Genomic DNA, 41134 nt, shown 5'->3' with positions numbered 1-41134 from the left:
GGCGCAGGCGTCCGGGCACGCGGGTTTCGATTGGGACGGCCAGGCCTACCTGAAGCCCACCGGGTGGATCGCGGCGTCCGATGGCTTTCTGGTGCTGGACCACGATGTCGACGGGAGCGTCGATGGAGCCCGCGAGCTGTTCTCCAACCCCCTCATCGCCGATGCGGGAAAGGGGCTGCGCATCCTCGCCGCCTACGACGCCAATCAGGACGGACGCATCGACGTGCAAGACCCGGTGTTCAACCACCTGCGCGTCTGGCAAGACCTGGACCAGGACGGCAACAACACAGCGCCGCTGCCCTTGCCCGGCCGCCCGGATCAACGGGTGCAGGACGAGACCGGCGGCGTGCAAGAGCTGCGCCCCTTGACCGACCACGGCATCGTGGCTATCGACTACGCCAACCAGCGCCTGGAGATGGCCGACGGCTCCATGCGCCTGATCGGCACCCGCACGCTGGAGGCGGGCGACGAAGGCAGTCAGGCCTCGCTCCAGGGGGCGGGTGTCCGGCTGACCACCAGCAACGGCTCGCCACAGCTGTTCGTGCTGGAATTCGAGAGCAAGGACAAGACCTATGCCGGGCTGCAGATCGCTGCGGCCGGCGAGGTGCTCGGCGGCCCAGGGGCCGAGTTGTACGAAGACGCCACGGCCACGGCGTACAACCCGCTGCTGCCGGGGCAGCCTCGGGTCGAGGTCCTGCTGTCAGCCGCGCAACTGCTTCAGAACGACACCTGGGGCGGCGCCGACGGCATGTCGGCCCGCTTGCAGATCAGCGCGGTGCGCGCGGGTGCGCACGTTACCGTCAACCTGCGCCCGGATGGCGACATCAGCCTGTATCTGGAGCCTAACTACAACGGCCCGGCGGAGTTCTTCTACACCGTGGCCTTGCCCGGCCAGGAGTCGCTCATCCCGCCGCGGGAGGCGCGCGTGGAGCTGAACATCACACCGGTGAACGACGCGCCGGTGGTCACGCCGAACCACGCGCCGGACCGGCCCGTGTACGGCCATGAACCGATGCGCTGGCACGGGCTCCCGAGCGTGGTGTTCAGTGAGTTCGATCCCACCGAGGGCACCGTCCCTGGAGCGCCGCTCCACGAGCCTTACGTGGAAGCCATTCCCGCGCAGCCCATCTACGAAGCTCGCCAGGTGCCGACCGCGAATGGCGGGACAGGCATGGCGCTGGTTCAGGTCGGCAGCACGCCCGCGCACTCGATCACGCACGACACGCCTATCGGCTACCAGCGCGCCAACCACGGCCAGGTGCTGGCCACCGATCCCGATGGCAGCAGCTTCCGCTTCGAGGTGGTCAGCCAGCCCACCTACGGCAGCGCGATCGTGCAGGCGGACGGCAGCTGGTCCTATGTCGGCCGCCGGCCGCGCGCCTACCACGTGCCCGACCTCAACGGCGACGGTCGGACCGACTGGATCGCGCTGGCCGATGGAGAGCGCATTCCCGACGGCTACGTCTATCTCACCGACCCCAACACCGATTCCAACGCCTCCATCGGCGCGGAAACCGAGTCCTTTACCGACCCGTTCATCGTGCGCGTGGTCGACTTGTCCGATCCCACCGGCCGAACTTTCCAGGACGTGGAGCTGCACGGCACCCACTACGGGCCGCCGCCCCTGCCCGTCATCGCCTCGTCGGGCGGCAAGCCGATTTCCATCGACCTCGATGGCGATGGGTTTGCCTTCCAGGATGTCGATGATTCCAACGTGTTCTTCGACGTCAACGGTGACGGATGGCGGCGACGCACCGCATGGCCGGTACCCGGCGACGGCCTGCTGGTGTTCGACCAGGACGGTGACGGCCGCATCCAGCACCGCCATGAGATCGCCTTCGTCGCCCACGCACCAGAGCAGCAGACCGATCTGGCCGCGCTGCGGGTGGCATTCGACAGCAACGGCAACGGTCGGCTGGACAGCGGTGACGCAGGCTGGTTGCGCTTCGGCGTGTGGCTCGATGCCAATTCCGATGGCATCACCGATCCGGGCGAGCTTCGCAGCCTGGCGGATAGGGGCATCACGGCCATCGACCTCCAGAGCGACGGGCTCTTCCGCGTAATCGATGGCCAGACCGTGCACGGCGTGGCTCGCGCCGAGTTGGCGGATGGCGGCTTGCTGGCGCTGGCCGACGTCACGCTGCGGTACACCAACGAAGTGCAACTGCCCTCGCGTTCGCCGGATGGCGGCTCGACACGCACCACCGTTCTCGCGCCCGTGCGCAGCCCGCCGCAGGCGTTCACCGGCGGTGACGGGCCCGACCTGGCTGTTGGCGGCCCTGGCAGCGATGCCGCCTCGCTTGGAGCGGGGAACGACGTGTACATCGACGACGCTGGCGACGAGATGATCGATTCCGGCGACGGCGATGACCACGTGGTCACCGGCGGCGGAAACGACGTGGTCTTCGCCGGCTCCGGCAATGACACGGTCTTTGCGGGCCCTGGCAATGACCTGGTCTTCGGCGACGGAGAAGGCCAGGGCGGCAATGACCTGATCCTGCTGGGAGACGGCAACGACATCGCTTTCGGCGGCCCCGGCGACGACTTCATCGCGGGCGGCCCCGGCAACGACGTGATCAGCGGCGGCACCGCCGATGACATCCTTCTCGGGGAAGAGGGATCGGACGTCCTCTTCGGCGACGAGGGCGACGACGAGCTCTGGGGCATGGCCGGTGACGACGTCTTGTATGGCGGCGCGGGCAATGACCTCCTGGTGGGCGGCGAGGGCGCTGACATCATGGAAGGCGCCAGCGGGAACGACATCTACGAGGTCGATTCCGAGAGCGACCAGGTCATCGAGGCGCCTGGCGGCGGCACCGACAGGGTGCGCGCCCACGTTTCCTACACCTTGGGGGCCGAGCTCGAAGACCTGGAGCTTCTCGGTGCCGCCGTCGAGGGCACCGGCCATGCGGGCGACAACGTCCTGCGGGGCAACCGGCAGCGCAACACCCTGCGTGGTCTAGCGGGCAACGACCTGCTCGACGGCGGAGCGGGCGCGGACCGGATGGAGGGTGGCGAAGGCGACGACACCTACGTGGTCGACGACCTCGAGGACCTCGTGATCGAGCTCCCGGGCGAGGGCACCGACACCGTTCGCAGCCGCATCGACTGGCGCCTGGGCGAACACGTGGAGCACCTGGTGCTGGTCGGCGACCAACACATCAATGGCACCGGCAATGCGCTGCGGAACCGGATCACCGGCAACCCGGCCGCCAACGTGCTCGACGGCGGCGCGGGCGCCGACTGGCTGGCCGGCGGCAAGGGCGATGACACGTACGTCGTGGACGACGCAGGCGACGAGGTGATCGAAAGCGAGGGCGCGGGCGACGACACCGTGCGCGCATCCGTCGACCACACGCTGGCCGCGAACGTCGAAGCGCTGGTGCTCACGGGTGCAGCCATCGAGGGCCGCGGGAACGCGCTGGACAACAAGCTCGCGGGCAACGACCACGACAACCTGCTCGACGGCGGCGCCGGCGCGGACCGCATGGCCGGTGGCAAGGGCGACGACACCTACATGGCGGACGACGCTGGCGACGAGGTGGTCGAGCCCGAAGGCGGCGGCTACGACACCGTGCATGCTTCGGTGAACCATGCGCTGGCCGCGAATGTGGAGGCGCTGGTGCTCACCGGCTCGGCCACCGAAGGCCGGGGCAACGCGCGGGACAACCATCTCATCGGCAACGACTTGGCCAACCTGCTCGACGGCGGCGCCGGCGCCGACCGCATGGAAGGCGGCAAGGGCGACGACCACTACATCGTGGATGACGCGGGCGACGAAGTGGTCGAGGCCGAGGGCGGCGGCTACGACACCGTGCGTTCCTCGGTCAACCACGCGCTGGGCGCGAACGTGGAGGCGCTGGTGCTGACCGGCGCTGCCACTGAAGGCCGCGGCAATGCGCTGGACAACCGCCTCACCGGCAACGACCTCTCCAACCTGCTCGACGGCGGCGCGGGGGCCGACCGCATGGAAGGTGGCAAGGGCGATGACACCTACATCGTCCACGACGCGCGCGACCAGGTGGTCGAGCGCTTCAACGAAGGCCGCGACCGGGTGCTCGCCAGCCTGGGCTACACACTGCCCGATCATGTGGAAGACCTGGTGCTCACCGGCACGACCAATCTTTCGGGTTTCGGCAACGCCCTCGACAACCACCTGCACGGCAACAGCGGCAACAACCGGCTGGTGGGCGGCGCGGGCGATGACACCTATCACTACGCGCTGGGGGGTGGCCTCGACAGCATCGAGGACAGCAGCGGCATGGACACCATCCGCTTCGGAGCCGGCCTCAGCGCGCAGCGCATCGCCCTGCGTCTTGTCACGCGCAACGGCGAGGTCACTGCGCAGCTGCGCGTGCTCGATTCCGCCGGGCGCGAACAGCCCGGGCAGGGCATCGATGTCCGCATGCAGTCCACCGCCCGCGGCCTGGTGTCGCCGATCGAGCGCCTCGAGTTCGCGGACGGAAGCCGCTACGGCTGGGACGACCTGCTGGTCGGGCCCACCTCGCTCACCGGCACCTCAAGCGCCGACCTGCTGGCCGGCGGCCGGGGTGATGACGGGCTGCAGGGATACGGGGGCGACGACTGGTTGTACGGCGGTGCGGGCAACGACCGTCTCTACGGCAGCGCGGGCCGCGACCTGCTGTTCGGAGGCAGCGGCAAGGACCGCCTGTTTGGCGGCCATGACGACGACCTGCTGTTCGGTGGAGCGGGCGACGACGAGTCGTGGGGGGAGAACGGGGACGACTACCTGTGTGACCTCGCGGGCGACAACTTCCTCAGTGGCGGCAACCACCGCGACATCGTCCAGGCCGGAGCCGGCAACGACCGGCTGGACCTGGGCAACCACAACGACATGGGCGATGCCGGGGCGGGTGACGACGTCATCCGGGCAGGCAACGGCGACGATTGGGTGGCCGCCGGGCGCGGCAACGACTTCATTGACCTGGGCAACGGAGCGGATCTGCTGGCCTTCAACCGCGGCGACGGGGCCGACCGCGTGACCGGCGGCGGGCGTGGCAACGTGCTGAGCCTGGGCGGCGGCATCCGGCAGGAGGATCTGCGGCTGCGCCGGGCCGGTGACGACCTGGTGCTGGTCCTGGGCCAGGGAGACCGGCTCACCCTGGAGGACTGGTACCGGGGAGGTGGGCAGGGGTTCGGCCGACTGCAACTGGTGACGGCGGTCGTCAGCCAGGGCTCGGCGGCGAGCTATCAGCAGGTGGAGGTCTTCGACTTCGACCAGCTGGTGCGCTGCTTCGAACGGGCGCCTTCGTCAGCACGCACCGGCGAGGCCGGCTGGGCGGCGATGAATGCGTTGCTGGACGCCCACCTGGCCGACAGCCGCACGGCCGCCCTCGGCGGCGACCTCAGCTTCCAGTACCACACCACCGGCAGCCTGGCCGGCATCAGCCTCTCGGCGGCGCAACGCACGCTGGACGCCGGCGGCACGGCTTGGCAACACCTGAAGCCTCGCGCCGAGCTGGAGCAGGGCGCGGGGCATGTCCTGGCTTGAAGGAGCCACCGATGAGCGAGAACGCCCAAGCCCCATCAGGTGAAGCGCCAGACCTGCTGGCCCTCCAGGAGGAGGCGCCGGCCCGGATGCCGGCATGGGTGGGTTATGCGGTCGGAACGCTGGTGCTGTTGCTGTTCGCCTGGGCGGCCTTCGGACAGCTCGACATCGTGGCGACGGCCGAGGGCCGCCTGGTCCCGCGCAACCACAGCCGCGTCGTGCAACCTGCTGAGGCAGGGGTGGTTCACGAAGTGCTGGTACGCGAAGGGGATGCCGTTCATGCCGGGCAGGTGCTGATGCGAATGGACGGCACGCTCAGCCGCACGGAGCTCGACGTGCTGCAAGCCGAATCCGCCCTGCGCGAGGCCAGCCTGCGGCGCATTGACGCCGAGCTGCGCGACCAGCCCCTGCTGCCGCAGCAAGGCGAACCTGTCGAGGTGAGCGCCCAGGTGGGCGCGCAGTACCGGGCAAGGCGCCAAGCCTATATCGATGCCGTTTCCCAGGAAGAGGCGCAGGTCCAACGGACCCGCCACGAACTAGCCGCCGCGCGCGAGCAGCTGGCCAAGCTGCAGGCCACGCTGCCTTTGGTGAAACGCGCGGCGCAGGCCTATGAGCAGCTTGTCGGCGAAGGCTTCGTCTCTGAACTGGGAGCCCACGACAGGCTGCGGGAGCGCATCGCGGCTGAGCGCGACATGCAGGGGCAGCAGGCGATGGTGGCGGGGCTGCTGGCCAGCCTGGAACAGTCGGGGCACAGGCTGGCGCAGATCCGCAGCAGCTACGAGTCACAGTTGCTCGAGCAGCGCATGGGCTTGCTGTCGGAGCGCCAGCGCAGCCAGGGCGAGCTGCGCAAGCAGGGCTACCGCTCGGGGTTGCTGGAGTTGCGCGCTGCCGAAGACGGCACCGTGACCGACCTGGTCACCTACACGCCGGGCGCGGTCGTTCAGCCGGGGGTGGTCCTGATGAACCTGGTGCCGCGGCACGAACCGCTGTTCGCGGAAGTCGCCGTCCGCAACGAGGATGTCGGGTTCGTCGCTCCAGGGCAACTCGCCCGGGTGAAGCTGCTGGCCTACCCGTTCCAGAAATACGGCCTTCTCACCGGCAGGGTCGAGCTGTTGAGCGCGGACTCGGGCGCGGGCGATCCGCAGCGGGCGGCAACGCAGGGGCGTAGCCCCCACAGTTACCGGGCCTTGGTGCGCCTGGACACCCAGCAGTTGCGCGGGCTCGCTGGGGAGGTACTCAGCCTGGCGCCGGGCATGATGGTCCAGGCGGAAATCCACCAGGGCCGCCGCACGGTGCTTGAATACCTGCTGTCACCGGTGCGCCGGCTCGCCAACGAGGCCGCCCGCGAGCGGTGACCGCGGGCAAGGCATGGAAGGGCTCCGACGCCTCGAGTAGGCGTTGGCTGACGAACCGCCGAGCCAGGACATCCCAGCATTGCTACCTGACGTCACCAGGGGCAACCAATGGAAAGAACAGTTGAGGGACACAACCGGCTGATGCCGCAATGAGGGCAACATGCAGGTTGTGATTCTGGCCGGCGGGTACGGCACCCGCATCAGCGAAGAAAGCGCCGTCCGGCCCAAGCCGATGGTCGAGATCGGAGGACGACCCATCCTCTGGCACATCATGAAGATCTACCTGGCCCATGGCCTGAACGACTTCGTGATCTGCTGTGGCTACAAAGGCCACATGATCAAGCAGTTCTTCCGGGACTACGCACTCGATGGCGCCGACGTGCGCTTCGACATGCGAGAGAACACCACCACCTTGCTGCGCACGTCCAACGAGCCGTGGCGGGTGACCCTGGTCGATACCGGGCTCGAAACCATGACCGGTGGTCGCCTGCGGCGCGTCGCGCCTTACCTGAACGAGGGACCGTTCTGTTGCACCTACGGTGACGGCGTGGGCAACGTGGACATCACCCGCCTCGTGGCCTTCCACCGGCAGCAGGGCGTGCAGGCCACGGTCACGGCCGTGCAGCCGCCGGGACGCTTCGGTGCCTTCACGCTGCCGGCCGACAGTCATCGCATCGGCAGTTTCAAGGAGAAGCCCGGTGGCGACGGCGCCTGGATCAATGGCGGCTTCTTCGTGCTGGAGCGCGAGGTGCTCGACCTGATCGAGGATGAGTCCACCGTCTGGGAGCGCGAGCCGATGGAGCGCCTGGCCGGCTCGGGCCAGCTGGCCGCCTTCCGGCACGAGGGCTTCTGGCAGCCCATGGACACGCTGCGCGACAAGCAGACCCTGGAATCGCTGTGGAGCAGCGGCCAGGCGCCGTGGAAAGTCTGGTGAGGAGGCCCGCCCCATGATCTTCACGCCCACCCCACTGGCCGGTGCCATGCTGGTCACGCCTGAGCGCCGGCAGGACGCACGCGGCTGGTTCGCGCGCATCTACTGCGAGAAAGAGTTCGCCGCGCGCGGCCTGCCCGAGCGGATGGTTCAGACCAACCTGTCGCTGACCCGGCGCGCCGGTACGTTGCGGGGCATGCATTTCCAGCACGAACCGCACGCCGAGGACAAACTCGTGCGCTGCGCGCGCGGTGCCATCTGGGACGCCATCGTCGACCTGCGCCCGCAGTCGCCCACCTACTGCCAGTGGTACGGTGCCGAGCTGAGCGAGGACAACGGCCGCATGCTGCTGGTGCCCAAGGGTTTTGCCCACGGCTTCGTCTCGCTGACCGACGATGCCGCCGTCACCTACCAGGTGTCGGCCTTCTACGAACCACAGGCCGAAGGCGGCGTGCGCTTCGACGATCCGGCTTTCAAGATCGAGTGGCCGGTGCCCGTGCTGGACATGTCCGACAAGGACCGCAACTGGCCCGCCTACCAGCGAAAGGAGCCGCGGTGATCCTGGTCGACAAGGCGCTCGAGCAGCGGGCGCTCGAAGGAAGGCCCATCCGCGTCGGCCTGGTGGGGGCGGGCTTCATGGCCCGTGGCGTGGCGCTGCAGATCGCGCTGTCCGTGCCCGGCATGCGGGTCGCGGCGATTGCCAATCGCACGCTGGACAACGCCCACCGCGCCTACCGCGAAGCCGGCATCGACGGCGTGCGGGAGGTCGCCAGCGTGGGCGAGCTGGAGCGCTGCATCGAGGCGGGCACGCCGGCGGTGACGCAGGATGCGCTGCTGCTGGCGCGGGCTCACGGCATCGACGCCATCGTGGAAGTGACCGGCACCATCGAAGAGGCCGCGGCGGTCACGCTGGAGGCGATCGAGCACCGCAAGCACGTGGTGCTGATGAACGCCGAGGTCGACGGCACCGTCGGACCCATCCTCAAGACCTACGCCGACCGCGCGGGCGTGGTGCTCACCAACGCCGACGGCGACCAGCCCGGCGTGATGATGAACCTGTACCGCTTCGTCAAGGGCATCGGCGTCAAGCCGGTGCTGTGCGGCAACATCAAGGGCCTGCATGATCCCTATCGCAATCCGACCACGCAGGCCGGGTTCGCGAAACAGTGGGGCCAGAACCCGTCGATGGTGACCTCGTTCGCCGATGGCACCAAGATTTCGTTCGAGAACGCCATCGTCGCCAACGGCACCGGCATGCGGGTGGCCAAGCGCGGGATGCATGGGCACACCGTCGCGGCCGGCACGCCCATCCAGCAGGTCGGCGAGTGCTATCCGCTGGCCGACTTGCTCGAAGGGCCCGGCATCGTCGATTACGTGGTGGGCGCCATGCCCGGCCCCGGCGTCTACGTGCTGGGCACGCACGACCACCCGCAGCAGCGCCATTACCTCGACCTGTACAAGCTGGGCAAGGGGCCGCTGTACTGCTTCTATACGCCCTACCACCTGTGCCACTTCGAGGTGCCCAACACCGTCGCTCGGGCGGTGCTCTTCGGCGATGCGGCGCTCACGCCCCTTGGCGGCCCCTGCGTCGAAGTGGTGGCCACGGCCAAGACGCCGCTCGAGGCCGGCGCCGTGCTCGACGGCCTGGGCTGCTACATGACGTACGGCCTGGCCGAGAACGCCGACACCGCGCGGCGCCAGGACCTGCTGCCCATCGGGCTGGCCGAGGGCTGCCGGCTCAAGCGCGCGGTCGCGAAAGACGAGGTGCTGGGCTTCGACGATGTCGAACTGCCGCCCGGGCGCTTGTGCGACCGCCTCTGGCGTGAGCAGATGGAGCGCTTCTTCCCCCAACACCTCTCCACCACGAGGAACGCATGAAACTTCTGGTCACCGGCGTCGAAGGCTATATCGGCTGCCTGCTCGCTCCTTATCTGCAGGCCCGCGGCCACGACATCGTCGGCCTGGACACGGGCTATTACCGGGACGGCTGGCTGTTCAGCGACCGCAGCCTGGTGCCCGGGTTCCCGCGAACCATCAACCGTGACATCCGCCAGATCCAGGCCGAGGACCTGCGCGGGGTGGAGGCCGTGGTGCACCTGGCCGAGCTGTCCAACGACCCGTTGGGCGAGAACGTGCCGGAGCTCACCTACGAGATCAACCACAAGGCCTCGGTGCGCCTGGCCGAGCTGGCCCGGGCCGCCGGCGTGCAGCGTTTCGTCTACACCTCGTCGTGCAGCGTGTACGGCGTGGCCGATGGCGCCGAGCCCATGACCGAGCTGTCGCCGACCAACCCGCAGACCGCCTACGCCAAATGCAAGACGCTGGTCGAGCGGGACGTGGGTGCGATGGCGGCCCCGGGCTTCTCGCCGACCTTCCTGCGCAACGCCACGGCCTACGGCGCCTCGCCGCGCATGCGCTTCGACATCGTGCTGAACAACCTGTGCGGCATTGCCGCCACCAGCGGTCGCATCGCCATGACGAGCGACGGCACGCCTTGGCGACCGCTGGTGCACGTGCTGGACATCTGCGAGGCGGTCGCCTGTGCCTTGGATGCGCCGGCGGACGCGGTGCACAACGAGGTCTTCAACGTGGGCCACGATGCCGACAACTACCAGGTGCGCGATATCGCGCGGATCGTGGCCGAGGTGTTCCCCGGCTGCGAACTGAGCTTCGGCCCGGCCGGTGCCGACAACCGCAGCTACCGCGTGAGCTTCGCCAAGATCCACTCGCAGCTGCCGGGCTTCCGCTGTGGCTGGGACGCGCGTCGCGGCGCGCGCCAGCTGCACGAGGTGTTCACCCGCATCAAGCTGGACGAGGCCGGGTTCGACGCGCGTCCGTTCACCCGCCTGAAGCAGCTGCGTTACCTGTCGCATACCGGCCAGATCGACGATCGGTTCTTCTGGACGCATTGAGCGAACTGACACGCCGATGTACCGCGACGACATGACGCCCCACGGCCCTCGACCGCCCCGCATCCTGTTCGTGGTGATGTCGGCCGTGGCTCCGGCCGCCACGGTGGACCAGCTCGCCCGGGCGCTCGCGCCGCACCGGGTGCTGGTGCACCACGATTTTTCGCAGCAACCGTCGTTCCGGCTCGCCTCCCCCAACGTGAGTTTCGTGACCGATCCGAAGCGCACCGGCTGGGGCGTCTTCGGCTTCGTCGATGGCATCTTCCATTCGCTGCGCCAGGCCCTGGCGGAGCACGATTTCGACTACCTGCAGCTGCTCAGTCCGAGCTGCCTGCCGATCAAGCCGGTGTCCGAGTTCGAGGCCTACGTGCAGGGGGCGGCGGACGCGCACTTCGACTGCATCGACATCCTGGAGGACCGCGACGCCCTGATGTCCGTGGGCTACCGGGCCTTCACGGCCGAGGGCAGCTTCCTGCATCGCCTCACGCGTCGGCTGGCCAACGAGTTCTTCGGCCAGGAGTACGGTCGCCGCGACGAAGCGGGTATCTGGCTGCGCACCGGTGGGCGCCGCGGCGTGGTGCCCTGGATGGCGCTGCGCCTGATGCGGGTCCTGAGCGTCCCGACCGTCGGCCGGCACCTGTTCAATGACTCCTTTCGGCCGTACTACGGATCGACCTGGTTCGGCGCGCGCCGCCACGTGGTGCGGCGGATGATCGAAGGGTTCGACGTGCCAGGTGTGCGCGAACAGTTCAGCCGCATGCGCATCGCCGAGGAGTTCCTGGTGCCCACGCTGCTGATGCAGGCCGGGGGCGTCAAGGGCCCGATCAACCACTACGTGCATGTCTTCGACGAGGCGCATCCCGGCCAATTGGTCGAGGAACACGTGGAGATGCTGCGCGCCAGCCCGGCCTACTTCGCCCGCAAATTTCCAGCCGAGGTCGGCACGCGGGTGCGCTGGCGGGTCCTGTCCGAGCTGTGCCGGTGCCCGATGGCCGCCGCGGTGTCCGCGCCGGAGTCCGCGCCCGCGCCACGCGGCGAGGCCGCCGCCCCGGCGCAGCCCGACGAGTCGCCCGCCCATCCGGTGATGCAGCGCCCGGGATCGGCCGCGGCCTAGCGGGTTTCAGCGGACTAGCGCAAGGCTGGGCCGGGTCGTGCCGGCCCCTGGAGCCAGGCGGCGAACAGCACCAGCGCCGCCACCATGAACACCATGCCGCCGGGCACCCACATGATGAGTCCGCCGAGTTGCTGGTCCTCCAGCGCGGTGAAGCCCCAGCGCGGCGCCGTGGCGTCGTACACGGGGTACCAGACGCGGCTGGAGAAGGTCAGCAGGGCTCCCAGCGCGGAGGTGTGCAGCACGGTCGTGAACAGATAGAGCACCGCCATGCCCTGGCGGACGCGTCCGCCGTGGCCCTGCAACAGCGCCCACCAGAACACCAGCGCGCCGATGAAGAACGAACTGTGCTGCAGGTCGTGCACCCATGGATGGCGCACCGCCGCCTGGAACAGCGGAGGCGCGTGCCAGACCCACAGCACCACCGCATGCACCCACCAGGCGGCCATCGGGCGGGTGAGCACGCGCATGCTCCAGGACAGCCCGAGCACCCGCGCCAGCTGCGCCGAGCCCGGCCGCCAGGCGGCGGGCAACCCCCAGACCAGCGCCCCCAGCGGGCGCGAGATCACCAGCAAGGGCGCGGCCACCAGCATCACCACCTCGTGCTGCACCATGTGCACCCAGAAGAGTTCTTCGCCCAGGGCATCGAGCGGCGAGAGGATGGACAGGCCCAGCGCCAGCCAGCCCGCCAGGAAGCAGCCGGCCTGCACCCCACTCACGCCGGCGCCGGCACGCGCCTGAAGCCACAGCCGCGCGATCCCGGCCAGCACCAGCAGCCCGGGCAGCCCCCACAGCAGCCACAGCCAGGGCTGCGTGCTCCACGCATTCCAGAGGGTGTGCCCGTCCAGCCCGGGCACGACGTGGGCACTGGCAGTGACGGGGAAGGCGAGGGACAAGAGCCCGCCGGCGGTCTTCGGCAGACGGCAGGGTCCGCAGGGGGACGTGATGGCCATGGGGTCAGCTTTTCGGTTCGGGCGCAGCGAATATCTCGCCACGATGGGCCGTATTCCGTGCGCGGGGTCAGCTCGCGCTGCCCGTGGTGCGCAAGACCGCGAAATTTTCGCCTCGGCGCTGAAGCGCAATCGCAATGCGCTTGAGCATCGCAAAGCCCCATGGTGCGCACCGCCCGGGCCGCCGCGCAGCGGCAGGCCCCTCCGGCGGCAACCGCGGAACCGGCTTTTGCCGGGCCGCTGGTTGTGCCCCCTCGAGGGGCAAGCGCCGGGAGGCGCTTCGGGGGTGGTCCTTTACTTCCAGACCTCTTGCGCCGTCTCGATCACCAGCCGCAGCTTGCTGCGCTGCGCTTCGACCGCGATGTTGTTGCCGTGCACGGTGCTGGAGAAGCCGCACTGGGGCGACAGCGCCAGCTGGTCGAGCGGTGCGTACTTGGCGGCTTCGTCGATGCGGCGCTTGAGGTCGTCCTTGCTTTCGAGCTGGCCGAACTTGGTGGTCACCAGGCCCAGCACCACGGTCTTGCCCGGCTTGAGGTAGCGCAGCGGTCGGAAGTCGCCCGAGCGCTCATCGTCGTACTCGAGGAAGAACGCGTCGATGTTCATCTCGCTGAGCAGCGCCTCGGCCACCGGCTCGTAGTTACCGGCTGCGGCATGGGTGCTCTTGAAGTTGCCGCGGCACAGGTGCATGGCCAGCAGCATGCCTTCGGGCTTTTGCGCCACCACCTTGTTGATGAAGCCGGCATAGCGGTGTGGCAGCTCGTTGGGATCGTCGCCACGCTGGCGCGCGGCCTCGCGCATCTTCTCGTCGCACAGGTAGGCGAGGTTGGTGTCGTCCATCTGCACGTAGCGGCAGCCCGCCTGGTGGAGCGAACGCAGCTCGTCGCCGTAGGCTTGCGCCACGTCGTCGTAGAAGGCCGGATCGAGCTCGGGATAGGCCTCGCGGCTGATGCCGGCGCGGCCGCCGCGGAAGTGCAGCATGGTGGGCGAGGGGATGGTCACCTTCGGGGTGCAGCCGGCGGCCACCTGCGACTTGAGGTATTCGAAGTCGGCCTTCTGGATGTCCTTGGCATGGCGCACCTTGTCCACCACGCGGATGACGGGCGGCGCCAGTTCCTCCGTGCCGTCGGCCTTCTTGATCGTCACCGGGATATCGGTCTTGACGCCGCCGAGCTGCTCGAGGAAGTCGATATGGAAATAAGTACGGCGGAACTCGCCGTCGGTGATGCTCTTGAGGCCGACGTCCTGCTGGAAGCGCACGATTTCGGCGATGGCCTTGTCCTCCACTTCGCGCAGTTGCTCGGCGGATATCTCACCCAGGGCTTTCTGCTCGCGCGCATCGAGCAGGTACTTGGGGCGCAGGAAGCTGCCCACATGGTCGTAGCGGGCTGGGAGTTGCATCATGGGCTGTCGTCCTCGTCGTCGTTGGTATGGGAAAAGAAAAAAGGCCCTCCGCCAACGGGAGGGCCTGGTGTCCAGGTCAGAGATCGAGCACCAGCAGCGGGCCCTTGGCCCGCGAGCAGCAGGGTGTGAACTGGTCGTTGGCCGCTTTTTCCTCGTCGGTGAGGTACAGGTCGCGGTGGTCGCATTCGCCTTCGAGCACGCGGGTCAGGCAGGTGCCGCACACGCCTTGCTCGCAGGAGACCAGGATCTCCACGCCGTGCTCACGCAGCGCGTCGGTGACGCTGGTGTCGGCCGGGATGGTGTAGGTCTTGCCGCTGCTGGCCAGGCGCACCTGGAATTCCTTGTCGCCGCTGGTGTCCTGCGGGGCGGCGCCGAAGTACTCCAGGTGGATGCGGTCGGCCGGCCAACCCTTGGACTTGGCCGTCTGGACCACGAAGTCGATGAAGCCGGTGGGGCCGCAGACGTACAGGCGCGTACCCGCGGGCTGCGCTGCCAGCACGCCGGGAAGGTCGAGCTTCTGGGCGGCGTCGCCATCGTCGAAGTGCAGCCGGGTGCGGTCACCGAAGTTGGCCACCTCGTCGCGGAAGGCGGTGCGCTGCGGCGAACGGGTGCTGTAGTGCAGCTCGAAGCTGGCGCCGGTGGTCTGCAGGCGCTGGGCCATGCAAAGCAGGGGCGTGATGCCGATGCCGCCGGCCAGCAGCAGCGTGTGCGGCGCGTGTTCCAGCGGGAAGTGGTTGCGCGGCTCGCTGATGGTGATGACGTCGCCTTCCTTGATCTGCTCGTGCATGCAGACCGAGCCGCCGCGCGAGGCGGGGTCGCGCAGCACGGCGATCCGGTACAGGTGCTGCTCCGCCTGGTCGTTGCACAGGGAGTACTGGCGGACCATGCCGTTGGGCAGGTGCACGTCGATGTGCGAGCCGGCGCTGAACGGGGGCAGGGGGGACCCGTCGACGCGGACGAGTTCGAAACTGTCGATGCCTTCGGCTTGGGCGAGGCGGCGCTGGACTTTGACTTGCATACTGGGCTCCCCCCCGAAGCGGCCACCGGGCCGCCTCCCCCCAAGGGGGGGCGCCACCGGTGGCCCGGCGAAGCCGGTTCCACGGTGGCACTGGTGAGGGCTGCCGCCGTTCGGCGGCGCCCCCCCGCTGCGCGGGCCTGGTTCTCGCTTAAGGGATCTGTGGTTAAGCGGGTTGCGTTTGGCGGCTCGATTGTGCCTGCGTCTGGCCCCCACCCTGGCGCTCCTCGTCGAGGATGCGCTCGATGATGCGGCGCGACTGGACGCCGCCGGCGTCGATGTTGAGCATCAGCAGGCGGCGGTCGGGATAGCGGCTGAGGTTCTGCTGCTGCGCTTCGAGTACCGCGGTGTCTTCGGCGAACACCGCGCCCTGGCCCTGCTTGATCTGCGCGGTGAAGTTCTTGTCCTTCACGTTGTAGTTGCGGGCCATGCCCCAGAAGTACCACATGCTGGTCTCCGTCTCGGGCGTGAGGAAGTCCACCACGATGCTCGACACCTTGAACTTCGGGTCGGCGTTGTAGCCGCCATGGCCGGCCAGGGCCACGCCCACTTCGATCAGCACGTGGCTGGGCGGATAGAAGTGGCACACCTGCCAGCGGTCGACCGGCTGGTCGTCGGGCAGGCCGTTGCCGCGCAGGTTGGAGCGCCAGAAGGGCGGCGCCATCACGTTGTCCATGTAGCGGCTGGTGATGACGTGGTCGCCCTCGGTGCGGGTGGACACGGGCGTCTCGTCGATCTCCTTCTGGCCGATGCTGGTGGTGTGCACGTAGGTTTCGTGCGTGAGGTCCATCAGGTTGTCGATCATCAGGCGGTAGTCGGCCTTCACGTGGTAGAGGCCGCCGCCATAGGCCCAGTCAGGACTCTCGGCCCACTCGAGGTGGTGCAGCTTGGACGGATGGGCCTGGGCCGGGTCACCGGGCCAGACCCAGATGAAGCCGTAACGCTCGATGACCGGGTAGCTCTTGATGGCCGGGAAGCCCCCGACGCGCTGGCCGGGCATCGCCGCCGTGCGGCCGTCCGCGCCCATCACCAGGCCGTGGTAGCCGCACACCAGCTTGCCTTCGCACACGGTGCCCAGCGACAGCTGCGCCCCACGGTGGGGGCAGAAATCTTCCAGCGCGGCAACCTTGTCGCCCTCGGCGCGGTAGATCACCATGGGCTCGCCGCAGATCATGCGGCCCAGGGGCTTGCTGTCGATTTCGTCGGGTGTGCAGGCGACGTACCAGGCGTTCTTGGGAAACATGGCGAGGTCCAGATGGGTGAAGAAGGGAAGACGCGATTATGGTCTTCGGCATACCAGCTGTATACAGAAAACCAAGGAGAACACTCTGAAACTGCCGGTTCGGCCGGTTTTGGGGCAATTATTCGATTTTTCATGGGTATAGTGAATACATGACAGCCCAGCTTGAACGCGAAGAGCTACGCCCCCTCGACGTCGAACCCACCGGCTCCCAGGCCGTCAAGGCCCTGTTGAGGCTTCGGGAAATGGTGCTGGCCGGCGAGCTGGTGCCGGGTGCCCGGATTGCCGAGCTGACCCTGGTCGAGCGCATCGGCATGTCGCGCACGCCGATTCGCGCGGCACTGATGCGGCTGGAGCAGGAAGGCCTGCTGGAGGCCCTGCCCAACGGTGGCTACGCGGTACGCACCTTTTCCGAGCGCGACGTCGTCGACGCGATCGAGCTGCGGGGTACGGTGGAGGGCCTGGCGGCGCGGCTGGCAGCCGAGCGGGGCGTCGCGCCCGTGGTGCTGTCGGAGGCCCGCGGTTGCCTAGACGGCATCGACGCCCTGCTGCATGAATCGGCGCTGGACGACGATGCCTTCAACCGCTACGTGGCGCTGAACGCGCGCTTCCACCAGCTGATGGCCGAGATGGCCGGCAGCCGCACCATCGCCCGCGAACTCGAGCGCGTGGTTCGCCTGCCGTTCGCCTCGCCCTCGGCCTTCGTGATCATGCAGGCCAATTCGCCGCAGGCGCGCGACATGCTGGTGGTGGCTCAGGACCAGCATCGGCAGGTGCTGGACGCCATCGAGCAGCGCGCCGGCACGCGGGCCGAGGCCATCATGCGCGAGCACTCGCGCCTGGCGCAGCGAAACCTGCGCGAGGCGGTGCGCAGCCATAACCTGGACCAGATGCCGGGGGTGCGCCTGATCCGGAAGAACGCTTGAAACTATCGGCCGCCCCCAGGGAATCCCAGGGGCTGAAACCCAGCATCACTGAAGCACAATCCGCACGTTTCGCGCATGTCCAAGGGCGTGCACCCAGCGGAAACGAAATCATTCCTTGCATTGGAGACACCATGAAAAAACCTGTGTTGCGCACCTTGTATGCCGCCGCCGCGATGGCGCTGGTCGCCGGCTCCGCCTCCGCCCAGGAGGTGGTGCTGAAGTTCCACCACATCTGGCCCACCGCCGCCATGGCGCCCCAGAAGGTCATCGGGCCCTGGTGCGACAAGATCGCCGCCGAGTCCAACAACCGCATGCGCTGCCAGCTGCTGCCGGCCATGTCGGGCGGCGGCACGCCGCCGCAGCTGGTCGACCGCGTCAAGGACGGCGTGGACGACCTGGTCGTCACGTTGCCGGGCTACACCGCCGGTCGCTTCCCCAAGATGGAAGTCTTCGAGCTGCCCTTCATGGTGGCGTCGGCCGAGCAGGGCGCCCGCGCCTCATGGGACTACCTGGACAAATACGCCAAGGATGAATTCCCCGGCACCAAGATCCTGGCCACCTGGGTCCACGACCCCGGCTTCGTGCACGCCTCGTCCAAGGCGATCAACAAGCTCGAGGACTTCCGCGGCATGAAGATGCGCGCGCCCACCCGCCAGACCAACAAGCTCCTGGGCAAGCTCGGCGCCACCCCGGTGGGCATGCCGGTGACCGGCGTGGCCGATGCGCTCTCCAAGGGCACGATCGACGGTTACGTGCTGCCCTGGGAGGTGATCCCGGCGTTCAAGCTGCACGAGATGACCAAGTTCCACACCGAGACCGACCCGTCGCGCCCGGCCCTGTACACCGCCGGCTTCATCTTCGCGATGAACCAGGCCAAGTACGACAGCCTGCCGCCCGACCTGAAGAAGGTGATCGACAACAACTCCGGCGCACAGTTGTCGCGCCAGATCGGCCGTATCTGGGACGAAAGCCGTCCGCCGGCGCGCAAGCTCGCCGAGGAGCGTGGCAACAAGTTCATCCAGCTCAATGCCGCCGAGACCGACCGGTGGGTGAAGGCCAGTGCCAGCCTGCACGATGAGTGGGTCAAGGACATGGACAAGCGCGACAACAAGGGCGCCCAGATGTACAAGGACGCGAAGGACCTGCTGTCCAAGTACCGCGACGCCAAGTAAAACGGGAACCAGGCCCGAAGCAGCGCCGGCCACGGGCCGGCGTTTTCATGTGCGCGAGGAGAAGACGATGTTGAAGGGATTGAGGGCGCTGACCATGTGGTTCGCGGTGGTCGGGGCGGCCGTGGCGCTGGCGGTGGCCGTCATGGTCACCTGGAGCGTGATCGGCCGCGCGATCTGGCTGGAGCCGGTCCAGGGCGATGTCGAGCTGACCCAGCTGGGGATCGCGTTGTCCATCTCGCTGTGCATCCCCTGGTGCCAGCTGAAGGGCGCCAACATCATCATCGACTTCTTCACCCAGAAGATGCGGACCTCGGCCATCCGCCGGCTCGATGGATTCGGCTGCCTGATGATGGCCGCCACCTATGCGCTGCTGGGCTGGCGCACCTCGGTGGGCGCCATCGGCGTGCGCGAGTCCATGGAGGCCACCATGATCCTGGACCTGCCCATGTGGTGGGCCTATGCGGCGCTGGCGCCAGGGCTGGCGCTGGCGTGCCTGGTGGCGCTGGTGCAGATGGTGCTGCACTTCACCCAGAGCCCGTTGGGTCCGCTGGAAGGAGCCAACGCATGAGCGCGACCGCCATCGGGTTGATCATGTTCGGCGCCATGCTGGGGCTGATGGTGATCCGCGTGCCCATCGCGGCCGCAATGTTCATTCCGGGGGCGCTGGGGTATTTCGCGCTCACGGGTGCCGACCCCCTGCTGAACCTGCTCAAGGGCAGCGCGGTGGCCCGGCTCACGGTGTACGAGCTGAGCGTCATCCCGCTGTTCCTGCTGATGGGACAGTTCGCCACGCAGGGCGGACTCAGCCGCGACTTGTTCCGCGCCGCCGCCGCCTTCATCGGGCACATCCGGGGCGGGCTTGCGATGGCAGCCATCCTGAGCGCCGCCGCGTTCGGCGCCGTGTGCGGATCATCGGTGGCCACCTCGGCCACCATCACGCAGGTGGCCTACCCGGAGATGAAGGCCCACGGCTACCACGGTCGGCTGTCCACCGCCACGTTGGCCACTGGCGGAACGCTGGGCATCCTGATACCGCCTTCGGTACCGCTGGTGATCTACGCCATCCTCACCGAGCAGAACATCGCCAAGCTTTTCGCTGCCGCCATGGTGCCCGGCATCCTGGCCACGCTGGGCTATCTGGCGGTGATCGCCATCTATTGCCGTGTCAGGCCCGACCTGGCGCGGCCCAGCGAGCCAACCGTCTGGGGCGAGCGATTCCGGGCGCTGGGTTCGATCTGGCCCATCGTGGCCATCTTCCTGGTGGTGTTCGGCGGCATTTATGCGGGCATCTTCTCGCCGACCGAAGGGGCGGCCATCGGCGCCTTGCTCACCTTCCTCATGGCGGTTCTGCGCGGCGAACTGGGTTTCCGGAAGTTCATCCATGCGCTGATCGCCACCGCCGAGACCACCGCCATGGTGTTCCTGATCTTCCTGGGCGCGGACATGATGAACACGTCCCTGGCGCTCACCGAAATGCCCGCACGCGTGGCCGACTGGGTGACGAGCTTGCCGGTGTCGCCGCTGCTGGTGGTGTCGGCCGTGCTGCTGCTCTACGTGGTGCTGGGCTGCGTGATGGACGAGCTGTCCATGCTGCTGCTGACGATCCCGGTGATCTTCCCGGCGGTCATGAGCCTGGACATCTGGGGCCTCGCACCGGACGCCAAGGCCATCTGGTTCGGCGTGCTGGTGCTCGTGACGGTGGGCATCGGGTTGATCATGCCGCCCGTGGGGTTGAACGTTTACGTGGTCAACAACCTGGCGCCCGACGTGCCGATGGTGGAGACCTACAAGGGCGTCTTCCCGTTCCTGGCCTGGGACCTGCTGCGCGTGCTGCTGCTGCTGTTCTTCCCCGGGATCACGCTCTACCTGATCCAGGTTTTCTTCTAAAGTGTCTGGCTCCCCCCCATCCAAGAAGGTCACGCAATGACTCAACGACGTCAATTCATCCTGCAGGCCGGCGCGATCGGCAGCGCCCTGTTGCTGCCGGCCCTGGGCCGCGCCCAGTCAAGCAACTTCCCCAACAAGACCGTGCGCATCGTGGTTCCGTTGGCACCCGGCGGTGCCGCCGACATCACGGCCCGCACGATCGCGCAGGCGATCTCGGGTCCGCTGGGGCAGTCGGTGATCGTCGAGAACCGTCCCGGAGCCGGCGGCGTGATCGCCGGCGAAGCGGTCGCCCGGGCCGACGATGGCCACACCCTGCTGCTGATCTCCAGCGGCACGGCCGTCAGCGAGGCCCTGTTCAACAAGCTGCCGTTCGACACCTTGAAGGACTTCGCTCCCGTGGCCCAGCTGGCCACGTTCAACCTGGGCCTGGTGGTGGCGCAGGACAGCCCCTTCAAGAACCTCAACGACCTGCTCGCCTACGCCCGTGCCAACCCCGGTCGCCTGAACATCGGAACGCCCCAGCTCGGCACCACCCAGCACCTGGCCGGTGAGCTGTTCAAGAGCACGGCCAACCTCGACGCCCAGATCGTGCCGTTCAACGGCACCCCCGCGCTGATCAACGCCCTGCGTGGCAAGCAGGTCGATGTGGGCGTGGACATCCTGGGTCCGCTGATGGGCCAGATCAAGGGCAACTCGCTGCGCACCCTCGCGGTCATGGGCGAGAAGCGCGAGCCGGGCCTGCCCGATGTGCCTACCGTGCGCGAAAGCGGCGGCCCGCTGGCCAGCTTCAACGCCACCTCCTGGAACGGCCTGGCCGTGCCCGCCAAGACGCCGCCCGCGCAGGTCGAACGCCTGAACAAGGCCATCAACGAGGCGCTGAACCAGCCCGAGGTTCGCCAGAAGCTGGCCGAGCTCACGCTGCAAGCACAGCCCAGCACGCCCAAGCAGCTCGGCGAGCTGCTGGCCAGCGACATCAAGAAGTGGGCGCAGGTGATCGAGCGCGCCAAGATCCCGAAGCAGTAAGCGGGAGGCCTCGATGGACATCCGTCGTATCGGCGTCGTCGGGTATGGCGAGGTCGGCAAGATCTTCAGCGCCGGATTGCTCGGCCAGGCGGGCGTGGATTCGGTGAGCGCCTGGGACACGAAGTTCGTGGCCGGCAGCGCATCGCGTGAAGCCGAACTCGCTCACGCGAGCTCGGTGGGCGTGCAGGCCCAGCCATCCATGCAGGCCCTGTGTGAATCGTGCGACCTGGTGATCTCCGCGGTCACCGCGTCCAACACCTTGGCCGTGGCCTGCGAGGCGGCCGGGTTCATGGGGCCCGCAGCGGTGTTCCTCGACCTGAACTCCGCATCGCCCGGGACCAAGCAGCAGGCCGCGGCCGCCATCGAGGCTCGCGGCGCGTCCTACGTCGAGGCGGGCGTGATGACCTCGGTGCCGCCCTACGGCATCCGCGTGCCCATGCTGCTGGGTGGCGCACGGGCGGCCGAGCTCGCGCCTCGGCTGGTCGGATGGGGCATGGACGCCAAGCCGGTATCCGACAAGCTCGGCGTGGCCAGCGCCATCAAGATGTGTCGCAGCGTGATGATCAAGGGGCTGGAGGCCTTGGTCATCGAGAGCTACAGCACGGCCCGCCGATACGGCGTCGAAGACCACGTGCTGCCCACGCTGGCGGAGACGTTTCCGTCGATCGACTGGCAGCAGCAGGGCGCCTATTTCTTCAGCCGGGTGGTGCAGCATGGCAAGCGCCGGGCCGAGGAAATGCGCGAGTCGGCCAACACCGTGCGCGAAGCCGGGTTCGAGCCGCTGATGACGGCGGCCATCGCCGACAAGCAGCAGTGGGTGGCGGACCAGGCGGCAGCGGGCGTGTTCGAAGGCGTGGACAAGAACGGCCGTTGGCAGGATTACGCCGACCGGCTGCTCGCCGCGCGCAAGTGAACCCGCCAAGCCGCCGGATCAGTCCGCGCGGTCGGGTCGCCTCGAACGGCCCGAGCCGAAGCGCCACCAGGGCAGTTCCGCGCTGAGGCTCAGCACGTCGCCGCTGCGGCGCGGCGTGTAGCCGGGTAGCCGTTCCAGGCGCTGCTGCCATGCCGGCGTCGACAGCACCTGCCGCAGCCTGCGCAGGGGCGGCGTCTCCAGCGTGGACTTCAGGCACACCAGGAAATAGTCCTCCTGCACCAGCGGTACGAAGCCCATGGCGGCGGCGCGCGCCGCGGCCTCGGTGGCCAGGCCCGCGTCGGCCTCGCCCGATGCCACGGCCTGCACCACGGCCGCATGCGAAGGTTCGGTGCGATCCCAGCCGGCCACGGCGCGCGGTTCGAGCCCCGCGTCCAGCAGCATCTGCTCGGCCAGCAGGCGCGTGCCTGTGCCCAGAGGCCGGTTCACGTAACGCAAGCCCTGCCGCGCCACCTGCGCCAGGCTTGCGATGCCCAGCGGGTTGCCCGGCGTCACCACCAGTCCCTGCCAGCGCCGAGCGAATCCGATGATCTTGTGCAGCCCCGGCTTGAGCAGCGGCTGGTATTGGCGCTGCGCCAGCGTGCCGGCGGCGGGCGATGGCGGGGTATGGAAGCCGGCCAGCGTGCAGCGGCCCTGGTTCAGCGCCGCGATGGCGTCGACACTGCCGACGAAGCGGATGTCCAGGTGCAGTCCCCCGGCGGCCGCGTGTTCGCGCAGGGCCGCGATGCCGTCGTCGTGGCTGGCGTGCAGGCTCAGCACCTGCGCCGATTCGTCGAAGACGACCGCGAAGGCACGTTCGAGATCGGCGTGCAGCGCCTCGATCTGCGGTGCCAGCCGGGCCTGGGCCTGGCGCTCGGCCCACAGCAGCTTCTCGCCGAAGGGCGTGAGGCGGGCCGGCTGGCCCTTGTCCCACACGATCAGGCCATGCTGCAGTTCGGATTCCCAGCGCCGCAACTCGCCCCATACGTGCCGGTACGACTGGCCCAGCACGCGCGCCGCGCCCGTGATCGAGCCCTGCTCGCGAACCGCCTGCAGCAGCTCGATCAGCGGGTTGTGGATGCCCCGCGCGCCGGGGGCGGCGGTCAGGGCGTACGACAGGTCGACCTTGTGCACGGGGCACGAGTATGCCGCGCAGGCTATGCACGACGCTTCATAACGGAAGACACGGATCCGGCGCCGCCTGCGCGCGGCCTACGATCGGCCGCATGAGTTCTTTTACCGAGAGCGTCGGCGCCGCGTGGACCCTGGTCACGCAGGCCGACCCGGCGCTGCTGGCGATCGTGGCGCGCTCGGTCGCGGTCAGCGGCACGGCCTGCGCGCTGGCGTGCGGCCTGGGCCTGCTGGCGGGGGCCTGGCTGGGCGTGGCGCGCTTTACCGGGCGCAGCGCGGTGCTGGCGGTGCTGAACACGCTGCTGGCGGTGCCATCGGTGGTGGTGGGCTTGGTGGTGTACCTCCTGCTTTCGCGCACCGGACCGCTGGGTTTCCTGGGCTGGCTGTTCAGCTTCAAGGCCATGGTGTTGGCGCAGACCCTGCTGGTGCTGCCGGTCGCGGCGGCGCTGACCCGGCAGCTGATCGAGGACCTGGAACGCAGCCAGGGCGAGCAACTCGCCTCGCTGGGCGCCGGCACGGGCATGCGTGCCCTGCTGCTGATGGCCCATGAACGGCTGGCGCTGGTGACGGTGGTGATCGCCTGCTTCGGGCGGGCGATTGCCGAAGTGGGCGCGGTGATGATCGTCGGCGGCAACATCGACGGCTTCACCCGGGTGATGACCACCGCCATCGCGCTGGAGACCAGCAAGGGCGACCTGCCGCTGGCGCTGGCACTGGGCATGGTGCTGCTGGGACTGGTGCTTTGCCTGCATGGATTCGGCGCGCTGCTGCGTCATTGGCAGGTCCATCGGTCGCGCGAACGGGCGCACGGACCGGTGGTGGCCCAGGTGGCGGCATGACGGCGCTGCTGTCGCTCGATCGCGTGCGGGTGGACCTCGGTGGCGTGACCGCGCTGCACGGCATCAACCTGGCCGTCGCCGCCGGGGAGCGGGTGGCGCTGGTCGGCGCCAACGGCAGCGGCAAGAGCACGTTGCTGCGCCTGCTGCACGGATTGGTTCGGCCGACGGCGGGGCGGCTGCAGGCGCGGGCGGGTCTGCGGCAGGCCATGGTCTTCCAGCGCCCCTTCATGTGGCGAGCCAGCGCGCGCCACAACGTGGCTCTCGGACTGTGGTTGCGAGGCACGCGGTGGGGCGAGGCGCGCGAGCGTTCCATGCAGGCCCTGGCGCGGGTGGGGCTGCAGGCGCTGGCCCAGCGATCCGCCCCCACCCTGTCCGGCGGACAGCAGCAGCGGCTGGCGTTGGCGCGGGCCTGGAGCCTGCAGCCCGAGCTGCTGTTCCTGGACGAGCCCACGGCCAGCCTGGACCCGCATGCCAAGCGTGAGGTCGAGCAACTCATGGCCGACTTCGCCGCATCGGGCATGACCCTGGTCTTCGCGTCCCACAACCTGGGGCAGGTCAAGCGCCTGGCCAGCCGCGTGATCTACCTCGAGCAGGGCCGCGTGCTGGCTGACCTGCCGGTGGAGGAGTTTTTCGATCGCACGCTGTTGCCGGCCACCTCGCGCGCGGCCGACCTGTTTGTCAGGGGAGAAGTCACATGAAGAAGCTGTTCCTCACCCTGGCGCTGTTGCTGGGCACGGCCGCGGGGGCGCAGCAGGCCATCGTGGTGGCGTCGACCACCTCCACCGAGCAGTCCGGCCTGTTCGGCCACCTGCTGCCGGCCTTCAAGCAGGCCACCGGCATCGAGGTGAAGGTGGTGGCGGTAGGCACGGGGCAGGCCATCGACACCGCCAGGCGCGGCGACGCCGACGCGCTGCTGGTGCACGACATGGCGGCCGAGGAGAAGTTCGTGGCGGACGGATTCGCCACCAAGCGCTATCCGGTCATGGCCAACGACTTCGTGCTGATCGGGCCCAAGTCCGACCCGGCGCGCGTGGCCGGCAAGGACATCGTGCAGGCGCTGCGCAAGGTCTCGGCCGCGAGTGCGCCCTTTGTGTCGCGCGGCGACAAGAGCGGCACCCATGCGGCCGAACTGCGCTTCTGGAAGGAAGCCGGCGCCGCCACCGGCGCGGGCTACCGCGAGTGCGGCTGCGGCATGGGGCCGGCACTGAACATCGCGTCCTCATCCGGCGCCTATGTGCTGGCCGACCGCGGCACCTGGCTCAGCTTCAAGAACCGGGGTGACCTCGCGGTGCTGGTCCAGGGTGACCCACGGCTGTTCAACCCATACGGCGCGCTGGTGGTCAGCCCGGCCAAGCACCCGCACGTGAAGGCCGCGGCGGCGCAGAGGTTCGTGGACTGGCTGGTGTCTCCGGCCGGTCAGAAAGCCATCGCCGACTACAAGATCGGCGGCGAGCAGCTGTTCTTCCCGAACGCGGGGTCTTGAGCCTCACTCGACCAGCGCGGCGGCTTTGACCTGGGCCCAGACTTGCTGTCCGGGCTGCAGGGCCAGGCCGTGCGCGGCGCGCGCGGTGATGCGCGCCAGCAGGCCCGAGCCGCCGGTGGCATCGGCGCATGCGAGCCGCACCAGCACCTGGGCCTTGGAGTCGGGCCGCAGTTCCACCACCTCGCAGGGCAGCAGGTTCTGCACGCTGGTGGCCTGGGGCTGCTCGGTCGCGATGCTCACGTCGCGTGCCAGCACCCGCACGCGCACGGCGCTGCGGGGCGGTTTGCCGTCATCGGGCAACCACAGGGACCCGCCCGCGAAGCCGATGCGCGCCAGCGACCAGCGCGAGTCGCGCTCGAGGACTTGACCCAGCAGCAGCACGCCGATGTCGTCCGCCGGCAGCAGGTGCGGCCCCTCTTGCAGCAGGACGTCGGTCACCGGGCCGCAGGCGCGCACGCGGCCGCCCTCCATCAGCACGAGGGTGTCGGCCAGGCGGACCATCTCGTCGGCCGCGTGCGTGACGTACAGCATGGGAATTCGGGCGTCGTCCCGCAGCCGCTCGAGCCAGGGCAGGATCTCCAGCCGGCGCGCGGTGTCGATGGCCGACAGGGGCTCGTCGAGCAACAGCAGGCGCGGCTGCGTGAGCAGGGCCCGCGCGATCGCGACGCGCTGGCGCTCGCCTCCCGAGAGGCCTTGCACGCGCCGGTCGAGCAGGTGTCCGATGCCCAGGAGTTCCTGCACCTCCGGCAGCCGGTGCGGGCCGCCGCCGCGTCGCTTGAGGCCGTACGCGAGATTGCCGCGAACGTCCAGGTGGGGAAACAGGCTGGCTTCCTGAAACACATAGCCCAGGGGGCGCTGCCAGGTGGGCAGGTGGTGGCCGCGGGCGCTGTCCTGCCAGCACTGTCCGCCGATCTCGATGTAGCCCTCGTCGGGGCGCTCCAGCCCGGCGACGCACCGCAACGCCGTGGTCTTGCCCGAGCCGGACGGGCCGAACAAGGCGGTGACGCCGGTGGCGGGCAGGCTCAGGTCGAGATCGAGCGAGAAACCGCCCGTGCGCTGCAGCCGCAAGCGGATGCGCGAGGGGGCGTTCACCGGATCACCCGCGGCGCCTGCCGGTTGAACAGCGCCAGCGCCAGCAGCACCAGGAACGAGAACACCACCATGGCGGCCGAGAGACCGTGCGCCTGCGTGTATTCGAGCGCCTCCACATGCCCGTAGATCTGGGTGGAGACGACGCGGGTCTGCTCGGGAATGTTGCCGCCGATCATCAGCACCACGCCGAACTCGCCCACGGTGTGGGCGAAGCTCAGGATGGCGGCGGTGACGAGCCCGTGGCGCGCCATGGGCAGGGCCACCGTGAAGAAGGCGTCCAGCGGACGGGCCCCCAGGGTGGCCGCGACTTCGAGCGCGCGCATGCCGGCGCTCTCGAAGGCATGCTGCAGCGGCTGCACCGCGAACGGCAGCGAATAGATGACCGACGCCACGACGAGGCCAGCGAACGTGAAGGGCAGCAGGCCCAGGCCGAGCGCCTCGGTGAGCCGACCGCCCCAGCCCTGCGGCCCCAGCACGACCAGCAGGTAAAAGCCCAGCACCGTCGGCGGCAGCACCAGCGGCAGGGCCACCACGGCGCCGACCACCGCCGGCCAGCGCCCGCGCGTGCGGGCCAGCCACCAGGCCAGCGGCGTCGCCAGCACCAGCAGCAGCACGGTGGTGACCGTGGCCAGCTTGATCGTGAGCCAGATGGCGTGCAGGTCGGCGGCGCTGAAGGGCATGGCTTTCGTCAGAGCTCGTAGCCGTGCGCGCGAATGATGGTGCGCGCCGCGTCGCTGCGCAGGAACCGCGCCAGCTCGCGCGCCGCGGGGTTGTCGCGGCCCGGCAGGAGCACGATGGCCTGCTGGCGCAGGGGCGGATGCAGCTGCGACGGCACCAGCCAGCTCGAGCCCTTGCCTGTGGCCGCGGCGCCCTCGGCCTTCAGCTGCGACAGCGCGACGAAGCCCAGCGCGGCATTGCCGGTGGCGACGAACTGGAAGGCCTGGCCGATGCTCTCGCCCTGCACCAGCCGGGGCCGCAGCCTCTCCAGCACGCCGAGCTTGTCCATCGCGGCGATGGCGGCGGCGCCGTAAGGGGCGAGCTTCGGGTCGGCGATGGCGAGCCGATCGAAGCTGCCTTGGCGCAGCACCTGTCCACCGTCGTCCACCACGCCGGGCCGGGCGCTCCAGAGCACGAGCCGGCCGATGGCATAGGTGAAGCGGGAGCCGGCCACCCCCAGGCCTTCGCGCTCCAGGCGAGCGGGCGTTTCCTCGTCGGCCGCCAGCAGCAGGTGGTAGGGAGCGCCGTTGCGGATCTGAGCGTAGAAGCGGCCGGTGGAGCCGACGGCCACGCGGGCCCGGTGCCCGGTCGACTTCTCGAAGGCTTCGGCGATCTGCTTCATGGGCGCGGCGAAATTGGCCGCGACCGCCACGGCCACGTCCGCCGCGAACGAAGTCGCCGAGGCGGTGACCAGCAGGGTCGCGAGGAAGAATCGGCGCGTCATGGCCGCGAAGTATCCCGCAGCGGCGGCTGCGCGCGGCTACGCGGAGGGTGAAACGCCAAGGCCCGCGAGATAGGCGTCCAGGGCGCGGCGGCCGCAGGCTTCGAGGTCGAAGGCGGCTGTGTCCAGCATCCAGTTCTGGATCAGGCCATCCATCAGGGCGTGCAGCCCGCGCGCGCTGGCGTCCGCGGCTTGCGGCGACAGGTCGGTCCCGCGGGCGCGGGCCGCCTCGGCGAGCAGCCGACGGATATCGCCCAGGCAGCTCTCGCGCACGGCCAGATGACGCTCGCGCACGGCGCCGAGGCTGCCGACGTACTCGACCTTCTGCGTCGCCACCTCGAACACGCGCCGGGTGCGGGGATCGTTGACCGCGCGGTGGAGCACGTGCATCAGCGCCTGGCGCAGCGCGTCCAGTGGGTCGAGGCCTTGCGCGGCCGCGTCGTGCAGCACGTTCTCCAGCGGCAGGCTGACCCGCTCCAGCATGGCCTTGAACAGGTCGGCCTTGTCCTGGAAATGCCAGTAGATGGCACCACGGCTCGCGCCCGCCTCGGCGGCGATGTCGGCCAGGGAGGTGGCCGATACGCCCTGGCGCTGGAACACGCGCTCGGCCGCATCGAGCAGGGCGTGACGGGTGGCCTGGGCCTCTTCCTTCGTGCGTCGTGGCATGGGCGGACTATACATTCACGCGTGTATGTATACTGCGCGGTTCCATCGATTTCGCGCAAAAGGCGATCCATGCCGGCCACGCAGCCCACCTTCCGATTCCTCGCACTGCTCCTCGTGACGACCTTGCTGGCCGCCTGCGGAAAGACCTCCCAACCCGCTCCGGCGGCCGCGCCTGCCGCGCCCCCGCCGCCCGAGGTGGGCGTGGTGACGGTGCAGCCGGGATCGGTCGGTCTGGTGACCGAACTGCCCGGCCGGCTCGAGGCGTCCCGCGTGGCGCAGGTGCGGGCACGCGCGGCCGGCATCGTGCTGGAGCGCTTGTTCCGGGAGGGGTCGGACGTGAAGGCGGGACAGCCGTTGTTCCGGATCGACGCGGCGCCGTACCGGGCCGCCGCCGCCAGCGCCGACGCGACGCTGGCCCGCGCCCAGGCCAACCTGGCCAACGCGACCGCCCTGGCCGAGCGGTACAAGCCGCTGGTCGAGGCGAACGCGATCAGCAAGCAGGAATACGCGAATGCGGTGGCCGCGCTGAAGTCGGCTGAAGCCGAGGTGGTGGCCGGTCGCGCCGCGGTGGAGACCGCCCGCATCAACCTGGGTTACGCCACGGTGACGGCGCCGATCTCCGGGCGCATCGGCCGGGCCCTGGTGACCGAGGGCGCGCTGGTGGGGCAGGGTGAACCGACGCCGCTGGCGGTGATCCAGCAGATCCAGCCGCTGTACGTGAACTTCACGCAGTCCGCCGGCGAAGTGCTGGCGCTGCGCCGCGCCTTCCAGGAAGGCAAGCTGGAACGGGCCCGCGAGGGCGGCGCCCGCGTGCAGGTGCTGCTCGAGGACGGCAGCGTGTACCCGCACGCGGGACGGCTGCTGTTTTCGGACTTGAGCGTGGACCCCGCCACGGGCCAGGTGACGCTGCGAGGCGAGGTGCCCAACCCGCAAGGCGCGCTGCTGCCCGGCCTGTATGTACGGGTGAGGGTGGTGCAGGGCGAGGCCCGCAATGCCGTGCTGCTGCCGCAGCAGGCGGTGACCCGCAGCGACAAGGGCGACTCGGTCATGGTGGCTGGACCGCAGGGCCAGGTGGAGGTACGCCAGGTGACGGTGGGTGAGTCGCAGGGCAACCAGTGGGTGATCCTGGACGGCCTGAAGGCCGGCGAGCAGGTGATCGTCGACGGGTTCCAGAAGATGCGTCCCGGCGCGCCGGTCAAACCGGTGCCCTGGAACGACGGCAAGCCCGCGCCCGCCGCGTCGCCCGCCCCCGCAACGCGTTCCTGAGGGGCACCGGCATGTCCCGCTTCTTCATCGACCGGCCGATCTTCGCCTGGGTGATCGCGCTGTTCCTGATCGTGGTCGGCACGGTGTCGATCACCCAGCTGCCGATCGCGCAGTACCCGCCAGTGGCGCCGCCCTCCATCGTGATCAACGCCACCTATCCGGGTGCGTCGGCGCAGACGCTGGAGCAAAGCGTGATCAGCGTCATCGAGCAGGAGATGAACGGCTCCCCGGGCCTGATCTACATGGAGTCGGTGGCGCAGGCCAACGGCTCGGGCCAGATCACGCTGAGCTTCGCGCCCGGCACCAACCCGGAGCTGGCGCAGGTGGACGTGCAGAACCGCCTGTCGCGCGCGAGCCCGCGGCTGCCGCAGGCGGTGACGCAACAGGGTGTGCGCGTGGACAAGGCGCAGTCGAACTTCCTGCTGTTCATCATCCTGTCCTCCGACAACCCCAACGTCACGCCCGTGGACATGGGCGACTACGCCTCGCGCAGCGTGGTGCCCGAGATCCAGCGGCTGCCCGGCGTGGGCCAGGCGCAGCTGTTCGGCACCGAACAGGCGATGCGCGTATGGATCGACCCGCAGAAGCTGGCTTCCTTCGGGCTCTCCGCGGCCGAGGTCAATGCCGCCATCCGGGCGCAGAACGCGCAGGTCTCGGCCGGCACCATCGGCGACCTGCCCAACGTGGCGGGGCAGGGAGTCGCGGCAACGGTGGTGGTCAATGGCCAGTTGCGCACGCCGGAGCAGTTCCGCGACATCGTGCTGCGGGCCAGCACCGACGGCTCCACCGTCCGGCTGGGCGATGTGGCGCGGGTCGAGCTCAATGCGCAGAACTTTTCCACCGCCGCCCGGCTGAACGGCCAGCCGTCCACCGGCATCGGGGTGCAGCTCACGTCGGCGGGCAACGCGCTGGACACCGCCGATGCGGTGCGCGAGCGCATGAGCCAGCTGGAGCCCTTCTTCCCGCCTGGCGTGAAGTGGGAGATTCCGTACGACAGCTCGCGCTTCGTGCGCATCTCCATCCAGCAGGTGGTGATGACGCTGTTCGAAGCCGTGGTGCTGGTCTTCCTGGTGATGTTCGTGTTCCTGCAGAACTGGCGCTACACCGTGATCCCGACGCTGGTGGTGCCGGTGGCGCTGCTGGGCACTTTCGCGACGCTGCTGGCGCTGGGGTTCTCCATCAACGTGCTGACGATGTTCGGGATGGTGCTGGTGATCGGCATCGTGGTGGACGACGCCATCGTGGTGGTGGAGAACGTCGAGCGCATCATGAGCGAGGAGGGCTTGCCGCCGCGCGAGGCGACGCGCAAGGCCATGGGCCAGATCCAGGGCGCGATCGTCGGCGTGACGGTGGTGCTGATCTCGGTGTTCGTGCCACTGGCGTTCTTCGCCGGATCCACCGGCAACATCTACCGCCAGTTCGCGACGGTGATGGTGTCGTCGATCGCCTTCTCGGCCTTCCTGGCGCTGTCGCTCACGCCGGCCTTGTGCGCCACCCTGCTCAAACCAGTGGAGGCCGGGCACCACCATGCCAAGCGTGGCTTCTTCGGCTGGTTCAACCGCGGCTTCAACCGCACGGCCCACGGCTATGAAGGCTGGGTCGCGCGGATGCTCGGGCGCGCGCCGCGCTGGCTGCTGCTGTATCTGGTGATCGCCGGCGTGGCCGCCTTCATGTACACCCGCCTGCCGACCTCTTTCCTGCCTTCGGAGGACCAGGGGAACATGCTGGTGAACGTGCAGCTGCCGCCGGGCGCCACGGTGGAGCGCACCCGCAACGTGATGGAGCAGGTGGAGTCATACGTGCTCAAGCAGCCCGAGGTGCAAAGCATCGTGAGCGTGCTGGGCTTCTCTTTCTCGGGCCAAGGCCAGAACGCCGGGCTTGCGTTCGTGACCCTCAAGCCCTGGGACGAGCGCGAGGATGCCTCGGAGTCGGCGCAGTCGGTGGCCGGGCGCGCCTTCATGGCGCTCTCCGGGATTCGTGACGCGTTCATCTTTCCGCTCAGTCCGCCGCCGATCCCCGAGCTGGGCGTGGCGTCCGGCTTCACGTTCCGGCTGCAGGACCGCGGCAGCGCCGGTCGTGAGGCGCTGATCGCGGCGCGCAACCAGCTGCTGGGGCTGGCGGCCAAGAGCCCGGTGCTCGCGCAGGTGCGGCCCGATGGCCTGGAAGACGCGCCTCAGCTGCAGCTTGAGATCGACCGCGACCGGGCGCAGGCGCTGGGGGTGTCCTTCGATGCGATCAACTCCATCCTGTCGACCGCCCTGGGATCCAGCTACGTCAACGACTTCCCCAATCGGGGCCGCTTGCAGCGCGTGCTGGTCCAGGCCGACGCCCCGGCGCGCATGCAGCCGGAGGACCTGCTGCGGCTGAATGCGATTAACAACCAGGGCAAGCCGGTTCCGCTGTCGGCTTTCGCGAGCACGCGCTGGGTCACGGGGGCGATGCAGACCGTCCGCTACAACGGGTATCCGGCCATGCGCATCTCGGGCGCGCCCGCTGCGGGCTACAGCACCGGGGCGGCGATGCAGGAGATGGAGCGGCTGGCGCAGCAGCTGCCGCCGGGCTTCGGCTACGAGTGGACGGGCCAGTCGCGCGAGGAAAAGCTCGCCGGGGCGCAGGCCATGATCCTGTATGGCTTCGCGATCCTGGCGGTGTTCCTGTGCCTGGCGGCGCTGTATGAGAGTTGGTCGATTCCCCTGGCCGTGATCCTCGTGGTGCCGCTGGGAGTGCTGGGCGTGCTGGTCGCGACCTGGTTGCGGGGTTATGCCAACGACGTGTACTTCCAGGTGGGGCTGATCACGATCATCGGCTTGTCGGCCAAGAACGCGATCCTGATCATCGAGTTCGCCAAGGACTTGCAGGCGCAGGGCCGCAGCCTGGTCGAGTCGGCCCTGGCCGCCGCGCACCTGCGGTTCCGGCCGATCGTGATGACGTCGCTGGCCTTCGGTTTCGGCGTGCTGCCGCTGGCTCTGGCAAGCGGCGCGGGCTCGGCCAGCCAACGCGCCATCGGCACGGCCGTGGTGGGCGGGATGTTGACCGGCACGGCACTGGCGGTGTTCTTCGTGCCCGTCTTCTTCGTGGTGGTGCGCGGCATCTTCAAGGGCAGCGAGCGGCAGCGGCGCTTGCACGCCCACGAAATGGATCGCGAGCTGCCCACCGGCGCAAGCATGGGAGATCAGGTATGAGCGGATTCCAGCGACGAATCCTGGGCGCCGCGCTGGCGCTGGCCTCGCTGGCCGGCTGCGGGTCGATGATTCCGGCTTATGAGCGGCCCGCGCCGCCGGTGCCCGAGCGGTTTCCCTACGACGGCGCGACCACCGCCGCTGCCACGGCGCCTGCGGACCTGGAGTGGGAAACCTTCTTCACCGAGCCGCAGCTGCGTGAGCTGATCACGATTGCCCTGGATCACAACCGCGACCTGCGGGCGGCCGCGTTGGCGATCGAGCAGGCACGCGCGCAGTTCGCCATCCGGGACGCCGAGCGGTTGCCGGCGGTGGGCGCGGGTGCAAATGTCAACCGCGGCCGCAATGGCCCGGGTGATCCGGTCACCACATACAGCGCAGGCCTGCTGGTGTCGGCCTGGGAGATCGATTTCTTCGGCCGCCTGGCCAGTTTGTCGGAAGCGGCACGGGCGCAGGTCCTGGCGACGCAGGAGGCGCGTCGCGCCACCCAGGTGGCACTGGTCGGATCGGTGGCCGCAGCCTGGCTGAACCTGGCGGCGGACGAGGAAGGCGTGGAGCTGGCGAGGCAGACCCTGGCCACGCGCGAGGAATCGCAGCGGCTGGTGCAACTGCGCTTCGACAACGGCGCCTCGTCCGAACTGGACCTGCGCCAGGCGCAGTCGCTCACGGAGAGCGCCCGGGTGGCGCTGGCGCAAGCGCAGCGGCAGCAGGCGCTCGACCGCAACGCGCTGAACCTCCTTCTGGGGCAGGCGCGGCCACCGCAGTTCCGGGTGGCGGTGCCGCTGTCCAAGGTGTCGCTGCCGGAACTGCCGGTGGGATTGCCGTCGCAGGTGCTGGTGCAGCGTCCGGACATTCGCCGCGCCGAGATGGAGCTGCTGGCGTCCAACGCCCAGATCGGCGCCGCCCGCGCCGCCTTCTTCCCGCGGATTTCGCTGACCGCGGGCGTCGGCTCGGCCAGCACCGAACTGACCAGTCTGTTCAAGGGGGGCACCTGGGCTTTCACCGCGGCGCCGCAGCTGTTGCAGCCGGTGTTCGACGCCGGCCGCAACCAGGCCAACCTGCGGGCCAGCCAGGTGTCGCGCGAGATCGCCGTGGCGCAGTACGAGCGGGCCATTCAGGCAGGCTTCCGCGAAGTCGCGGACGCGTTGGCCAGCCGCGCGTTGCTGGCCGAACAGTTGCGGGCGCAGCGCCAGGTCGCCGAGGCCGAGTCGGTGCGGCTTCGGTTGTCCCGGATGCGCTACGACGCAGGCGTGTCCAGCAACCTCGAGCTGCTGGATGCCCAGCGCTCCGCGTTCGCGGCCCAGCAGGCCGAGATCCAGACGCGGCTGCAGATCCTGCTGAACCAGGTGGCCCTCTTCAGGTCGCTGGGGGGCGGCTGGGGCGACGCCCTTTGATGCGCGGCTCTGCCGGAGGCACTTTTCAGCCCCAGCGGCGTCGCAGAGTTATGCGCCGCCTCATTCCGGTCCTTGGGTTGCTCACCATCGCCGTGCTGGCCGCGGGGCCGGCGGCGGCCCAGTCCCAGGGGTCGCAGGGCCTGACCCAAGGCTTGTCCGATGTGCGCGCGAGCGGGTGCGGGGGGAGGGCGGGTGTGCCGCAGCCCCTGAGGGAGGTGCCGGCCTTGTCCGATGTGGCGCGTCGACTGGCCCAGGGCCGCTCGGCAGAAGAGGCCATGCGAGAGGCCGGTTACCGCGCCAACCGTTGGGTGCAGATGAGCCTCGGCGGCTATGGCAGCGTGCCGGCCCTCGTGGATGCGGTGAGCAGCCGCTATTGCGATTCGCTGCTCGATCCGGGGCTCGAGGAGGTGGGTATTCATCGACAGGGCCAACGCACCTGGATCGTGCTGGCGAATCCTTTCAGCCCGCCCGAGGCCGCCCGATCGGACGAGGTCTCGCGCGAGGTCCTGGCGCTGGTGAACCAGGCACGCTCGCAACCGCGGCGCTGCGGCAGCGAGTCCTTCCCGGCGGCCGGGTCGCTGCAGTGGAGTCCGGCGCTTCACCGGGCGGCCGAGGTCCACGCCCGCGACATGGCTCGGCACGGCTTCCTGGGGCACACCGGCAGCGACGGCAGCAAGGTCGGGCAGCGCGCCACGCGGGCCGGCTTCGACTGGCGAGACGTGGGGGAGAACGTGGCAGCCGGGCAGCAGACGGCGCGCGCGGTCGTACAGGGCTGGTTGAACAGTCCGGAGCACTGCGCCAACCTGATGCACGGGCCGTTCACGCACATGGGCGTGGCTTTCGCTGTCGACGAGGCCAGCCGCGGCGGCATCTACTGGGCCCAGGTGTTCGGCCGGCCGCGCTAGCTGGCCGGCGGGGCGACACAATGCCTCCCATGACGGCTTCAGCTCCCGCTCCCCGCTGGCAATTCTGGATCGACCGTGGTGGGACCTTCACCGACGTGGTGGCCCGCCGCCCCGACGGATCGCTGGTGACCCACAAGCTGCTGTCGGACAACCCGGAGCAGTATGCGGACGCCGCCGTCGCGGGTATCCGCCACTTGCTCCAGTTGCGCGACGACGAGGCGATCACGCCCGAGCAGGTGGAGTGCGTGAAGATGGGCACCACGGTCGCCACCAACGCCCTGCTCGAGCGCAAGGGCGAACCGACGCTGCTGGTGACCACGCGCGGCTTCCGCGATGCATTGAGGATCGCCTACCAGAACCGTCCACGCCTGTTCGATCGGCACATCGTCCTGCCGGAGATGCTGTATGCCGCGGTGATCGAGGCGAACGAGCGAATGGGTGCCCATGGGGACCTGGTGCAGGCCCTGGACGAAGCCCACCTGGCTGCCGAGCTGAAGGCGGCTCGTGCCGAAGGCCTGGCGAGCGTGGCAATCGTTTTCATGCACGGCTGGCGCTACACGGCGCACGAGCAGTCAGCCGCGCGGCTGGCGCGCGAAGCCGGGTTCAGCCAGGTCAGCACGTCGCACGAGACCAGTCCGATGATGAAGCTCGTCAGTCGTGGAGACACCACCGTGGTGGACGCCTATCTCTCGCCGATCCTGCGACGCTACGTGGACCAGGTGGCGCGGGAGATGCCGGGAGTGCGCCTGTTCTTCATGCAATCTTCCGGCGGCTTGACCGACGCGCAGGCCTTCCAGGGCAAGGACGCCATCCTGTCGGGGCCGGCCGGCGGCATCGTCGGCATGGCCCGCACGGCCGCGATGGCCGGACACGCCAAGGTCATCGGCTTCGACATGGGTGGCACCTCGACCGATGTTTCGCACTACGCCGGAGAGTTCGAGCGGCAGTTCGAGACTCAGGTGGCGGGGGTGCGCATGCGCGCGCCGATGATGAGCATCCACACGGTGGCGGCGGGCGGCGGGTCCATCCTTGTCTACGACGGAGCGCGCCTGCGGGTGGGGCCGCAGAGTGCTGGTGCGATCCCGGGGCCGGCGAGTTATCGCCGCGGGGGTCCGCTGACGGTGACCGATGCCAATTTGCTGCTGGGTAAGATCCAGCCGGCTTACTTTCCCCGGGTATTCGGACCCAAGGGCGATCAACCCCTTGACGACGAGGTGGTGCGCCGCGGGTTCGGGTCACTGGCCCAGCAGGTCGGGCGAGCACCCGAGGAACTGGCGGAAGGTTTCATCCATATCGCGGTGCAGCAGATGGCCAATGCGATCAAGAAGATCAGCGTGGCCAGGGGCTATGACGTGACCCGTTACACGCTGCAGTGTTTCGGAGGCGCCGGCGGACAGCATGCGTGCCGGGTGGCAGAAGCCTTGGGCATGCCCCGCGTGTTCGTTCATCCCATGGCGGGCGTGCTGTCGGCCTACGGCATGGGCCTGGCCGAGCAGACGCTGATGCGGCAACGCGCTATCGAGCAGGCGCTTTCTCAGGAAGGGCTCGAGGCAGCGAGGGGCGTGATCGATCAACTGACAGAGGACGGCCGGGCAGAGTTGCGCCGCCAGGGCGTGTCCGATCTCGACCTGGAAGTCCGGCCCCGGGTGCATGTGCGATACCAAGGGAGCGACACGGCCTTGATCGTCCCTTTCGGCTTCGAGGCGGAAATCGTTCAAACATTCGAGGCGGCATACCTGCGGCGATTCACCTTCCTGATGCGGGACAAGTCGATCGTCATCGAAGCGGTGTCCGTGGAACTGATCGTGCCTGGCGATGCGCCAAGTGAGACGGTGCAAGCAGGGCGCGCGCCGGGGACAGCCTTTGTGCGAGAGCATGTGCGCCTGTACTCGGGTGGCGGGTGGCACAGCGCAGCCCTGCTCGTGCGCTCTGACCTCGTTGCAGGCGCCGCGGTTCACGGCCCCGCAGTCATTTCAGAAACGAATGCAACGACAGTGGTCGAGCCGGGCTGGACGGCTTCGGTGAACGCCGCTGGCCATTTGCTGCTGGAAAGGCGCTGACCGCTGCGAGCAATATCGCTTTTCCGGAATTGCTGGCGTGGCGCAATCAGTTCGGCTAGATTAGCTGTTTTGCGAACTGATGGAGATTGCATGGCGACTTATCTCGAGCTCAAAGCCCAAGCCGAAAAATTGATGGCGGAAGCAGAGCAGCTTCGGCAAATGGAAATCGAGCAGGCGATTGCCGACATCAAGTCGAAAATGGAGTTGTACGGCATCTCGCCGCGCGATCTCGGTTTCCACGCGGCACCGGCGGTGCGGCGCACCGGCACCCGCGGCGGACAGCCCAAAGCCATCCGTTACCGCGGGCCCAACGGCGAGACCTGGGCGGGGGGACGTGGGCGCAAGCCTGAATGGGTGGTCCGCGTCCTGAAAGAGGGTAAGTCGCTCGACCAGTTCGCCGTCTAGCCGCGGACGCTTTGCAGCGATAGCGCCAGCCCGAGCTTGCAGGCGTAGAGCACGAGCAGGGTGCCGCCGAGGTCCCCGATGAACATGGCGGTCAAACCCTGCAGCAAGTCCGGCTGGCCGCGGATCGCGAAATAGATGTGGTGGATCGACGAATTGGCAAATGCATAGCCAACGCTCAGCCACAGCAGTTGTTTTGCCCCCAGGTTCGCCAGGGAGGCGGCCAAGCCCCAGAAGCGTTGCGCAATGAGATAGGCAAGGTAAGGGGATAGTCCGCCGATGATTCCGCCGACGAATGCGCGCTCGGGATCGTGCGGAAAAAAATAGAAGAAGCTCACCACCCACGAAATGATGAGCAGTCCGAATGCACCGGCATGGGCGAATAGGAGGGTGCACAGCAGCCGTATGCCAGCGGGGAGGTAGATCCAGTTGATCCCCGGCACGTGCTCCAGCTTCTGGAACAGCCAGCTGTTGATCACCACGGCGGTCAAGAACAACACCATGGTGAGCAGCGCGAAAACCAGCTCGAGGCGCCAATTCACCGTTCTCATCTTCTTCCTGCTAGGATCAACTAGCTTGTCAGCAAGCCTGCGTTCTAGCACACACCGCAGGCCATTCGTGAAAGAGGATTCGGCTTTGAAGAAGTCCCGTTCGAGCGCTGAGGTTTATCTGCGCTTTCTCCAACTGTCGGAAGCTATCCGCGGGCTGCCTTCGCTGCCGCCATTGGATCCGCTGGAGGAGCGCATCTTGGGGTTCGTCGCGTCCGCACGGCAGCAGCAGTCCCGACTGTCCGTGCGTGACATGATGGCCAAGGCGGAGCTTGGTGCCCCAGCCACCATCCATGGGCGACTGAAGTCGATGCGAGAAAAAGGATGGATCATCTTGGCCGACACCGAAGATGCCCGCCGCAAGCAGATCGAGCTGACGCGGGGCGCCTTGCAGCACATGGCGCGCCTGTCCCGTTGCATGGAACAGGCGGCCCGCGCCTGAAGGGCTGGCCGAATCCATGGCCGCCCCTGCCGCCGGTCCTGATCCGATCCTGCTGGAGGTTTTCAACAACCTCTTCATGAACATTGCGGAGCAGATGGGCCTGCAACTGCAGAACACAGCCCATTCCGTCAATATCAAGGAGCGGCTCGATTTCTCCTGCGCGTTGTTCGACGCGCAGGGGCAACTGATTGCCAATGCGCCGCACATGCCGGTGCATCTGGGCTCCATGGGCGAAAGCGTCCGGACTGTGATCCGTGACAACGCGTCGACCATGCGCATGGGCGACGTCTTTGTGCTTAACGATCCGTATCGCGGAGGCACCCATTTGCCGGACGTGACGGTGATCACGCCCGTGTACCTTGACCAGGCAGAGCCAGTGTTCTACGTGGGCAGTCGCGGTCACCATGCCGATATCGGAGGCACTACGCCTGGTTCCATGCCCCCGTTTTCACGCCGGATCGAAGAAGAGGGCGTGCGAATCTCCAACCTGAAGTTGGTGGACCAGGGGGAGTTCAAGGTCGACGAACTGCTCGGGCTGCTTTCGAGCGGCCCGTGGCCAAGCCGGAATCCGCAGCAGAACCTGGCGGACCTGAAGGCGCAGGTTGCAGCCAACGAGACTGGCGCGATCGAGCTGCGCAAAATGGTCGCCGAGTTCGGACTGGGCACCGTGCAGGCATACATGCAGCACGTCCAGGACAACGCGGAGGAGTCGGTTCGTCGTGTGATCACCAATCTTCAGGACGGCGCGTTCACGCTGCCCCTGGATAACGGTGCGCAGATCTGTGTGGCCGTGCGCGTCGATGTGGCGCTGCGTCAGGCGACCATCGACTTTGCCGGTACCTCGCCGCAGCAGGGAAACAACTTCAACGCGCCTGTTGCCATCTGCATGGCAGCCGTCTTGTATGTTTTCAGGACGCTGGTAGACGACGACATTCCTCTGAATGCAGGTTGCCTAAAGCCGCTGCAGGTTCTCGTCCCTCCCGGGTGCATGCTGAACCCTAGCCCGCCCGCAGCGGTGGTGGCTGGAAACGTTGAAACATCCATGTGCGTCACGAATGCACTCTACGGCGCGCTGGGGGTGCTCGCGTCCAGTCAGTGCACGATGAACAACTTCACCTTTGGGAATGCCCGCTATCAGTACTATGAAACCGTTGCCGGCGGAAGCGGTGCGGGCCCCGATTTCGACGGCACTTCAGTGGTCCAGACACACATGACGAACTCACGTCTGACCGACCCTGAGGTGCTCGAACACCGGTTCCCGGTCCGGTTGGAAAGCTACTCGATCCGCACCGGCTCTGGCGGAGCTGGGCGGCGAGTGGGTGGGGATGGCGGCGTTCGCCGTATCCGGTTCCTAGAGCCGATGACAGCCAGCATTCTCAGCAATGGCCGGCATCTTGGGGCCTTTGGAATGGCAGGTGGATCCCCGGGACAGGTGGGGCTCAACAGGGTTCTCCGGTCTGACGGGAGTCAACTCACTCTGGACCACCTCGCAGAGGTGGACATGCGGGCAGGCGATGTGTTCGAGATCCACACGCCCGGTGGGGGCGGCTGGGGGAGGTTGTAACCAACGGCGTCAGCGGGGGGCGTAGCATAGGGGCATGCCATAATCCGGGCCCGCTGACGGATGGGCACTCCTCAGTCGCCGGTGGTTCCCATTCAAAATCTCAAGCGTGCTCAGACACTGCTGAGATTTCGATGTAGAATTGAGGGCTCTGCTGAATTGCACCCCTCAATTGGGCGGTGGCAAGGACGCAAAACCCTCGAGGTTGTCAGGATTTAAAAAAGAATGGCATAATCGCAGGCTCTGCTGAAAACGGCGGACAAGCCAAACGGTGAGTCGGTCGAAGCAGCAAAGGAAAAAAAGTTTGACCGGTCTTCAAAACTCGGTGTAGAATTCAAGGCTTCGCTGATCGCAGCAAGCAAAGCAAAATGGCTAAAGTCAGTTTGCTG

At 68.3% G+C, this 41134-nt stretch carries 32 protein-coding genes and 2 pseudogenes; 24 read left to right on the top strand and 10 right to left on the bottom strand.

Annotated features, from left to right (window positions below; all coding sequences use genetic code 11):
• The 7 genes from JI739_RS23955 to JI739_RS23925 form a co-directional block, all read left to right on the top strand.
• On the top strand, positions 1-5512 hold a 5512-nt coding region (locus tag JI739_RS23955; protein WP_494338073.1), incomplete at its 5' end, for an SPM autocatalytic domain-containing protein.
• Between the two features lie 11 nt (positions 5513-5523).
• Entirely contained in the window at positions 5524-6864 is a 1341-nt protein-coding gene (locus JI739_RS23950) for an HlyD family type I secretion periplasmic adaptor subunit (RefSeq protein WP_201686548.1), read from the top strand.
• A gap of 160 nt (positions 6865-7024) precedes the next feature.
• Positions 7025-7798: a glucose-1-phosphate cytidylyltransferase gene (gene rfbF / locus JI739_RS23945; protein ID WP_201686547.1), complete on the top strand. Its 774-nt coding sequence runs from the start codon at positions 7025-7027 to the stop codon at positions 7796-7798.
• Between the two features lie 13 nt (positions 7799-7811).
• A complete protein-coding gene (gene rfbC / locus JI739_RS23940; RefSeq protein ID WP_201686546.1) occupies positions 7812-8354 on the top strand; it encodes a dTDP-4-dehydrorhamnose 3,5-epimerase in 543 nt (180 codons plus the stop codon).
• Positions 8351-9673, top strand: coding sequence for an NAD(P)H-dependent oxidoreductase (locus tag JI739_RS23935; protein WP_201686545.1), 1323 nt, complete (start codon positions 8351-8353; stop codon positions 9671-9673). The genes rfbC and JI739_RS23935 overlap by 4 nt, the downstream gene beginning before the upstream one ends.
• Complete coding sequence (locus JI739_RS23930) at positions 9670-10707, top strand: NAD-dependent epimerase/dehydratase family protein (protein WP_201686544.1); 1038 nt, start codon at positions 9670-9672, stop codon at positions 10705-10707. The genes JI739_RS23935 and JI739_RS23930 overlap by 4 nt, the downstream gene beginning before the upstream one ends.
• 16 nt (positions 10708-10723) lie before the next feature.
• The gene (locus JI739_RS23925) at positions 10724-11818 is read left to right on the top strand and encodes a beta-1,6-N-acetylglucosaminyltransferase (protein WP_201686543.1); all 1095 of its coding nucleotides are present in this window, start codon (positions 10724-10726) and stop codon (positions 11816-11818) included.
• A 14-nt stretch (positions 11819-11832) separates the two neighbouring features.
• Here JI739_RS23925 and JI739_RS23920 read toward each other — a convergent pair whose 3' ends face one another.
• From JI739_RS23920 to JI739_RS23905, 4 genes are all read right to left on the bottom strand, one after another.
• Positions 11833-12768, bottom strand: a complete 936-nt coding sequence (locus JI739_RS23920; protein ID WP_201686542.1) for a cytochrome c oxidase assembly protein — start codon at positions 12766-12768, stop codon at positions 11833-11835.
• 291 nt (positions 12769-13059) lie between these two features.
• Complete coding sequence (locus JI739_RS23915; protein ID WP_201686541.1) at positions 13060-14166, bottom strand: 5-methyltetrahydropteroyltriglutamate--homocysteine S-methyltransferase; 1107 nt, start codon at positions 14164-14166, stop codon at positions 13060-13062.
• A gap of 76 nt (positions 14167-14242) precedes the next feature.
• Positions 14243-15184, bottom strand: a complete 942-nt coding sequence (locus tag JI739_RS23910) for a PDR/VanB family oxidoreductase (RefSeq protein WP_201686540.1) — start codon at positions 15182-15184, stop codon at positions 14243-14245.
• A gap of 163 nt (positions 15185-15347) precedes the next feature.
• Complete coding sequence (locus JI739_RS23905; protein ID WP_201686539.1) at positions 15348-16424, bottom strand: aromatic ring-hydroxylating dioxygenase subunit alpha; 1077 nt, start codon at positions 16422-16424, stop codon at positions 15348-15350.
• 149 nt (positions 16425-16573) lie between these two features.
• On the opposite strand from JI739_RS23905, the gene JI739_RS23900 reads away from it, so the two are divergent.
• The 6 genes from JI739_RS23900 (at position 16574) to JI739_RS23875 (ending at position 22342) form a co-directional block, all read left to right on the top strand.
• Entirely contained in the window at positions 16574-17347 is a 774-nt protein-coding gene (locus JI739_RS23900) for a GntR family transcriptional regulator (protein ID WP_201686538.1), read from the top strand.
• A gap of 131 nt (positions 17348-17478) precedes the next feature.
• Positions 17479-18519, top strand: a complete 1041-nt coding sequence (locus JI739_RS23895) for a TRAP transporter substrate-binding protein (RefSeq protein WP_201686537.1) — start codon at positions 17479-17481, stop codon at positions 18517-18519.
• A gap of 67 nt (positions 18520-18586) precedes the next feature.
• Positions 18587-19087, top strand: coding sequence for a TRAP transporter small permease (locus JI739_RS23890; protein WP_201686536.1), 501 nt, complete (start codon positions 18587-18589; stop codon positions 19085-19087).
• Positions 19084-20406 carry a TRAP transporter large permease gene (locus JI739_RS23885; RefSeq protein ID WP_201686535.1) on the top strand — a complete coding sequence of 441 codons (1323 nt, stop codon included), beginning with the start codon at positions 19084-19086 and terminating at the stop codon, positions 20404-20406. The genes JI739_RS23890 and JI739_RS23885 overlap by 4 nt, the downstream gene beginning before the upstream one ends.
• Before the next feature lie 36 nt (positions 20407-20442).
• Positions 20443-21429: a Bug family tripartite tricarboxylate transporter substrate binding protein gene (locus JI739_RS23880; protein ID WP_201686534.1), complete on the top strand. Its 987-nt coding sequence runs from the start codon at positions 20443-20445 to the stop codon at positions 21427-21429.
• Positions 21430-21442: 13 nt separating this feature from the next.
• Positions 21443-22342: a DUF1932 domain-containing protein gene (locus JI739_RS23875; RefSeq protein ID WP_201686533.1), complete on the top strand. Its 900-nt coding sequence runs from the start codon at positions 21443-21445 to the stop codon at positions 22340-22342.
• A gap of 18 nt (positions 22343-22360) precedes the next feature.
• Here the strand turns inward: JI739_RS23875 and JI739_RS23870 are convergent, their stop codons facing one another.
• Complete coding sequence (locus JI739_RS23870) at positions 22361-23473, bottom strand: substrate-binding domain-containing protein (protein WP_201686532.1); 1113 nt, start codon at positions 23471-23473, stop codon at positions 22361-22363.
• A gap of 92 nt (positions 23474-23565) precedes the next feature.
• Here JI739_RS23870 and JI739_RS23865 point away from each other — a divergent pair, with 92 nt between their 5' ends.
• From JI739_RS23865 to JI739_RS23855, 3 genes are read left to right on the top strand one after another with little or no spacing between them, the layout of a single operon-like run.
• Entirely contained in the window at positions 23566-24309 is a 744-nt protein-coding gene (locus JI739_RS23865; protein ID WP_201686531.1) for an ABC transporter permease, read from the top strand.
• Positions 24306-25007 carry an energy-coupling factor ABC transporter ATP-binding protein gene (locus JI739_RS23860; protein ID WP_201686530.1) on the top strand — a complete coding sequence of 234 codons (702 nt, stop codon included), beginning with the start codon at positions 24306-24308 and terminating at the stop codon, positions 25005-25007. Before JI739_RS23865 ends, JI739_RS23860 begins: the two co-directional genes overlap by 4 nt.
• Positions 25004-25792 (top strand): ABC transporter substrate-binding protein, encoded by a 789-nt coding sequence (locus JI739_RS23855; RefSeq protein ID WP_201686529.1) that lies wholly within the window; start codon positions 25004-25006, stop codon positions 25790-25792. Before JI739_RS23860 ends, JI739_RS23855 begins: the two co-directional genes overlap by 4 nt.
• Before the next feature lie 3 nt (positions 25793-25795).
• Here the strand turns inward: JI739_RS23855 and modC are convergent, their stop codons facing one another.
• The 4 genes from modC to JI739_RS23835 are packed head-to-tail and all read right to left on the bottom strand — an operon-like array spanning position 25796 to position 28988.
• Complete coding sequence (modC, locus tag JI739_RS23850; RefSeq protein ID WP_354003798.1) at positions 25796-26884, bottom strand: molybdenum ABC transporter ATP-binding protein; 1089 nt, start codon at positions 26882-26884, stop codon at positions 25796-25798.
• The gene (gene modB / locus JI739_RS23845) at positions 26881-27564 is read right to left on the bottom strand and encodes a molybdate ABC transporter permease subunit (protein ID WP_201686528.1); all 684 of its coding nucleotides are present in this window, start codon (positions 27562-27564) and stop codon (positions 26881-26883) included. Before modB ends, modC begins: the two co-directional genes overlap by 4 nt.
• An 8-nt stretch (positions 27565-27572) precedes the next feature.
• Positions 27573-28325: a molybdate ABC transporter substrate-binding protein gene (modA, locus tag JI739_RS23840; protein WP_201686527.1), complete on the bottom strand. Its 753-nt coding sequence runs from the start codon at positions 28323-28325 to the stop codon at positions 27573-27575.
• A 36-nt stretch (positions 28326-28361) separates the two neighbouring features.
• Entirely contained in the window at positions 28362-28988 is a 627-nt protein-coding gene (locus JI739_RS23835; protein ID WP_201686526.1) for a TetR family transcriptional regulator, read from the bottom strand.
• A gap of 69 nt (positions 28989-29057) precedes the next feature.
• On the opposite strand from JI739_RS23835, the gene JI739_RS23830 reads away from it, so the two are divergent.
• The 6 genes and pseudogenes from JI739_RS23830 to JI739_RS23805 all read left to right on the top strand — a co-directional run bounded on the left by JI739_RS23830 (position 29058) and on the right by JI739_RS23805 (position 38197).
• On the top strand, positions 29058-30254 hold the full coding sequence (locus JI739_RS23830) for an efflux RND transporter periplasmic adaptor subunit (RefSeq protein ID WP_201686525.1): 1197 nt from the start codon (positions 29058-29060) through the stop codon (positions 30252-30254).
• 11 nt (positions 30255-30265) lie between these two features.
• Complete coding sequence (locus JI739_RS23825) at positions 30266-33436, top strand: efflux RND transporter permease subunit (protein ID WP_201686524.1); 3171 nt, start codon at positions 30266-30268, stop codon at positions 33434-33436.
• Positions 33433-34827 (top strand): efflux transporter outer membrane subunit, encoded by a 1395-nt coding sequence (locus JI739_RS23820; protein ID WP_201686523.1) that lies wholly within the window; start codon positions 33433-33435, stop codon positions 34825-34827. Before JI739_RS23825 ends, JI739_RS23820 begins: the two co-directional genes overlap by 4 nt.
• A 50-nt stretch (positions 34828-34877) precedes the next feature.
• On the top strand, positions 34878-35732 hold the full coding sequence (locus JI739_RS23815) for a CAP domain-containing protein (RefSeq protein WP_201686522.1): 855 nt from the start codon (positions 34878-34880) through the stop codon (positions 35730-35732).
• A gap of 29 nt (positions 35733-35761) precedes the next feature.
• Positions 35762-37786, top strand: a pseudogene (locus JI739_RS23810) (hydantoinase/oxoprolinase family protein); the annotation flags it as partial.
• Between the two features lie 96 nt (positions 37787-37882).
• Complete coding sequence (locus tag JI739_RS23805; protein WP_201686520.1) at positions 37883-38197, top strand: H-NS histone family protein; 315 nt, start codon at positions 37883-37885, stop codon at positions 38195-38197.
• On the opposite strand, the gene JI739_RS23800 is transcribed toward JI739_RS23805, so the two are convergent.
• Entirely contained in the window at positions 38194-38736 is a 543-nt protein-coding gene (locus JI739_RS23800) for a hypothetical protein (protein WP_354003797.1), read from the bottom strand. The genes JI739_RS23805 and JI739_RS23800 overlap by 4 nt on opposite strands.
• Positions 38737-38830: 94 nt before the next feature.
• Here JI739_RS23800 and JI739_RS23795 point away from each other — a divergent pair, with 94 nt between their 5' ends.
• Positions 38831-39184 carry a winged helix-turn-helix domain-containing protein gene (locus JI739_RS23795; protein WP_201686519.1) on the top strand — a complete coding sequence of 118 codons (354 nt, stop codon included), beginning with the start codon at positions 38831-38833 and terminating at the stop codon, positions 39182-39184.
• Positions 39185-39224: 40 nt separating this feature from the next.
• Positions 39225-40748, top strand: a pseudogene (locus JI739_RS23790) (hydantoinase B/oxoprolinase family protein); the annotation flags it as partial.
• Positions 40749-41134 lie beyond the last annotated feature (386 nt).

It is taken from the genome of Ramlibacter aurantiacus (assembly GCF_016722895.1).
Taxonomy (GTDB): domain Bacteria; phylum Pseudomonadota; class Gammaproteobacteria; order Burkholderiales; family Burkholderiaceae_C; genus Ramlibacter; species Ramlibacter aurantiacus.
This window is presented reverse-complemented; position numbering and strand designations above follow the sequence as displayed.

Excerpts from the sequence above, each read along its gene's own strand:
- JI739_RS23950 (WP_201686548.1), top strand. The coding sequence starts at position 5,524 with ATGAGCGAGAACGCCCAAGCCCCATCAGGTGAAGCGCCAGACCTGCTG.
- rfbF (WP_201686547.1), top strand. The coding sequence starts at position 7,025 with ATGCAGGTTGTGATTCTGGCCGGCGGGTACGGCACCCGCATCAGCGAA.
- rfbC (WP_201686546.1), top strand. The coding sequence starts at position 7,812 with ATGATCTTCACGCCCACCCCACTGGCCGGTGCCATGCTGGTCACGCCT.
- JI739_RS23930 (WP_201686544.1), top strand. The coding sequence starts at position 9,670 with ATGAAACTTCTGGTCACCGGCGTCGAAGGCTATATCGGCTGCCTGCTC.
- JI739_RS23925 (WP_201686543.1), top strand. The coding sequence starts at position 10,724 with ATGTACCGCGACGACATGACGCCCCACGGCCCTCGACCGCCCCGCATC.
- JI739_RS23920 (WP_201686542.1), bottom strand. The coding sequence starts at position 12,768 with ATGGCCATCACGTCCCCCTGCGGACCCTGCCGTCTGCCGAAGACCGCC.
- JI739_RS23915 (WP_201686541.1), bottom strand. The coding sequence starts at position 14,166 with ATGATGCAACTCCCAGCCCGCTACGACCATGTGGGCAGCTTCCTGCGC.
- JI739_RS23910 (WP_201686540.1), bottom strand. The coding sequence starts at position 15,184 with ATGCAAGTCAAAGTCCAGCGCCGCCTCGCCCAAGCCGAAGGCATCGAC.
- JI739_RS23905 (WP_201686539.1), bottom strand. The coding sequence starts at position 16,424 with ATGTTTCCCAAGAACGCCTGGTACGTCGCCTGCACACCCGACGAAATC.
- JI739_RS23900 (WP_201686538.1), top strand. The coding sequence starts at position 16,574 with ATGACAGCCCAGCTTGAACGCGAAGAGCTACGCCCCCTCGACGTCGAA.
- JI739_RS23895 (WP_201686537.1), top strand. The coding sequence starts at position 17,479 with ATGAAAAAACCTGTGTTGCGCACCTTGTATGCCGCCGCCGCGATGGCG.
- JI739_RS23890 (WP_201686536.1), top strand. The coding sequence starts at position 18,587 with ATGTTGAAGGGATTGAGGGCGCTGACCATGTGGTTCGCGGTGGTCGGG.
- JI739_RS23885 (WP_201686535.1), top strand. The coding sequence starts at position 19,084 with ATGAGCGCGACCGCCATCGGGTTGATCATGTTCGGCGCCATGCTGGGG.
- JI739_RS23880 (WP_201686534.1), top strand. The coding sequence starts at position 20,443 with ATGACTCAACGACGTCAATTCATCCTGCAGGCCGGCGCGATCGGCAGC.
- JI739_RS23875 (WP_201686533.1), top strand. The coding sequence starts at position 21,443 with ATGGACATCCGTCGTATCGGCGTCGTCGGGTATGGCGAGGTCGGCAAG.
- JI739_RS23865 (WP_201686531.1), top strand. The coding sequence starts at position 23,566 with ATGAGTTCTTTTACCGAGAGCGTCGGCGCCGCGTGGACCCTGGTCACG.
- JI739_RS23860 (WP_201686530.1), top strand. The coding sequence starts at position 24,306 with ATGACGGCGCTGCTGTCGCTCGATCGCGTGCGGGTGGACCTCGGTGGC.
- JI739_RS23855 (WP_201686529.1), top strand. The coding sequence starts at position 25,004 with ATGAAGAAGCTGTTCCTCACCCTGGCGCTGTTGCTGGGCACGGCCGCG.
- modB (WP_201686528.1), bottom strand. The coding sequence starts at position 27,564 with ATGCCCTTCAGCGCCGCCGACCTGCACGCCATCTGGCTCACGATCAAG.
- modA (WP_201686527.1), bottom strand. The coding sequence starts at position 28,325 with ATGACGCGCCGATTCTTCCTCGCGACCCTGCTGGTCACCGCCTCGGCG.
- JI739_RS23835 (WP_201686526.1), bottom strand. The coding sequence starts at position 28,988 with ATGCCACGACGCACGAAGGAAGAGGCCCAGGCCACCCGTCACGCCCTG.
- JI739_RS23830 (WP_201686525.1), top strand. The coding sequence starts at position 29,058 with ATGCCGGCCACGCAGCCCACCTTCCGATTCCTCGCACTGCTCCTCGTG.
- JI739_RS23825 (WP_201686524.1), top strand. The coding sequence starts at position 30,266 with ATGTCCCGCTTCTTCATCGACCGGCCGATCTTCGCCTGGGTGATCGCG.
- JI739_RS23820 (WP_201686523.1), top strand. The coding sequence starts at position 33,433 with ATGAGCGGATTCCAGCGACGAATCCTGGGCGCCGCGCTGGCGCTGGCC.
- JI739_RS23815 (WP_201686522.1), top strand. The coding sequence starts at position 34,878 with ATGCGCCGCCTCATTCCGGTCCTTGGGTTGCTCACCATCGCCGTGCTG.
- JI739_RS23805 (WP_201686520.1), top strand. The coding sequence starts at position 37,883 with ATGGCGACTTATCTCGAGCTCAAAGCCCAAGCCGAAAAATTGATGGCG.